51 protein-coding genes and 1 riboswitch (1 of these 52 running past the window's edge) are annotated in these 56,534 nt (G+C 72.7%); of the genes, 29 read left to right on the top strand and 22 right to left on the bottom strand.

Annotated features, from left to right (window positions below; all coding sequences use genetic code 11):
- Positions 1-141: the beginning of a pyridoxamine 5'-phosphate oxidase family protein gene (locus ABD323_RS10375; RefSeq protein ID WP_344441004.1), read on the bottom strand. The gene continues 315 nt to the left of window position 1, outside the view; the window shows 141 of its 456 coding nt (coding positions 1-141); the start codon lies at positions 139-141; its stop codon lies off the left edge, out of view.
- A 339-nt stretch (positions 142-480) separates the two neighbouring features.
- Here ABD323_RS10375 and ABD323_RS10370 point away from each other — a divergent pair, with 339 nt between their 5' ends.
- The 7 genes from ABD323_RS10370 (at position 481) to def (ending at position 7,568) form a co-directional block, all read left to right on the top strand.
- Positions 481-1,326, top strand: coding sequence for a hypothetical protein (locus tag ABD323_RS10370; protein ID WP_344441003.1), 846 nt, complete (start codon positions 481-483; stop codon positions 1,324-1,326).
- Between the two features lie 439 nt (positions 1,327-1,765).
- Positions 1,766-2,158, top strand: coding sequence for a hypothetical protein (locus tag ABD323_RS10365; protein WP_344441001.1), 393 nt, complete (start codon positions 1,766-1,768; stop codon positions 2,156-2,158).
- A gap of 5 nt (positions 2,159-2,163) precedes the next feature.
- Entirely contained in the window at positions 2,164-3,216 is a 1,053-nt protein-coding gene (locus ABD323_RS10360; RefSeq protein WP_344441000.1) for a hypothetical protein, read from the top strand.
- Between the two features lie 99 nt (positions 3,217-3,315).
- Positions 3,316-4,206 (top strand): SAF domain-containing protein, encoded by an 891-nt coding sequence (locus ABD323_RS10355; RefSeq protein ID WP_344440999.1) that lies wholly within the window; start codon positions 3,316-3,318, stop codon positions 4,204-4,206.
- Between the two features lie 477 nt (positions 4,207-4,683).
- Positions 4,684-5,580, top strand: coding sequence for an HD-GYP domain-containing protein (locus tag ABD323_RS10350; RefSeq protein WP_344440998.1), 897 nt, complete (start codon positions 4,684-4,686; stop codon positions 5,578-5,580).
- Positions 5,581-5,866: 286 nt separating this feature from the next.
- The gene (locus ABD323_RS10345) at positions 5,867-6,856 is read left to right on the top strand and encodes a hypothetical protein (RefSeq protein WP_344440996.1); all 990 of its coding nucleotides are present in this window, start codon (positions 5,867-5,869) and stop codon (positions 6,854-6,856) included.
- A gap of 55 nt (positions 6,857-6,911) precedes the next feature.
- Complete coding sequence (def, locus tag ABD323_RS10340; RefSeq protein WP_344440995.1) at positions 6,912-7,568, top strand: peptide deformylase; 657 nt, start codon at positions 6,912-6,914, stop codon at positions 7,566-7,568.
- A 131-nt stretch (positions 7,569-7,699) separates the two neighbouring features.
- On the opposite strand, the gene ABD323_RS10335 is transcribed toward def, so the two are convergent.
- Together ABD323_RS10335 and ABD323_RS10330 are read right to left on the bottom strand one after the other, a co-directional pair.
- Positions 7,700-8,695: a ribonucleotide-diphosphate reductase subunit beta gene (locus ABD323_RS10335; protein WP_344441012.1), complete on the bottom strand. Its 996-nt coding sequence runs from the start codon at positions 8,693-8,695 to the stop codon at positions 7,700-7,702.
- A 65-nt stretch (positions 8,696-8,760) separates the two neighbouring features.
- Entirely contained in the window at positions 8,761-11,154 is a 2,394-nt protein-coding gene (locus ABD323_RS10330; RefSeq protein WP_344441011.1) for a ribonucleoside-diphosphate reductase subunit alpha, read from the bottom strand.
- A 184-nt stretch (positions 11,155-11,338) separates the two neighbouring features.
- Positions 11,339-11,467: riboswitch (cobalamin riboswitch) on the bottom strand.
- Between the two features lie 149 nt (positions 11,468-11,616).
- Between ABD323_RS10330 and ABD323_RS10325 the strand changes: the two genes are divergently transcribed.
- The 5 genes from ABD323_RS10325 to ABD323_RS10305 all read left to right on the top strand — a co-directional run bounded on the left by ABD323_RS10325 (position 11,617) and on the right by ABD323_RS10305 (position 19,274).
- Entirely contained in the window at positions 11,617-12,609 is a 993-nt protein-coding gene (locus tag ABD323_RS10325) for a hypothetical protein (protein ID WP_344440994.1), read from the top strand.
- A 353-nt stretch (positions 12,610-12,962) separates the two neighbouring features.
- The gene (locus ABD323_RS10320) at positions 12,963-14,402 is read left to right on the top strand and encodes a glycosyltransferase family 2 protein (protein ID WP_344441009.1); all 1,440 of its coding nucleotides are present in this window, start codon (positions 12,963-12,965) and stop codon (positions 14,400-14,402) included.
- A complete protein-coding gene (locus ABD323_RS10315) occupies positions 14,399-15,520 on the top strand; it encodes a glycoside hydrolase family 26 protein (protein WP_344440991.1) in 1,122 nt (373 codons plus the stop codon). The genes ABD323_RS10320 and ABD323_RS10315 overlap by 4 nt, the downstream gene beginning before the upstream one ends.
- Positions 15,520-17,457, top strand: coding sequence for an ArnT family glycosyltransferase (locus ABD323_RS10310; protein WP_344440990.1), 1,938 nt, complete (start codon positions 15,520-15,522; stop codon positions 17,455-17,457). The genes ABD323_RS10315 and ABD323_RS10310 overlap by 1 nt, the downstream gene beginning before the upstream one ends.
- Before the next feature lie 83 nt (positions 17,458-17,540).
- Positions 17,541-19,274, top strand: a complete 1,734-nt coding sequence (locus tag ABD323_RS10305; RefSeq protein WP_344440989.1) for a glycosyltransferase family 39 protein — start codon at positions 17,541-17,543, stop codon at positions 19,272-19,274.
- A 51-nt stretch (positions 19,275-19,325) separates the two neighbouring features.
- Here ABD323_RS10305 and ABD323_RS10300 read toward each other — a convergent pair whose 3' ends face one another.
- Complete coding sequence (locus ABD323_RS10300; protein WP_344440988.1) at positions 19,326-19,838, bottom strand: GNAT family N-acetyltransferase; 513 nt, start codon at positions 19,836-19,838, stop codon at positions 19,326-19,328.
- The gene (locus ABD323_RS10295) at positions 19,763-20,203 is read right to left on the bottom strand and encodes a hypothetical protein (protein WP_344440987.1); all 441 of its coding nucleotides are present in this window, start codon (positions 20,201-20,203) and stop codon (positions 19,763-19,765) included. Before ABD323_RS10295 ends, ABD323_RS10300 begins: the two co-directional genes overlap by 76 nt.
- A 92-nt stretch (positions 20,204-20,295) precedes the next feature.
- Between ABD323_RS10295 and ABD323_RS10290 the strand changes: the two genes are divergently transcribed.
- Positions 20,296-21,243: a helix-turn-helix domain-containing protein gene (locus ABD323_RS10290; RefSeq protein WP_344440986.1), complete on the top strand. Its 948-nt coding sequence runs from the start codon at positions 20,296-20,298 to the stop codon at positions 21,241-21,243.
- Positions 21,244-21,351: 108 nt separating this feature from the next.
- Here ABD323_RS10290 and ABD323_RS10285 read toward each other — a convergent pair whose 3' ends face one another.
- Positions 21,352-23,019, bottom strand: a complete 1,668-nt coding sequence (locus ABD323_RS10285; RefSeq protein WP_344440984.1) for a carbohydrate binding domain-containing protein — start codon at positions 23,017-23,019, stop codon at positions 21,352-21,354.
- A 1,028-nt stretch (positions 23,020-24,047) separates the two neighbouring features.
- Complete coding sequence (locus ABD323_RS10280; protein ID WP_344440983.1) at positions 24,048-24,521, bottom strand: nitroreductase family deazaflavin-dependent oxidoreductase; 474 nt, start codon at positions 24,519-24,521, stop codon at positions 24,048-24,050.
- A gap of 233 nt (positions 24,522-24,754) precedes the next feature.
- On the opposite strand from ABD323_RS10280, the gene ABD323_RS10275 reads away from it, so the two are divergent.
- Entirely contained in the window at positions 24,755-25,492 is a 738-nt protein-coding gene (locus ABD323_RS10275; protein WP_344440981.1) for a TetR/AcrR family transcriptional regulator, read from the top strand.
- Between the two features lie 199 nt (positions 25,493-25,691).
- Here ABD323_RS10275 and ABD323_RS10270 read toward each other — a convergent pair whose 3' ends face one another.
- The 5 genes from ABD323_RS10270 to ABD323_RS10250 all read right to left on the bottom strand — a co-directional run bounded on the left by ABD323_RS10270 (position 25,692) and on the right by ABD323_RS10250 (position 33,169).
- Positions 25,692-28,232 (bottom strand): RICIN domain-containing protein, encoded by a 2,541-nt coding sequence (locus tag ABD323_RS10270; protein ID WP_344440980.1) that lies wholly within the window; start codon positions 28,230-28,232, stop codon positions 25,692-25,694.
- Positions 28,233-28,303: 71 nt separating this feature from the next.
- Entirely contained in the window at positions 28,304-29,851 is a 1,548-nt protein-coding gene (locus ABD323_RS10265) for a ricin-type beta-trefoil lectin domain protein (protein WP_344440979.1), read from the bottom strand.
- Between the two features lie 445 nt (positions 29,852-30,296).
- On the bottom strand, positions 30,297-31,061 hold the full coding sequence (locus ABD323_RS10260; RefSeq protein ID WP_344440978.1) for a histidine phosphatase family protein: 765 nt from the start codon (positions 31,059-31,061) through the stop codon (positions 30,297-30,299).
- Between the two features lie 189 nt (positions 31,062-31,250).
- Entirely contained in the window at positions 31,251-32,882 is a 1,632-nt protein-coding gene (mctP, locus tag ABD323_RS10255) for a monocarboxylate uptake permease MctP (protein ID WP_344440977.1), read from the bottom strand.
- Complete coding sequence (locus ABD323_RS10250) at positions 32,879-33,169, bottom strand: DUF3311 domain-containing protein (RefSeq protein WP_344440976.1); 291 nt, start codon at positions 33,167-33,169, stop codon at positions 32,879-32,881. Before ABD323_RS10250 ends, mctP begins: the two co-directional genes overlap by 4 nt.
- Before the next feature lie 325 nt (positions 33,170-33,494).
- On the opposite strand from ABD323_RS10250, the gene ABD323_RS10245 reads away from it, so the two are divergent.
- Together ABD323_RS10245 and ABD323_RS10240 are read left to right on the top strand one after the other, a co-directional pair.
- A complete protein-coding gene (locus ABD323_RS10245) occupies positions 33,495-34,010 on the top strand; it encodes an ArsR/SmtB family transcription factor (RefSeq protein WP_425555936.1) in 516 nt (171 codons plus the stop codon).
- On the top strand, positions 34,007-35,341 hold the full coding sequence (locus ABD323_RS10240; RefSeq protein WP_344440975.1) for an MFS transporter: 1,335 nt from the start codon (positions 34,007-34,009) through the stop codon (positions 35,339-35,341). Before ABD323_RS10245 ends, ABD323_RS10240 begins: the two co-directional genes overlap by 4 nt.
- A gap of 21 nt (positions 35,342-35,362) precedes the next feature.
- Here the strand turns inward: ABD323_RS10240 and ABD323_RS10235 are convergent, their stop codons facing one another.
- Together ABD323_RS10235 and ABD323_RS10230 are read right to left on the bottom strand one after the other, a co-directional pair.
- A complete protein-coding gene (locus ABD323_RS10235) occupies positions 35,363-37,030 on the bottom strand; it encodes an MFS transporter (protein WP_344440974.1) in 1,668 nt (555 codons plus the stop codon).
- Positions 37,031-37,138: 108 nt separating this feature from the next.
- The gene (locus ABD323_RS10230; RefSeq protein ID WP_344441007.1) at positions 37,139-38,545 is read right to left on the bottom strand and encodes an MFS transporter; all 1,407 of its coding nucleotides are present in this window, start codon (positions 38,543-38,545) and stop codon (positions 37,139-37,141) included.
- 232 nt (positions 38,546-38,777) lie between these two features.
- Between ABD323_RS10230 and ABD323_RS10225 the strand changes: the two genes are divergently transcribed.
- Positions 38,778-39,128, top strand: a complete 351-nt coding sequence (locus ABD323_RS10225) for a VOC family protein (RefSeq protein ID WP_344440973.1) — start codon at positions 38,778-38,780, stop codon at positions 39,126-39,128.
- A gap of 91 nt (positions 39,129-39,219) precedes the next feature.
- Here the strand turns inward: ABD323_RS10225 and ABD323_RS10220 are convergent, their stop codons facing one another.
- The gene (locus ABD323_RS10220; protein WP_344440972.1) at positions 39,220-40,506 is read right to left on the bottom strand and encodes an MFS transporter; all 1,287 of its coding nucleotides are present in this window, start codon (positions 40,504-40,506) and stop codon (positions 39,220-39,222) included.
- A gap of 26 nt (positions 40,507-40,532) precedes the next feature.
- Positions 40,533-41,117 carry an ArsR/SmtB family transcription factor gene (locus ABD323_RS10215; RefSeq protein WP_344440970.1) on the bottom strand — a complete coding sequence of 195 codons (585 nt, stop codon included), beginning with the start codon at positions 41,115-41,117 and terminating at the stop codon, positions 40,533-40,535.
- Positions 41,118-41,458: 341 nt separating this feature from the next.
- Here ABD323_RS10215 and ABD323_RS10210 point away from each other — a divergent pair, with 341 nt between their 5' ends.
- From ABD323_RS10210 to ABD323_RS10200, 3 genes are all read left to right on the top strand, one after another.
- Positions 41,459-42,217 carry an alpha/beta hydrolase gene (locus tag ABD323_RS10210; protein ID WP_344440969.1) on the top strand — a complete coding sequence of 253 codons (759 nt, stop codon included), beginning with the start codon at positions 41,459-41,461 and terminating at the stop codon, positions 42,215-42,217.
- 208 nt (positions 42,218-42,425) lie between these two features.
- Complete coding sequence (locus ABD323_RS10205; RefSeq protein ID WP_344440967.1) at positions 42,426-43,193, top strand: MerR family transcriptional regulator; 768 nt, start codon at positions 42,426-42,428, stop codon at positions 43,191-43,193.
- A 68-nt stretch (positions 43,194-43,261) separates the two neighbouring features.
- Entirely contained in the window at positions 43,262-43,477 is a 216-nt protein-coding gene (locus tag ABD323_RS10200; RefSeq protein ID WP_344440966.1) for a hypothetical protein, read from the top strand.
- Here the strand turns inward: ABD323_RS10200 and ABD323_RS10195 are convergent.
- The 3 genes from ABD323_RS10195 to ABD323_RS10185 form a co-directional block, all read right to left on the bottom strand.
- Positions 43,474-44,190: a rhomboid family intramembrane serine protease gene (locus ABD323_RS10195; RefSeq protein WP_344440965.1), complete on the bottom strand. Its 717-nt coding sequence runs from the start codon at positions 44,188-44,190 to the stop codon at positions 43,474-43,476. The genes ABD323_RS10200 and ABD323_RS10195 overlap by 4 nt on opposite strands.
- 130 nt (positions 44,191-44,320) lie before the next feature.
- A complete protein-coding gene (locus ABD323_RS10190; RefSeq protein ID WP_344440964.1) occupies positions 44,321-44,518 on the bottom strand; it encodes a DUF397 domain-containing protein in 198 nt (65 codons plus the stop codon).
- Positions 44,515-45,360 carry a helix-turn-helix domain-containing protein gene (locus ABD323_RS10185; protein ID WP_344440963.1) on the bottom strand — a complete coding sequence of 282 codons (846 nt, stop codon included), beginning with the start codon at positions 45,358-45,360 and terminating at the stop codon, positions 44,515-44,517. Before ABD323_RS10185 ends, ABD323_RS10190 begins: the two co-directional genes overlap by 4 nt.
- Before the next feature lie 158 nt (positions 45,361-45,518).
- Between ABD323_RS10185 and ABD323_RS10180 the strand changes: the two genes are divergently transcribed.
- The 4 genes from ABD323_RS10180 to ABD323_RS10165 are packed head-to-tail and all read left to right on the top strand — an operon-like array spanning position 45,519 to position 46,651.
- The gene (locus ABD323_RS10180) at positions 45,519-45,764 is read left to right on the top strand and encodes a hypothetical protein (RefSeq protein WP_344440962.1); all 246 of its coding nucleotides are present in this window, start codon (positions 45,519-45,521) and stop codon (positions 45,762-45,764) included.
- Positions 45,745-46,083: a hypothetical protein gene (locus tag ABD323_RS10175; RefSeq protein WP_344440960.1), complete on the top strand. Its 339-nt coding sequence runs from the start codon at positions 45,745-45,747 to the stop codon at positions 46,081-46,083. The genes ABD323_RS10180 and ABD323_RS10175 overlap by 20 nt, the downstream gene beginning before the upstream one ends.
- The gene (locus ABD323_RS10170; RefSeq protein WP_344440959.1) at positions 46,080-46,361 is read left to right on the top strand and encodes a hypothetical protein; all 282 of its coding nucleotides are present in this window, start codon (positions 46,080-46,082) and stop codon (positions 46,359-46,361) included. Before ABD323_RS10175 ends, ABD323_RS10170 begins: the two co-directional genes overlap by 4 nt.
- Entirely contained in the window at positions 46,358-46,651 is a 294-nt protein-coding gene (locus tag ABD323_RS10165) for a hypothetical protein (protein ID WP_344440958.1), read from the top strand. Before ABD323_RS10170 ends, ABD323_RS10165 begins: the two co-directional genes overlap by 4 nt.
- Before the next feature lie 47 nt (positions 46,652-46,698).
- Here ABD323_RS10165 and ABD323_RS10160 read toward each other — a convergent pair whose 3' ends face one another.
- The 3 genes from ABD323_RS10160 to ABD323_RS10150 all read right to left on the bottom strand — a co-directional run bounded on the left by ABD323_RS10160 (position 46,699) and on the right by ABD323_RS10150 (position 49,373).
- Positions 46,699-47,811, bottom strand: a complete 1,113-nt coding sequence (locus tag ABD323_RS10160; RefSeq protein WP_344440957.1) for an alpha/beta hydrolase — start codon at positions 47,809-47,811, stop codon at positions 46,699-46,701.
- Positions 47,808-48,356, bottom strand: a complete 549-nt coding sequence (locus ABD323_RS10155) for a SigE family RNA polymerase sigma factor (protein WP_344440956.1) — start codon at positions 48,354-48,356, stop codon at positions 47,808-47,810. Before ABD323_RS10155 ends, ABD323_RS10160 begins: the two co-directional genes overlap by 4 nt.
- A 183-nt stretch (positions 48,357-48,539) precedes the next feature.
- A complete protein-coding gene (locus tag ABD323_RS10150) occupies positions 48,540-49,373 on the bottom strand; it encodes a GntR family transcriptional regulator (RefSeq protein ID WP_344440955.1) in 834 nt (277 codons plus the stop codon).
- A gap of 332 nt (positions 49,374-49,705) precedes the next feature.
- On the opposite strand from ABD323_RS10150, the gene ABD323_RS10145 reads away from it, so the two are divergent.
- From ABD323_RS10145 to ABD323_RS10125, 5 genes are all read left to right on the top strand, one after another.
- Positions 49,706-50,992 carry an extracellular solute-binding protein gene (locus tag ABD323_RS10145; RefSeq protein ID WP_344440953.1) on the top strand — a complete coding sequence of 429 codons (1,287 nt, stop codon included), beginning with the start codon at positions 49,706-49,708 and terminating at the stop codon, positions 50,990-50,992.
- Positions 50,993-51,176: 184 nt separating this feature from the next.
- On the top strand, positions 51,177-52,187 hold the full coding sequence (locus ABD323_RS10140; RefSeq protein WP_344440952.1) for a carbohydrate ABC transporter permease: 1,011 nt from the start codon (positions 51,177-51,179) through the stop codon (positions 52,185-52,187).
- The gene (locus tag ABD323_RS10135) at positions 52,184-53,023 is read left to right on the top strand and encodes a carbohydrate ABC transporter permease (protein ID WP_344440951.1); all 840 of its coding nucleotides are present in this window, start codon (positions 52,184-52,186) and stop codon (positions 53,021-53,023) included. Before ABD323_RS10140 ends, ABD323_RS10135 begins: the two co-directional genes overlap by 4 nt.
- Positions 53,024-53,032: 9 nt before the next feature.
- A complete protein-coding gene (locus ABD323_RS10130; protein WP_344440950.1) occupies positions 53,033-54,586 on the top strand; it encodes a glycoside hydrolase family 3 protein in 1,554 nt (517 codons plus the stop codon).
- 347 nt (positions 54,587-54,933) lie between these two features.
- Positions 54,934-56,238 carry an extracellular solute-binding protein gene (locus ABD323_RS10125; protein WP_344440949.1) on the top strand — a complete coding sequence of 435 codons (1,305 nt, stop codon included), beginning with the start codon at positions 54,934-54,936 and terminating at the stop codon, positions 56,236-56,238.
- Positions 56,239-56,534 lie beyond the last annotated feature (296 nt).

Below are 56,534 nucleotides of genomic sequence, written 5' to 3'. Positions count from 1 at the left end.
GTCCGCGCCGACCTCGAAGGCCGCCGGCAGCACCCGCAGCAGGGCGTGCTCGGTGTACACCACGCGCCCGATGGGCACGGTGCTGAGCAGCCGCAGGGATTCGGCCTCGCCCAGATCCTCGATACGGTCGACACGGTCCATATCCCGATGGTGCGCGCGCCGGGGCGCGAGCAGTAGGGCCCATGGTCCCGGAGCGGGCGGGCCGATCGCTCCCGCGACGGCCGGATCGTCCCTGGTCGGTGCCGGGCCGGCCGGGCGACGGGTGACACCCGATCGGGGACGATCTGTCGCATTGGCCGTACTTGCCGCGCCCGGGTACGGCAGAGTGGCGCCGCGACGGGCGAGCGCCCGCAGTGGACGGCGAGCGGTCGGACGGGCGGTCGGGCCGTCGGTGGGGCGGGCGGCGAACGGCCGGCCGGCCGGGTACGGCGGGTGGGGCGGATGGGCACGGCAACGGGCACGGCGACGAGGGGTACGGCAATGACCGGTGGGGTCGAACTGGTGGTGATCGGTGCGGACGGCGGTCCGGACCGCAGCTATGGCGGCTCGGCGCAGGCCGCGCACGGCGCCGCCGTGCTCGCCGAGGCGCTGCCCGGCGTCTGTTTCGACACCGGCAACCGGGGCAGCCGGGTCACCGTGGTGCCCCCCGACGCGGACGCCAACACGATGCTCACCGCGCTGCGCGAGGCGGCCCGGCAGGAGGGCCGCTGGCTGGTGGTCTGCCTGCTGGGTCAACTGGTCTGCGACCCGCGCGCCCGGCGGCTGGCCCTGGTGACGGCCGGCAGCACCCCCGACAACGCCTACCGGCGCGGGCTGGCCTGGGACTGGGTGGTCAGCACCATGGTGCACGGTGCCCAGGAGGAGGGCCTGCTGCTGGTGGACGCCGTCGCCGCTCCGGACACCTGGGCGGCGATCGGCGGGCTGGACGGCGAGCAGGGCGTGGCCGAACTGCTGGCGCACTCCCGGGTGCCGCTCTGGGGCCGGGTCGGCCCCTACCCGGGCGGGCGGCGCGGGCGCACCGCCGTACTGCCGGGCGCGGAGGGGTCGTTCAGCTGGGCGCTGGACCGGGTGCTGCGGCGCGGGGTGCCCGGTGCGCCGGCCGCGGTCGCACCGGCCGAGCTGCAGCCGGCCGTCGCGGCCGAGCTCGCCTGGGGTGAACTCGCCTCGGGGATCGAGGCGCGACTGCTCGTCCCTCCTTCGGGTGGCCGGTTGTTGATGCGCAATCGGGCCGCCGTTCGTGGTGCGTTGGCCGGATTGTCGGTATCGGAGGAACTGTTGGCCGTTCTGTGGCGCGAAAACGCCCCAACGGATCCGCCTTCCGCGTAAGGTCAGGGGCCCAAGGTGTTGCCGTCCACGGGTGGGTTGGCGAAGAATCGGTGCCCACGCCACAGGACAGCACTGGCAGGTGTTTTCTGCCAACTTCGGCCAGTTGTCGGGCAGTCAGCGGCAAGGTGGGGCTATGCGCCGGAACAAGGCTTTGTTACGCCCAAGGGCGGTCGGGCTCGGTGCGGCGGTTCTGCTCACTCTTTTGTCGGCCGGTTGCGCGGACGGATCGGCCGGCGCCTCCGCCCGGCTCGCCACTTCCGCACCGGGCGCGGGTGACGCGGCGGGTGGGGGACCGCTTGCGTCACCCGGTTCGATCGGCGGGGGGGACGGCGGCTCGACCGGTCCGGGGACGGGCGGTTCGGGGGGCACGGGGGCTTCGGGGGCCGGCGGCGCCGGCAGCGCGCCGACCAGCGGACCTCAGCAGGCCGAGGGCCGGGTGGTGCTGCGGGCCTACCAGGACTGGTGGGCGGCCCAGGTGCGGGCCTACGACGGCAGCGACCCGAACGGCGCCCAGGTACGGCTCTACTCCAGCGGCACGGCACTGGGCCAGATCCTGGTGAGCCTGCACGCCCTGCACCAGGCGAAGTTGGTGATGACCGGACAGCCGGTCACCGCGCCGGTGCTGCAGCGGATCGACGTGAACGGAAGTCCGCAGAGCGCGGTGATCGCGGACTGCGTGGACGTCAGCGGCTGGCACCAGGCGGCCGCCGACGGATCGCTCAAGGATGCGCCGCAGCGCCTGACGCGCTATCCGGCGACGGTCGTGCTGCGGACCATCGGCAGCACCTGGATGGTGTTCGAGTTCAACCGTGAGACGGGTCGGACATGTTGAGGAAATTGCGGCGTCTCCCTGGTCAACTCCTGCTGTTACTGGCACTGCTGGCGGGCTCCGCGGTACCGCTGGCGGGCTCGGCGGCACCCGCCGAGGCGGCCGGACCCGGCGGGGGGGTGAATCCGTGCGTGGTGCTGGCGGTCTGCATCGTGGTCACCACGCCCGGATCGACCGGTTCGCCGGGCACCACCGGCGGTTCCGGCGGCTCGGGCGGCGGGGGGACCACGGTCTGCACCTGGCAGGGCGTCGACTACCCCTGCTACGACGGCGACCTTGGCTGGTTCAACACCGCCGACGGCTGCTACTACAACCAGCTCAACCCGCAGCCGAGCGCCGGCGATCCGTCCTGGCAGGGACACCAGTACGGGATCGGCGCGATCTACCTGCAGGTCTGCTACAACGCGGCGACCACCACGACCACGGACATCTGGCTGGCCAAGGACCCGAGCGTCGGCGCACCGCCGCCGACCCCCGCCGAGGTGGCGCAGATGGCCATCAGGAAGCTCCAGTTCGCCCGCCCGCTCCCGCACAGCGCGCCGGCCGACAAGGCCCTGGTCGGGGTGCCGGTCTGGTTCTGGTACGAGACCTCGGAGGCCACCAAGGCCCAGACGGTGGGTCCGCAGACCCAGCGGGTCGACCTCTTCCCCGTCTCGGTGAGTGCCACGGCCACCCTGCAGAGCGTCGTCTGGGACCTCGGGTACCAGGTGGACGGCAAGGAGGCCACCCTGACCTGCACCGGCAACGGGGGCGCCGGTCTGCCCTACGACCCCAAGCTGGGGACCACCGTGCCGCCCGGCGCGTGCACCGCGGTCTTCGGCAAGGCCTCGCCGCCGGTGAGTGGTTCGCCCGCGCCGTCCACGCCCACCCCGTCGGCCTCGGCCTCGGGGACCGCGGCGGCGACCGACGGCTACTTCCTGACCGTCACGCAGTACTGGAAGATCCACACGGTCGACCTGAACAACCCGACGGCCGCCACGCCGCCCTGGCCGGACCTCTCGCTGCAGGTCTCCAGCGCACCGCTGGGCCTCCAGGTGAGTGAGCTGCAAGTCCTCAACTGACCTGCCCGAGAAGCTGGCTGGGTACCTCCTCCAGCCACCGTGCACGCCCCGCTCCGGTAAACCGCAATCGCAGACGCACGACAGGAAGGCCGACGTCCGATGGAGAACCGCACCTTCCCGTCTCCCGCTCTCGGCTCGACCGCGCCCGCCACCGGGTACGGTCTGGACCAGTCGGCCACCGACACCGCCGGCGTGGCGGCCCGCGCGGGGGGCCGTCCGGTTCCGGTGGCACCCTCGCGCTCGCTGCGCGCCCGCCGGCGGCGGCCGGCCGTGATCGCCATGGCGGCCGCGCTGATCGCCGCCGGCGGGCTGGGCGGGGCGATCCTCTACAACAGCACCGGACAGCGGATCGAGGTGCTGGCGCTGGCCCGTGACGTTCCGTACGGGCAGACGCTGACCGCCCAGGACCTGGTGGTGGCGCGGATCGCCGGCGACCCGGCGCTCGCGCCGGTGAACGCCGCCGACCACGACCTGGCGGTCGGGCAGCGCGCCACCACGGACCTGCACCGCGGCGCGCTGCTGCTGGTCGCCGACCTGACCCGGGCCCTGGTGGTGCAGCCCGGGCAGCAGGAGGTCGGGCTGCCCGTGCGCCGCAACCAACTGCCCGCCGAAGGCGTTCAGGTGGGGCAGAAGATCGTCATCGTGCAGGTCGGCGGCGACCCGACGGCCGCCGGCGGACACGGGCCGGTGGTGATGAACGCGATCGTCTCCAGGCTCGGCCGGGCCGAGGGGGACGGCGGCCAGGTGATCAACGTGGCGGTGCCGCAGAGCGACGCGGCGGTGCTGGCCCTGTGGGCGGCGGACGGGAAGTACCAGGTGATCACGGCGCCGAAGGCCGGTGCGGCGGCGGACGGTTCGCCGGCCACGCCGTCGCCGGGGGCTTCGGGAGCAGCGGGGGCCTCGGGGGCGCCCTCGCCGGGGGCCGGTGCCGGGGCGTCCGGGGTACCCTCGTCGGCGGCGTCCGGCACGCACCCCTCCGGAGGTGCCTGATGGCCGTGATCGCGGTCACCGGTGGTCCCGGCGCCCCGGGAGCCACCACCTCGGCGCTGGCCCTGCTGCTCTCCTGGCCGCTCGCCCCGGGCCGCAAGGCGCTGCTGGTCGAGTGCGACCCCGACGGCGGCGCGGTGCTGGCCGGTGCGCTCGAAGGCCGGGTCGAGGCGGTCTACGGGCTGCGCAACCTGGCCGTCGCGGACCGGCGCGGCCTGCTCGCGCAGAGCCTGTGGGACCAGTTGGTCGACATCTCGCCCGAGGGCGAGGGCGAGCGACTGCTGCTGCCCGGACTCACCGACCCCGCCCAGGCGGTCGGCCTCGCCTACACCTGGGAGCCGTTGATCGAGACCCTGCACGCGCTCGAACCCCAGGGCTACGACGTCCTGCTCGACCTCGGGCGCTCCGGCGCGCTGGGCGCCGGGGCGCCTGCCCGCGCTGGAGCCGCACGGCGACGAGGCCGCGCGCCGGCTGCTCGCGGTGGGCTTCGCCGCCACGCTCTTCCAACCGCTCTACAACAGCGGCGTGCTGGACCGGCTGCCGCTGGCCGGGCCCGCCTACGGGGTCTTCCTGGTGGCGGTCGCCGCGCTGGCCGGGCTCTGCGACGCGGTGCTCGCCGCCTGCCAGCGCCACACCGGCCGCCGGTTCGGCTGCGCGCTGGAGGAGGAGCTGCGCGCGCTGCCGGGGATCGGCTCGGCGATCGCGGCCACCGGCATGCTGGTCAGCCTGGCGGCGGGCGAGGTGGGCCTGTGGGCGCTGCCGGTCTTCTGCCTGCCGCTGCTGCTCGCGCAGGCCTCCTTCGGCCGTGCGGCGGCCGTGCGGGCCACCTACGGGCAGACCATCGCCACGCTGGCCCGGGCCACCGAGGTGGCCGGCTACACCGCGCCGGGCCACGCGCGCAGGGTCGCGGACACGGCGTGCGCGCTGGGACGCGAGCTGGGGTTGGGCACCCGTGACCTCGCTCTGCTGGAGTACGCGGCGCTGATGCACGACATCGGCCAGCTCTCGCTGGTCGAACCCGTCCCGGCCGGCGCCACCGCGACCCTGCCCGACGGCGAGCAGCAGCGGATCGCCCGGCTGAGCAGCGAGGTGATCCGGCACACCGGGGTGCCGGAGCCGGTGGCCGAGCAGGTGGCCCGGCTGGCCGATCCGCTGCTGGGCCCGGACGGCCGCGCCGACCGCACGCTGCCGCTGGCCGCCCGGATCATCCGGGTGGCCAACGCGCACGACGACCTCGGCGGCCCGGCCGCACTGGCGCCGGACAGCCGGTGGACGCTCGGCGGTGGCGGCTACGACCCGCGGGTGCTGGCGGCGCTGGAGCGGGTGGTGGCGGCCGGCAAGGTGCCGTGCACGGTCGCGCGGGCCGAGACTGGATGAGAACGGTGAGGCGCCCGCCGGACCGTGCGGGGAGCGCACCCTGCCGCAGCCGTGGTTGGATGCGGTCGTAGCGTGGAACACCCGATCCGGGGCCGTTGGGCCCCCGGCCCCGGCGGCTTCGCCCGACCCGGCCGGCAGCAACGGCGTCGGGCGGCAGGAACCTCCCCCGGCCTCCGGTCGGGGGCGACCCCATGGGACGTGGGCCGAGCCGACTGGCGAGACGCCAGCGGCGGGCCGGCTCCCCACCAGGAGTTCAGCAGACCGAGCGGACAGGCGGCAGGGCAACGTGAAGATCTTCCACCGGGCACGGCACCGGCCGTCCGCCACCTGGCGGCAGACGACCGACCGGGCCTTCACGCTGATCGGCAACGGGCGGTACGAGGACGCCGGAGCGCTGCTGGTGATGGCCGCCGACCTGGAGCCGTGGCTCTCCGACTCCTGGTTCAACCTGGCCCTGCTGCACAAGTTCCGCCGCGACTGGGAGCAGGCCCGGGTGGCCGGGCTGCGCGCGGTCGCGCTGCTGGACCGCGACCACGGGGCGCCCGACTGGTGGAACCTGGGCATCACCGCCACCGCCCTGCAGGACTGGCCGCTGGCCCGCCGGTCCTGGCAGGCGTACGGGCTGCGGCTGCCCGGCGGCCCGGGCACCGCGCCGGACGCGCCGGTCCGCCTGGACCTGGGCACCACCCCGGTGCGGCTCTCCCCGGAGGGCGAGTCGGAGGTGGTCTGGGGCCGCCGGCTGGACCCGGCGCGGGTCGAGGTGCTCTCCATCCCGCTGCCCTCCTCGGGCCGGCGCTGGGGCGAGGTGGTGCTGCACGACGGCGCCCCGCACGGCGAGCGGGTGGCCGGCGGCGCCGCGTTCCCGGTCTTCGACGAGATCGAGCTCTGGGCACCCTCGCCGGTGCCGACCTACGTGGTCCTGCTGCAGGCCGCCACCGAGGCGGACCGTGACGCGCTGGAGCGGCTGGTCGCCGAGGCGGGCTACGCCGCCGAGGACTGGACCTCCTCGGTGCGACTGCTCTGCCGGGCCTGCTCGGAGAGCCGGATGGTCACCGACGACGGCCGCACCGCGCACCACGACCCGCACGACGACGGCGACGCCGCGCACCCCGGCCACCTGAGCCACCTGAGCCAGGGCAGCGGCGGCACGGCCTGGCTGACCGAGCGCGAGTGCGGCATCGCCGCCCCCGCCGGACTGGTCCGCCTGCTGCTCGACCGCTGGGTCGCGGCCTCGCCCACCACCCGGGCGTACCGGGATGTGGAAGAGGTCTGCTGAGCGGCGCACTAGGCTGGGGAGGATCCTCGGCAGGCCCACAGAAGCGGAAGCAGCGATGGCGGAGCAGCACGACCACACGCACGACCACGATCACGCGCACGACCACGACCACGATCACGAGGCCGCCGCGTCGGCGCCGGTGAAGGTGGTCGGGGAGGAGCCCGACCTCTCCAAGGGCACCGCGCGTCCCATCACGGTGGTCGGCAACCCGGTCCTGCACCGCGAGTGCCGGACCGTCACGGCCTTCGACGCCGACCTGTCCGCGCTGATCGACGACATGTTCGTCTCGATGTACGCGGCGGCCGGCGTGGGCCTGGCGGCCAACCAGATCGGCGTGGACGCCAAGGTGTTCGTCTACGACTGCCCGGACGACGACAACGTCCGGCACATCGGGCACATCGTCAACCCGGTGCTGGAGGACCTCCCGGTCGAGCGCCGCACGCTGGACGACGGCAACGAGGGCTGCCTCTCGGTGCCCACCGCCTACGCCGAGCTCGCCCGCCCCGACTTCGCGGCGGTGACCGGCCAGGACAAGGACGGCAACCCCGTCCGGGTCGAGGGCACCGGCTTCTTCGCCCGCTGCCTGCAGCACGAGACCGACCACCTGAACGGCTACCTCTACATCGACCGGCTCTCCAAGCGCGACCGCAAGGACGCGCTGCGGCAGATGGCCGAGGGCACCGCGAGCTACGCGACGGTCGCCAACGACTGACCGCCCGCCGGGCGGTGGCCCGGCGGCACGACGAAGGGCCCGTCCCGCCGATCAGCTCGGCGGGACGGGCCCTTCGTCGTGCGGGGTCCGGAAGCGCGCTGTCCGGAAGCGCGGCGTCCGGGGCGCGCCGGCTAGAAGTCGTCGTCGAAGGCGACCGAGCCCTCGACGGCGACCTGGTACGCGGAGACCCGGCGCTCGAAGAAGTTGGTCAGCTCCTGGACGTTCTGCAGCTCCATGAAGCCGAACGGGTTGGTCGAGCCGTAGCGGATCGGCATCCCCAGCCGGGCCAGGCGCTGGTCGGCGACGGCCTGGAGGTACTCGCGCATGGAGGCGGTGTTCATCCCGGGCAGGCCCTCACCGCAGAGGTCCTGGGCGAACTGGAGCTCGGCCTCGACGGCCTCCTCCAGCATCGCGGTGACCTGCTGGGCCATCGTCTCGTCGAAGAGGTCGGGCTCCTCCTCGCGGACGGTGTCCACCACCGAGAAGGCGAAGTCCATGTGCATCGACTCGTCGCGGAAGACCCAGTTGGTGCCGGTCGCCAGGCCGTGCAGCAGGCCGCGGCTGCGGAACCAGTAGACGTAGGCGAAGGCGCCGTAGAAGAACAGGCCCTCGACGCAGGCCGCGAAGCAGATCAGGTTCAGCAGGAACGCGCGCCGGTCGTCCTTGGACCGCAGCGAGTCCAGGTGGTCGACCGCGTTCATGTACGTGAAGCAGAACTGCGCCTTCTGGTGGATGGAGGGGATGTTCTCCACCGCGGCGAAGGCCGCGTTGCGGTCCTCGGGGTCGGGCAGGTAGGTGTCGAGCAGCGTCAGGTAGAACTGGACGTGCACGGCCTCCTCGAAGAGCTGGCGGGACAGGTAGAGCCGCGCCTCGGGGGAGTTGATGTGCTTGTAGAGGCTGAGCACCACGTTGTTGGAGACGATCGAGTCACCGGTGGCGAAGAAGGCGACCAGCCGGCCGATCATGTGCCGCTCGCCGTCGCTGAGCTTGGCGAGGTCGGCGACGTCGGAGTGCAGGTCCACCTCCTCGACGGTCCAGGTGTTCTTGATCGCGTCCCGGTAGCGGTCGTAGAACGAGGGGTAGCGCATCGGACGCAGCGTCAACTCGAAGCCCGGGTCCAGCAGCATCTTGTCGCTCTTGGCGTTCTGGTCGCTCGTGTCGTTCTGGTCGTTCACGGCGCTGGTGTCGGCGCTCACTGGCAGGCCTCGCAGGACTCGGGGTTCTCCAGGGAGCAGGCGAGGGCGGCGGCCTGCTCCTCGGGCGACAGGGTGGGGGAGGGCACGCTGACCGCCGGGCGGGCGGCGCCGGCGGCGGCCTGGGCGATCCGGGTGGCCGGGCGCGAGCGCAGGTAGTACGTGGTCTTCAGGCCGACCTTCCAGGCGTACGCGTACATCGAGCTGAGCTTGCCGATGGTGGGCGCGGCCATGAAGAGGTTCAGCGACTGGCTCTGGTCGATGTAGGGCTGACGGGCGGCGGCCAGGTCGATCAGCGCGCGCTGCGGCAGCTCCCAGGCCGTGCGGTAGAGCGAGCGGACCTCGGCGGGCAGCCAACCGAAGTCCTGCACCGAGCCGTTGGCGTCCCGCAGGGCGTCGCGGGTCTGCGCGTCCCAGACGCCCAGCTCCTTCAACTCCCGCACCAGGTAGGGGTTGACCTGGAGGAACTCGCCGGAGAGGGTCTCGCGCTTGAAGAGGTTGGAGACCTGCGGCTCGATGCACTCGTAGACGCCGCTGATCGAGGCGATGGTGGCGGTCGGGGCGATCGCCAGCAGCAGCGAGTTGCGCAGGCCGGTGGTGGCGATCCGCGCGCGCAGCGCCGTCCAGCGCTCGGCCCAGTGCGGGGCGGTGGCGAAGTGGTCGACGTGCAGCTGGCCCTGGGCCGCGCGGGTCTCGCCGTAGGCGGGGTGCCGGCCCAGCTGCTCGGCCAGCTCGCTGGAGCGCTCGTAGGCGGTGAGCATGATCCGCTCGGCGATCAGCGTGGAGAGCTGCTTGGCCGCGGCGGAGTCGAAGTCCAGCCGGAGCTGGAAGAAGACGTCCTGCAGGCCCATCACGCCCAGGCCCACCGGGCGCCAGCGGGAGTTGGAGGATCCGGCCTCGGGGGTCGGGTAGAAGTTGATGTCCACCACGCGGTCCAGGAACGTCACCGCGGTGCGCACGGTGCTGTCCAGGCGCGCCCAGTCCATCGCGTTCAGCAGGTCGGCGGCGGTGGCGCCGTCGGCCAGGTGGGCACCGAGGTTGATCGAGCCGAGGTTGCAGACCGCGGTCTCGGAGTCGTCGGTGACCTCCAGGATCTCGGTGCAGAGGTTCGAGGAGTGCACGGTGCGGCCGGGCAGCGCGGTCTGGTTGGCGGCCCGGTTGGAGGCGTCCTTGAAGGTCATCCAGCCGTTGCCGGTCTGCGCCAGGGTGCGCATCATCCGGGCGTACAGGGTCTGCGCGGGGATGGTGCGCACCGCCTTGCCGGCGGCCTCGGCCTTCAGGTACGCCTCGTCGAACTCCGCGCCCCACAGGTCCACCAGCTCGGGGACGTCGGCCGGGGAGAAGAGCGACCAGTCGGCGTTCGCGTTCACCCGGCGCATGAACTCGTCCGGGATCCAGTGCGCCAGGTTGAGGTTGTGGGTGCGCCGCGCCTCCTCGCCGGTGCTGTCGCGCAGCTCGAGGAACTCCTCGATGTCCGCGTGCCAGGTCTCCAGGTAGACGCAGGCCGCGCCCTTGCGCCGGCCGCCCTGGTTGACCGCGGCGACCGAGGCGTCCAGCGTGCGCAGGAACGGCACGATGCCGTTCGACTTGCCGTTGGTGCCGCGGATCAGGCTGCCGCGCGAGCGGATCCGGCTGTAGGACAGGCCGATGCCGCCGGCGTGCTTGGAGAGCCGGGCGATCTGCGCGTAGCGCGAGTAGATCGAGTCCAGGTTGTCCAGCGGCGAGTCCAGCAGGTAGCAGCTGGACATCTGCGGGTGGCGGGTGCCGGAGTTGAAGAGGGTCGGCGAGGACGGCAGGTAGGAGAGCGCGCTCATCAGCGCGTACAGCTCGGCCACCTCGCGCACCGACTGCTCGTCGTCGCCGACGGCCAGGCCGCTGGCGACCCGGAGCAGGAAGTGCTGCGGGGTCTCGATCACCTTGCGGGTGATCGGGTGGCGCAGCAGGTAGCGGGACTGCACGGTGCGCAGGCCGAAGTACTCGAAGCGGTCGTCGCCGCTCGGGTCGATCAGCGCGTCGAGCGCGTCCGCGTGCCGGGCGACGAAGTCGGCCGTGCCGTCGCCGATCAGGCCCTCGGCGTGGCCCACCGCGATCGAGGCGGAGAAGGAGAGCGCGCCCTGGCCGACCGCCTCGTCGGTGATCTCGCGGGCCAGCAGGCGGGCGGCGAGCTTCGAGTACTGCGGGTCCTCGGCGATCATCGAGGCGGACGCCTCGACGGCCAGTGCGCGCAGCTCGGCGAAGTCGGAGCCGGCGTTGCGGCCGCGCAGCGCGGCGGCGGCGACATGGCCGGGGTCCGCCTGGGGGAGGTCGCAGCTCAGGTCCGTCAACAGCCGCAGCAGGGCCGCTCCAGGGTCCGAGGGGACGGCGGAGGCGGTGCTGGAGCCCTGGGCGGGCAGGGTGGCTGAGGCAGCGGTGGTCAAGGCGCTCTCTCCTGGCTACGGCGACGGACTGGGGCATCCGGGAGCGGCGCGCGGCAGGGGAGAACGGCACGCCGCATCGAACCCGGCGCGCTTCGTCTCACCCTGGCCCACCCGCGAGGCCCGGACGGTGGTGCTGTGCTGCAAGGCGTCTGCGGGGAAGCCGTGTGGCACACCGTCAGCAGGTAGTCGGACTCGCGGGGCGCCCGTGGGGCAGGCCCGCTCACCGCTGCGGGGCAGTCCCGGACTCGCACCGGGTTCCCCTGCGTCGACAGCGAGAGTGAGCATACATCTAGTGGCGGCTCCCGCGTTTACCCCCACATGTAGTGTGGCGCGGCGTGTCGGAGAGGTGACGGACCTGGACGGGTCGGCTCCTTCCTTGGCCACGGATTGATTACCGAATGGCCTCCGGTTGCGGCCCATGGCCTACGATCTCGCCTCATGAGCGAGGGAACCGACATACCCGCCGAGTGGACGCCACAGCCCGCGCAGCCGGGGCCGGGGGAGCCGCCCGGGTCGCCCGTCACGCCGGGCCCGCCCGCGGGTGGGTTCGGGCCGCCGCCGGCCTCCTACGGACCGGCCGGCGCGGCCTATCCGCAGGCTCCTCAGCCGTACCCGATCCACCCGGGCCCGCCGGTGCCCCAGCCGTACCAGGCGCAGCCCACGCCGGGCCAGCAGTCGCCGGGCGGCGAGCACCTCGGCGGCGAGCAGCCCGACTGGTCGGCGCTGGCGGACCGGCACGCGGTCGAGTCCCGCCGGCGCCGGCGGATCTGGGCCGGCGCGGCCGTCGCCGCGGTCCTGGTGGTGGGTGGCGTGGTGACGACGGCCATGCTGATGAACGATCACCATGACAAGGGCGGCAAGGTCCTGCCCTCCACCTCCGCCAGTGCCCCGGCCCCGGCGGGCCCCGACGCGCTGGCGTTCATCTCGGACGCCACCACCGACAAGGCCCCGGTCGACCCGGCCCTGCTCTTCCCCGACGAGACGCGCTCGGTCGACGGCAAGACCTGGACCCGCAAGGCGAGCGGCACCACCAAGCCCTGCTCCAAGGCGACCACCGGCGGCCTGGGCCTGGCCCTGGGCGACGACGTCTGCCGCTCGGTGGTGCGCGCCACCTACGTCTCGGGCGACAGTGCGGTGACCGTGGGCGTGGCCGTCTTCGACACCAAGGCCGCGGCGGACGCCGCGCTGGCCAAGCGGACCGGCCAGATCCAGGGGCTCTCCGGCCCCGGCGTGGGGCTGTTCTGCATCGCCTCCGGCTGTGACGAGACGCACGCCTCGGTGGGCCGCTACGGCTACTTCACGGTCTCCGGCACCCTCAAGCAGGGCGGTGCGATGACCGATCCGGACGCGGCCGCCGCGGCCCCGAGCTTCGCCGACGCCGCACGTCAGCAGCTGCTCGCGCGGGCCAAGCAGCCCGCCGCCGGCAGCTGACCGCACGCACGACCTCCCCCCGGGCGGGTGGCGGGCCCCAGGGCCCCCACCCGCCCTCGTTCGGTTACGGCCTGTGCCGAGGCCCTTGTAATCGTCAGATAAGATGCGGCAGCTCCCGGGGGACAGTAGATCTACTGACGCGCCTCGGGCCACCGCGACAGGCAGTCAGGAGGAGCGCCGCCGTGAGTGTTGCCACCAACGCGACGGGCCGTCGGCGCAGGAACGCCGGCAGCCGGCGACGCGGCACCGAAGCGCTGGAACCGGCCCCCACGCACCTGTTGCCGGAACCGCCGACCGCGCGCGAGAAGTACAGCTACACGATCCGCCACCAGTGGATCCTGACGCTCTGCTCGATGATCAGCTTCGGCTGCCTGCTGGTCAGTCAGGTCGAACTCTTCCAGGCCTCGGTCTGGTTCTGGCTCTGCCTGCCGTTCCTGCTCTTCACCTGCGTCTACTACCTGGTCTCGCTGCGGGTCAACAGCTTCACCCCCAACTTCGACCTCAAGGAGCACCGCCGGCTGGTCCGCAAGTGGGCCCCCGAGCAGTACCCGGACGTCGACGTCTTCCTGCCGGTCTGCGGTGAGCCGCTCGAGACGCTGCACAACACCTGGACCTACGTCCGCAAGCTCGCCGAGCACTACCCGGGCCTGGTCATGCCGTTCGTCCTGGACGACGCGGCGAGCCCGGAGGTCGAGGCGATGGCGGCCGACTTCGGCTTCCGCTACGGCACCCGCCCGGACCGCGGCTGGTTCAAGAAGGCCGGCAACCTGCACTACGGCTTCGGCCTCTCGCACGGCCGGTACATCCTGATCCTGGACGCCGACTTCGCGCCCCGGCACGACCTGCTGGACGAGGTCCTGCCCTACCTGGAGCGCGACGCCAAGCTCGGCATCGTGCAGTCGCCGCAGTACTTCCGGGTGCTCGACTCGCAGAACTGGATCGAGCGCGGGGCCGGCGCGATCCAGGAGCTCTTCTACCGCTCGGTCCAGGTCGCCCGCCAGCGCAACGACGGCGCCATCTGCGTGGGCAGCTGCGCGGTCTACCGGCGGGCCGCGCTGGAGGAGAACGGCGGCACCACGCTGATCGCCCACTCGGAGGACGTGCACACCGGCTTCGACCTGCGCAACCTGGGCTGGGACCTGCGCTACGTGCCGATCGCGCTGTCCACCGGCGTCTGCCCCGACAGCACCGGGGCCTTCCAGAACCAGCAGTACCGCTGGTGCATGGGCTCGATGAGCCTGCTCACCAGCCGCAAGTTCTGGCAGGCGAAGCTCTCCTTCACCACCCGGCTCTGCTACGTCTCCGGCTTCCTCTACTACATCCACACCGCGCTGCTGACCTTCGCGATGCCGCTGCTGCCGATCGTGCTGCTGGTCTGGCGCCCGGACCTGCTGCAGATCCGGCACCTGGTCCTGGTGATCCCCAGCCTCGTCTACGCCACCGTCATCTTCCCGCTGTGGCACCGGGCGCCCTACCGCCTCGAGGCGTGGGCGGCGCGGATGATGTTCGGCTGGGCGCACTTCTTCGCCATCTGGGACCTGCTGCGCCGCCGGCCGCAGGGCTGGCGCCCCACCGGCTCCACCGGGGCACGGCGCAACCGGCAGCTGCGGTTCTGGATCGGCATGATCGGGTGGGGCGGCGGCTCCGCGCTGGTCTGGGTGGTCGCCGCGGTCTGGCGGATGTTCACCCTGCACCCGCCGGACTTCGCCCTGGTCCTCTCCTCCGGCCTGTTCTACGCGGTGACGGTCGGCCGGATCCTGATCCAGCCGCGCTCCCAGGAGGTGGCCGCATGAGCCGGCCGACGGCCGATCCGGTCCAGGGCGTCCGAGGGCGGGGTGCGCCGGCCCGTCGCGTGCTGCGGCCGGCGGGGCGTGCGCTGCGGCCGGCGGCCCGGGCGCTGGCCGCGCTGGGGCTGGCGCTCTCGCTGGCCGCCTGCTCGTCGTTGATCGGGGAGAAGGACATCGGCCCCGCCGCGGATCCGAGCAGCCCCGCCGCGGGCGCGGCCGCGGGCACCGCGCCGGGGGCGGCGCCTCAGGCGAGCGGCGCCGCCGTGCTGCCCTACGACGTGCGGCCCCTGCTGAAGCCCGCGCACAAGTTCCTCGGCGTCTCGGCCGACGCCGCACCGGCCTCCATGGACTCCATCAGGAACTTCACCGACCAGGCCGGCAAGGCGCCGAACCTGATCGAGTTCTACTCCGGCTGGGGCGACAACTTCGACGTCCAGGGCGCCCGCAACGCCTGGAACGCCGGCGCCGTCCCGTACGTGGCCTGGGAGCCCTTCACCGTCAGCCTCGCCGACATCGCCGCGGGCAAGTCCGACGACTACATCCGGGGCTACGCGGCGGCGATCCGCAACCTCAACGTCCCGGTGGCGCTGAGCTTCGCGCACGAGATGAACGGCGGCTGGTACGCCTGGGGCACCAAGCACGCCACCGCGCAGGACTTCGTGGCGGCCTACCGGCACGTCCACGACGTCTTCGCGCAGCTCGGCGCGGCGGACGTGATCTGGGCCTGGAGTCCCAACAGCATCAACCCGATGCCCGGCGTCCAGCTGCAGCCGTACTTCCCCGGCGACACCTACGTCGACTGGGTGGGGATCATCGGCTACTACACCCACCTCGAGGTCGGCACCTTCGAGAGCCTCTACGGGGCCACCCTGCGGGAGATCCGGCAGTTCACCGCGAAGCCGTTCCTGATCGCGGAGACCGCCTCCGAACCCGGCGCGCGCAAGCAGGCCGACATCGCCAACCTGGCCGCCGGGGTCATGCAGCACCCGGACTGCCTGGGCTTCATCTGGTTCGACTACAACAAGGAAGTGGACTGGCGGATCGACAGCGACCCGCAGTCCGCGGCCGCCTTCAAGCGGGCGGTGTCCGACGGCCGGTTCGGCTTCGACGTGAGAAATCCCTGATGACCTCCTCCCCTGCGGACAGTGACCTGCACCGGCGACCCGACCCCGGCGGGTCGTGGTTCGCCGCCAAGACGAGCGTGCCGGCGGCGCCGGAGGCCACGGCGGTGGCCGAGCCCGAGGCCGAGCTTGAGCTCGAGCCCGAGCCCGAGGCCGAGTCGGTGTACCAGGCCGGGTCGTTGGCCGGGCCGGTGGCGTCGAACGAGCCGGAGCCGTTGAACGAGTTCCGGGTGGTGAACGAGCCGGCGGACGACGACGTGGTGACGGGCGGTCTGCCGGGTGGGCCGGCCGAGGCCCGGGTGGAGGCCGCCGCGGGCGCTGCGGCGCGGGCTGCCGCCCGGCAGGCGCCCGTTCGGCCGGCTCCTCCCAGGCCGGCGGGCCCGGGCCTGCGCGGCGAGCAGCCCGGTTACACCCTGGCGCCGGTGCCCGAGGCGAGCTGGTCGATCGACCCCGGCCGCCGCCGGGCCTGGCTCAGCCGTGCGCTGCTGCTGTTGATCCTGGCGCTGCAGGCCGCGCTCTCGGTCCGGCTGTCGAACACGGCCTTCCAGGACGAAGCGCTCTACATGTACGCCGGGCACATGGAGTTGGCCCACCTGCTGCACGGTGCGGCGCTGCCGAAGGACTACAGCAGCTACTTCTCCGGCTCCCCGGTGCTCTACCCCATCGTCGCCGCGGTCGTGGAGAACCACTTCGGCATGCTCGGGGTGCGCCTGTTCAGCCTGCTCAGCATGCTCGGCGCCACCTCGGTGCTCTACGCCTTCTCCCGCCGGCTGTTCAACGAGCGGGTGGCGCTGGGTGCCGCCGCGATGTTCGCGGTCACCCAGTCGACCGTCGTCCTGGGCTTCTTCGCCACCTACGACGCGCCGGCCGTCCTGCTGCTCGCCGTCGCCACCTGGATCGTGATCCGCACCGACCGGGCGCCCGCGGCCGTCGTGCTCCTGGCGGCGCCGGTGGCGGTGCTGGCCGTCGGCGCGAAGTACGCCTCGGGGCTCTACCTGCCGGTGCTGGTGCTGCTGGCCTTCCTGACCGGCCGTCGCAACCGGCTGCGCCAACCCCTGCTGCGCGGTGTCCTGTTGGCGCTGGGCATGGGCGGGATGCTCTGGGCGGGGCTGCACTTCACCGACGTGCTCAAGGGCGTGCAGGCCACCACCACGGACCGCGCGCACGGCACCGAGACCGCGCTGAGCCTGATCCGCCAGTCCGCCCAGTGGGGTGGACTGATGTTCGCCACCGCCGTGGGCGGCCTGATCGCCTACACCGTGCGCGGCCGGATGAACGAGTCCCCGCTGGTGCGCACCGCGACCGGCCCCGGCCGCAAGCGGCGGTTGATGCTCGGGCTGCTGCTGGTCGGCACCGCGCTGCTGGCCCCGGCCTACCAGATCCACCTGCACACCTCGGTCGCGCTCTACAAGCACATCGGGTTCGGGCTGCTGTTCGCCGCGCCGATGGCCGGCATCGGGATGTCCCGCCTGGTCGGGTCGCACTTCCGCCACCCGCAACTGGGGATCCTGCTCTGGGTGGTGATGCTCTCGCTGGGACTGTCGCAGTCGGTCTGGCGGTTCGACACCTGGCCGAACTCGACGCAGATGGTCGCCGTGCTCAAGCAGCACGTCAACAGCCACGGCCGGTACCTGGCCTCGGCCGACAACGTCCCGGCCTACTACCTGCGGGCGCAGACCCGGCAGGACCAGTGGACCTCCACCTACGGTATCGGCTACCTCGACCAGGGCGGGAAGCTGCACTCCGGGGACGACGGCTACCGCACGGCCATCGCGGACGGGTGGTTCGACCTGATCGTCCTGGACGGGGTGGCCACGCCGGACACCGACCGGGTGGTCGTGGCGGCCATCGCACAGAGCCCGCACTACCGCCTCCTGGGCAGGCTGCCGTTCACCACCGTGGGCGGTACCGGCTATTACCGGATTTGGGTGAAGCAGTAGAGATGTCGACCCCCACGGACGCGTTCAACGCGTCGCCTCCGTGGCCGCCCCGGCCGTCGCAGGCTCCGGTGCCCCAGCCTCCCGTGCCCCAGGCTCCCGTGCAGCAGCTGCCGATGTTCCACCAGCCGCACCAGCAGCCGCAGCCGCAGCCGTCGCAGCCGCCCGGTGGGGCGGTCATCGAGCCCGCGGGGCGGGCGGCCTGGCGGGCCACGGCGGGGATCGCCGCCGGGCCGGCGCTGCTGGCTCTGCTGCTCTGCTGCTACGGCATCGGGCAGCGGCAGCTGTGGCGGGACGAGCACGCCACCTGGTGGGCCGCCAACCTGACCTGGGGTCAGCTCGGCGACCTCATCTCGCACATGGACCTGGTGCTGGCGCCCTACTACGTGCTGATGCACGGGTGGACGGCGGTCTTCGGCAACTCCGAGGCCGCCCTGCGGATGCCCTCGGCGCTGGCGACCACGGCCGCCGCCGCCGGCGTCGCGCTGCTCGGCCGCCGGCTGCTGTCGCCCCGGCTGGGCGTGCTCGCCGGCCTGCTGTTCGCGCTCTGCCCGGGCATCACCTGGTACGGCGAGGAAGCCCGTCCGTACGCCTTCGCGGTGCTCGCCGCCGTGATCAGCACGCTGGTGCTGACCCGGATCGTGCAGCGGCCCCTGCTCGCGGGTGCGGGTGCGGGTGCGGGTGGGGCTGCTGGTGTGGCTGGGGTTGCTGCCGCCGGTGGTGGGGCTGCGGCCGGTGCCGCGCGTCGTGGTGGCCTGCGGCTGCCCGGGTGGTCCGGCCCGACCGTGCTGACCTGGAGCGGTTACGCCCTGAGCGTCGTCGCGATGGGCCTGACCCACCTGGTGACGCTGACGATCCTGCCCGGGCACCTGCTGCTCGTCCTGTCGACCGCCCGCAAGGAGCGCTCCGGCTGGGCCTGGACGCTGCCCCGCCGCTGGGCGATCGCCACCGCGGGCGCGACCGTGCTGCTGAGCCCGGTCGTCGTCCTGGGGGCGCGGCAGAGCGGTCAGATCTCCTGGAACACCAAGAGCTGGCACGACCTGGGCGAACTCCCGCTGAAGCTGGCCGGATCCGAGCCACTCGGCTGGTCGATGCTGGTCCTGGGCCTGCTCGGTCTGCTCGGCCTGCTGGCCCTGCGGCAGCCGATCGGCCTGCTCGCCTGCTGGGTGGTCTTCCCGGTGGTCGTCACCGTGCTGACCGCCTCCTGGCTGCACCTCTTCCTGGACCGCTACCTGCTCTTCACCGTGCCGGGCTGGGCCCTGCTGGTGGCCGCGGCCGTGGGCCGGCTGCCCGGACTGGTCGCCCCCCTGACCGCCTCGCGCACCCCGCCGCGCTGGCTGGTCGGACCGCTGCCGCTGGCCGCCGCGTTCGTGGCGGCGGCGGTGGTCGCCTGGCCCGCCCAGGCGACCACGCGCGACGACCTCACCTGGGAGCAGGACACCCGGGGCGCGGCCAAGGTGATCAGCGCCGGGATGCACCCCGGCGACGGCATGATCTTCGAACCCGGGACCTCCACCCGCCGCGCCATCGCGTACGAGCTGCGCGGCAAGCCCGCCCCCGACGACACGCTGCTGGAGAGGACCCCGCAGCAGGCGCAGAGCTTCGGGGCCATCGAGTGCTACCAGCCGGCCACCTGCATGGCCGGGGTCCAGCGCATCTGGCTGCTGCTGGGCAGCAACGACGGACGGCCCTACGGCGGGGTGAACGACAAGGTCGCCAAGGAGCTCAAGCAGTTCCACACGGTGAGCACCACGCGGCTGCCCAACCTGCGGGTGATCCTGCTGGAGCGCACCCCGGCGAAGCCGAAGCCGAAGGGCTGAACCGCCGGGTCGAGCCGCCGGGTCGAGCCACCGGGGTCGAGCCGTCGGCGGCTAGAGGGTCATGCTGTAGACCCAGAGTTCGATCTCCGGGCGCGGGCGCCAGTCGCGTTCCGGGGCGCGGCTGAAGCCGACCCGCTCGTAGATCCGGTGGGCGGCCGCCATGCCGGGGCGGGTGGAGAAGGCCATGCCGGTCAGGCCCAGTTCGCGGCTGCGGGCCACGCAGGCGCGCACCAGGGCCTCGCCCACGCCCCGGCCACGGGCCTGGGCGGCGGCGGCCAGCATCCTGATCTCGCCCTCCTGGGGCGTGGCGATGTCGGCCCACTCGGTGCCGCCGACCGCGAAGGTCACACAGCCCAGCACCCGGCCCGACGGCCCCTGCGAGAGGTCGGCCGGGTCGACCGCGACCAGCAGTTCGGCCTCGGCCGCCCGGCGCCGGGCGTCGCGCAGCAGGTGGACGTACTCGGCGTCGGGCCTGGTGTGGCCGTCCCCTACGAAGGCTTCGACAGTGACCTCGCCCGCGGGACCGAGGTCGGGTTCGTCCGCGGGGCGGATGAGGATGTCCATCGGGCCAGTGTGCCAAAGCGCAGGTCGGACGCGGCGGGGAGGGTGCCGCGCAGGCGGTCGACGGGGGCGGTGCGGTCGGCGGGGTTGGTGCGGCCCGTGCGGTCCGTGCGGCCCGGGCGGTCCGCGCGAGGGGCGGGGACGGGGGCGGTGCGAGCGGCGGGGGCGGCGTGGCCGGTGACGGGGGTGGCCGCGTGCAGGCGGTCGGGACGGTCCGGGTCGTGCGGGTAGCCGCCGCCGCGGTGCCAGTTGTCGCGCCCGTGCCGGCCGGTGCGGTCCAGGTCCCGGCCGAGCAGCAGCCCGAGCAGGCCGAATCCGCCGACCGCGCCGAGGACGCCGATGGTGCTTGCCAGCAAGGAGGAGGTCATGCCTCCACTCTCGGCACCGGTCGGCAGACGCACGAGTGGCAGCAATGACTATCTCCGTCGAATTACTGCCACATCATCGGTAGGCTGGCGGCATGCTGAAGAACGTGGTCGCGGTGGTCCTGGAAGAGGTGCACCCGTTCGAACTGGGCGTGGCCTGCGAGATCTTCGGCCTGGACCGCAGCGCCGAGGGCCTGCCCGTCTACGACTTCGCGCTCGCCTCCGACCGGCCCGGTGAGCTGCGCACGCACGCCGGCTTCTCGGTGAACGTCCCGCACGGCGTGGAGCGGCTGGCCGAGGCCGACCTGATCATCGCCGCGGCCACCGGCCTGCGCGAGGAGCATCCGCCGGAGCTGCTCGACGCGCTGGTGGCTGCGGTGGCCGGCGGGGCGCGGGTGCTGTCGATCTGCAGCGGCAGCTTCCTGCTCGGCGCGGCCGGACTGCTGGACGGCCGCCGCAGCACCACGCACTGGCGCCACACGGCCGAGCTCGCCGCACGGTTCCCGCGGACCACGGTCGAGCCGGACGTGCTCTACGTGGACGACGATCCGGTCATCACCTCGGCCGGCACCGCCGCCGGGATCGACGCCTGCCTGCACCTGGTCCGCCGGCTGCAGGGCGTGGAGGTGGCCCGCGGCATCGCCCGCCGGATGGTGGTGGCGCCGCACCGTGAGGGCGGGCAGGCGCAGTACGTCAACCGGCCGCTACCCACCGAAGAGTGCGCCGCGTTCGGCACGATCCTCGACTGGATGCGCGCGGAGCTGGAACGGGACTGGACGGTCGAGCAGTTGGCCGCCCGGGCGCACATGGCGCCGCGTACCTTCGCCCGGCGGTTCCAACAGGAGACCGGCACCACGCCGTTGCGCTGGCTGATCGGCCAACGGGTGCTGTACGCGCAGCGGTTGCTGGAGGAGACCAGCGCGCCCGTGGAGGCGGTGGCGGAGCGGGTCGGCTTCGGTAGCGCGGCCACCCTGCGCCACCACTTCGGCCGCTGGCTGGGGACCACGCCGCTGGCCTACCGCCGGGCGTTCGGCGGGTCCTGACGTGGTGACGTCCTGACGTCCTGACGTGGCCGGGCCCCGGAGCGTGGAGGGTGCTCCGGGGCCCGGCCATGTTCGTGGTGGTTGGTTGCGGCGGGGGTCAGCTGGGCGTCAACGTCCCTGGAGGGACTTGACGTTGTCGCCGAAGGTCCAGCCCTTCGAGCCGTCCCAGTTGATCGACCAGGTCATGAGCCCCTTCAGTGAGCCCCCGAAGGCGTTCCACGACTGGCTGACCAGGCTCGGCGCCATGTAGCCACCGCCCGCGCCGGACTGGGCCGGCAGGCCGGGCACCTGCTTGTCGTACGGCACCTTGATCGTGGTGCCCTGGATGACCAGGCCGTTGTTCAGGCAGGTGGTCTGCGCGGTGAACCCCTGGACGGTACCGGCCTGGTAGGAGTCGCCGGAGCAGCCGTACATGCTGCCGTTGTAGTACTGCATGTTCAGCCACCAGAGGCTGCCGTTGTCGGCGTACTTCTTGATGATCGGCAGGTAGGCGCCCCAGATCGACCCGTAGGTGACGCTTCCACCGGTGACGTACGCGGTCTCGGGCGCCATCGTCAGGCCGAAGCCCGCGGGCATCTGGGCCAGCACGCCGTCGATGATGCGCTCCAGGTTGGCCTGCGAGGCGGACAGCGTGGTGATGCTGCCGCTGCCCGACAGGCCGGTCTCGATGTCGATGTCGATCCCGTCGAAGTTGTACCTCTTGAGGATCGGGACGACGGTCGCCACGAACTTGTCGGCGACGGTGCTGGAGCTCAGGTCGATGCCCGCGGCGGCACCACCGATCGACATCAGGATCGTCGCCCCGGCCGCCTTGGCCTGGCACATCTCAGCGGGGGTCGAGACCTTGACGTTGGTGTCCATGCCGTCCTGCCACAGGACGGTGCCGTCGGAGAGGATCACCGGGAAGGCGGCGTTGATGACGTTGTAGCCGTTCGCGGCGATCCGGCTGTCCGTGACGGGGACCCAGCCCATGCCGGGGTGGACGCCGTTGGAGGCGCCGTCCCAGTTCTCCCAGTACCCCTGCAGCACCTTGCCGGCCGGTCGGGGCTTCGTGGGGCAGGTGTCACCCGGCGGCGGGGTCGTGGGCGGGGCGGTGGTCGGCGGGGGAGTGGTGGGCGGCGGGGTGGTCGGCGGGGGCGGAGTGGTGGGCGGCGGAGTGGTCGGCGGTGCGGTGGTGGGCGGCGGGGTGGTCGGGGGCGGGGTGGTCGGCGTGGGGCTGCTGCCGCCGGGCCCGGTGAGCGACACGTCGTCCGCGTCGTACGCGGGCTGCCCGTACCAGCCGTGCAGGTAGACGGTCACCGAGGTGGTGTTCGCTCCGGTGGTGAAGCTGACGCTGAGCTGGCTGTACGACGAACTGCTCGGCGTCCAGGTGGACGGGTTCCCCGTGAGGCCGGTGCCGGTGGCGCCCAGGTAGACGTAGCTGCCCTGGACGTAGGCGCTCAGCGTGTACGGGGAGTTGGGCTGCACGCTGATGGTCTGGGTGCACTGGGCGTTGTCCGAGCCGACCGGCGTGGCCTGGAGCGCGGCGGCACCGGAGTGGACCGGGCTGCTGACGACCGTGCCGGATCCGCCGGAGCAGCTCCATCCTGAGAGCCCGCTCTCGAAACCGGGGTTGGCCACCAGGTTGGGGGTGGCGGCTCCGGCCGTGACCGAGCCGACCACGGCGATGCCGGTGCCGATGACGGCGGCGGCGCTCACCCCGGCGAGGGAGCGCACCAGGACGGTCGGTCCGTCCTTGGCGTGGCCGGCCCGGGTCGCCTGCGGTGCGCGCTCCACGGCCGCCCGATGCGGACGAGGTGCTCGGAGCGGTTCGCTCCCGGCCCGGCCGCCCTCGACGCGGCCGGGCTCCGGACGAGGGTGGACATCGCCCGACGGGCGTGACGTACGTGACCTCCGACGGAACATGTGGTGCTCCAATTCCCGCCGAGCGCCGTGGACGTGTCCGACGCGTGTGGGGGCGTGACGCCCGGCTCTGGGTGAGGTGGGGACATGTGGGGCTGTGCCGGACCGGATCGTAGGAGGGGTGGCGGGGCCCGTCAATAGGTCTGGACCACTTGGCGACTTGGTGCACCGTCAGGTCTGGACCACTGGCGAGCGGTGCGAGGGTCGCCCTCGATGCCTGACGAGCCGTTTTCCCGCTGGAGGCGCGTTTTCGGGCCTGTCCGGGCGGGTGGGCGCGACTTGAGCCGAGTGGCGGTGATCAGCAGTCGCCCCACGTACCGACGCCCCTGATCCTTGCTCAGGGCGGCCCGGCACTATATTGAACACGTTCAAATATGACGGCAGAGATCTCCTGCGCTGAGCCTTGGGGAGTTCCCACCGCCGTCGGGATGTGACGAGCTCGGACCGGGGGACGTATGGACGTTGCGGCGCGCGTGGTGATCACTTGGATCGCGACCTGGGTGGCACTGGTCGCTCTCCTCCTCTGCCCGTTGCTGTTGCCGGACCAGTGGCAGTACTACGTCTATTCGCCGGCCAGTGTGGGGCTGTGGATGCTGTCCATGCTCGGCGGCCCGGTCGTAGCCTGCGCCGTCAACTGGCGGTGGATCCGCCAGGGCGTGTGGAGGGCCGGGGCCGGCGGGAGCGGGTGGGCCTCGCGGAGGTGAGTGGGGTGGGGGCGGCCGAGCGGGGCCGGGCATGGTGACGGGCCCCGCCGAGGCGTGGCGGGGGCGGTCTCGCGGGTGGCGCCGGCGGCCAGGGGACGGCGGGCGCCGGCGGGACGGCGCGCCTGGCCGGGAGATCCCTCGGGGAGGGCTGTCGGGGAGGGCTGTCGCGGAGGGTCGCCGGCCAGGAGGTGGCGGAGGTCAGGAGGCGGCGGAGGTCAGGCGGAAGACCGGGTAGCCCGGGGCGACGCGGAGCAGGTCGGCCTCGGGGGCGTCGGCGTCGAGGCCGTCGAAGAAGATCCCGACCTCGAACTTCCAGCGCCGCAGGTAGGCGCGCAGCACGGCGGGCTTGGCGTCGTCGGTCAGTTCGGTGGCGTGGAAGGTCTCGGTGCGGCGGCCGACCCGCAGTTCGCCGGTGCCCGCCGCGCGCAGGTTGCGCGCCCACTGGGTGTGGCCGCGCGGTGCGACCAGGTAGCGCTCGCCCTCGTGGGTGAGGAGGTTGACCGGGGTGGTGCGCCACTCGCCGCTCTTGCGGCCGCGCACCGCGAGCACCCGGGAGCCCCAGAGGCTGAGGCCGGCCCGGGTGAGCGCCGCGACGATCCTGTTGCCGATGGTCACGGCGCGGCTGCCGGTCCAGACGTAGCGGGGAGTGTCGGCCGGAGATGCCTGTGTCATCGGAAGCTCCTCGAAGCGGCGGAGAACTGTGAGCGGCGATCATTGACGAGAGCGGCAATCGCATTCGAGAGCACTGCTCTCGTTTCTGCTTTCGACTCTGGCACCGGCGCACTGCCGAGTCAAGAGCAGTGCTCTCGTTTGCGACTATCGCTCTCACTTGCGATTGCCGCTCTCCTTGCGGTGCGCCGATCCGAATCCAGTGCGCTGCTCCCGATCTATGGCACGCTGAGGCCATGGCAGCGATTCGAACCGCCCGGGAGCGCGCCCGCGAGGAGCTCACCAGGGAGATCAAGCAGGAGGCGCGGCGCCAGGTCGCGGTCGACGGCGCCCAGCAGCTCTCGCTGCGGGCCGTCGCGCGGGCCCTCGGGATGGCGTCCTCCGCCCTCTACCGCTACTTCCCCAGTCGCGACGACCTGCTGACCGCCCTGATCATCGACGCCTACGACGACCTCGCCGAGCGGGTCGAGCAGGCGCTGGCGGCGACCGCCCCGCCCCGCGGGAGCACCCGCGCCGAGCAGGCCCTCGCCGCCCGGCCGCGCTGGCGCGCGCTCTGTGGGGCGGTCCGCAGCTGGGCTCGGGAGCACCCGCACGAGTACGCGCTGATCTACGGCACCCCCGTCCCCGGCTACCACGCTCCGCCGGAGACCATCGCCTCGGCGGCCCGCCTCCCGCTCGCGCTGCTCGGCGTGCTCCGCGGTGCGGTGGGCCGGCTGGACCCGATCCCCGGGCGCCAGTTGCCTCCCGAGCTGTCGTTGCAGCTGGCCAAGGTGTGCGCGCAGTACGCGCCCGAGCTGTCGCAGAGCGTGGTGGCGCGCGCGATGGTGGCCTGGACGCAGTTGTTCGGCATGGTGAGCTTCGAGCTCTTCGGGCACCTGGACGGTACCGCCGACCCGGCCGACGCCTTCTTCGTGCACGCCGTCGAGCAGATGGCCGACTTCCTCGGGTTCCCGGAACCGCCACCCGCGGGCTGAACCGGGCGAGCCGTACCGGCGAGCGGCGAGCGGCGAGCGGTGCACGGCGACGTGCGGCCCGCGCGGCAGCACGACGCGGGCGCGCGCCCGGGGCATCCGCCCCGACCACGCGCCCGCGTCGGCCGCGCTCGGCCGCTACACCGCTGCGCCGCTCGGCCCCTGCGCCGCTGCGCCGCTCGGCCCCTGCGCCGCCGCGCCGCTACACCGCCGTGAACGTCCAGCGCTGCCAGTCCGCGCCGGTGGCCGTGGACTGCACGATCGGCGTACCGTCCGCCGTCGACCCCGCCGCGCCCCCGGCGCTCGCCGAGCCGACGCTCAGCACCTTGCCGGAGTGCTGCGCCGTCACCGTGTAGCCGCCGCCCGGTGCCGCGCGCAGCGTCCAGTTCTGGTTGGCGTTGCCGGTGCAGGTCCACTGCAGCACCTGGGCGCCGTCGGCGACCGACGATCCGGAGACGTCCAGACAGAGCCCGCTGCCGACCGACACCAGGTGGAACACGCCGCCGCCGGCGTCCTGCAGGGTCCACTGCTGGTTGGCGCCGCCGGTCGGGTGGTACTCGATGACCGGGGCGCCCGGGCTGGTCGAGCCGCCGTTGACGTCCGCCGCACTGCCGCTGGAGGCGACCGTCAGCCGGTAGCTGTGGCCGGCGGCGGGCGGCTGCGGGCCGGCCGGGTCCTGGTACGCCTCGACCTCCCAGAGCGAGTAGCCGTAGCCGGTGCCCCGCTGGGTCAGCGAGATCCGCAGGTAGCGGCCGCTGCCGTTGAGCCCGGTGAGGTCCTGGACGCCGCCGGTCCCGCCGGTGGTGCCGTAGAGGGTGCTCCAGGTGGTGCCGTCGTCGGAGAGCTGCACCTGGTAGGCCTTGGCGTAGGCGGCCTCCCAGCTCAGCCTGACGTGGTTCACCAGGTGCGTGGTGCCGAGGTCGACCTGCAGCCACTGCGGGTCGGCGTAGGCGCTGGACCAGCGGGTGCCGTAACTTCCGTCCACCGCCGCCGATCCGGGGAAGGCCGCGGTCTCGGTGGAGGAGACGGTGACCGGACGGCCGAGGGCGAGGTCGCCGGCGGCGGTGTCGGCCGGCCAGCCGGGTGCGCGGCCGACGGCGGCGATCAGTGGCTGGAACCCCGCGTAGGTGGCGACCGGCTTGGGCGATCCCCAGGTCTGCTGGGCCAGGGCGCGGATCGGCGCCAGGATGCCGGAGGCGGTCTGCTGCTCGGTCTCCGCGCCCGGGTTGTCGCACCAGACGTGCAGCACCGAGCCCAGGTTGCGGCCGGGGTCGGTCAGCGTGGCGCCGCCCTGGAACACGCCGGGGTTCCAACTCTCGTACATGGACTGGGTGTCCGGCTTGGCGCCGCCGTAGACGTAGTAGGTCGGCGTCCAGCTGGAGTTCATCACGGTGTGGCCGGCCGCCACCAGCTGCTGCGGGGTCAGGCCGTAGGTGTACCAGTAGTCCACGGTGATGTCGGCGTTCGGAGTCACCGTGCCGTCACCGGACTTGATGCCGTCGTTCCACATCCGCATGGTGTGCCCGCCGGCCCGCACCAGCGCGTCGGCCCAGTTGACGAAGCCGTAGAAGACGTCCTTGGCGGTCGCGCCGGCGCCGTAGTGCGCGCGGGCGTAGCTCAGCAGCTGCGGGTAGGCGCTGTAGTCGGTGACGTACTCGTCGGCTCCCAGGTGCCAGTAGGCGGCCGGGAAGAGCGGCAGGTACTCGGTGATCAGGTCCTTGATCAGCGTGTAGGAGGCGGGGTTGGAGAGGTCGATGAAGGAGTTGTCGGGGGTGCCGGAGCTGTTGACCAGCCTCAGTTCGGGGTGCGCGGCCAGCACGGCGTCGAGGTGGCCGGGCATGTCGATCTCGGGGACGACCGTGACGTGGTAGCGGGCGCCGAGCGCGATCAGGTCGGTGATCTGCTGCTTGGTGTAGTGGTCGGGTGAGGTGATCTCCGGGTGGCTGCTGCTCTCCAGCCGGAAGCCGAAGGTGTCGGAGAGGTGCAGGTGGAGGTAGTCCATCTTGACGTAGGCGAGGTCCCTGATCTCCTGCTGGAGCCACGGGACGGTGAAGAACTTCCGGCCGGTGTCGACCATCAGCCCGCGCTCGGCGTACTGCGCCCAGTCGTGCGCGGTGCCGCCCGGCACGGTCCGGGACTGGTGCAGCAGTTGCAGGATGCTGCGGGTGCCGGCGAAGACCCCGTCGTCGTTCGCGCCCTGGACGGTCACCGCGGACCCGACGGTCAGGGTGTAGGCGCTGAGCCGGGTGTCGGTGCCGCCCAGGGTCAGGAAGAGGTCGCCGGCGCGGGCGGCGGTGTCGCTCACCTCGCTGACCGTGGAGCCGCCGAGGGTGCTCAGGTCGTCGGCCAGTACCTGTCCGGTGGTGGTCAGTTGGGCGGCGTAGGCGGAGTCGACGACCACCCGGCTGGTGGCGCCGAACGTGTAGGACCCGGCCTGGGCCGTCCACTGCTGGAGGGCCGGGATGGTGACCGGTGCGCCCGCGGCCGCGGCGCCCGCGGTGGCAGTGGCAGTGGCAGCGCCGGTTCCGGCACCGGTCGGGGCCTGCGCGGCGGCCGGGATCGAGCCCGCCGCGCAGAGCGTGAGCAGCAGCGCGACCGGCAGGCCGACCGAGCGGGCGAGCAGCCGGCCGGGTCGTCCCAGCCGCCCGGCAGGACGGCCACCGGTCGGTCGGCGCGGGTCGGTGGGTCGGTCCGGGCCCGTCGGTCGGTCCTGGCCCGTCGAGGTGGAGCGGTATCGCATCATGAGCGCGGCCTCCGGGAGTGGCACCGGCCGCCGGGCGATGGGGCCCCGGCGGCCGGTGAGCGAGGGGCGGGTCAGAGCGGGAGGGACCAGGCCTGGTTGGCCTGGCCCGCACCGCAGGTCCAGGCGTCCAGCCGCGTGCCGTCGGCGCTGCCGCCGCCGTAGACGTCCAGGCAGAGGCCGGAGGCGGTGTTCGCCACCGTGCCGTCGGCGCGCGCGGTCCACTGCTGTCCGGCGCCGCCGCAGCCGGCGAGCACCACCCAGGAGCCGGCCGAAGTCCCCGACTCGGTCAGGCACTTGCCCAGGGTGCGGATGGTGCCGTCGGAGTTGGTGGTCCACCGCTGGTTGGCGTTGCCGGTGCAGCCGTAGAGGATCACCGGGTTGCCGTCCGTCGTCGAACTGTTCGAGTCGTCGGCGCACTTGGCGCCGTTGCCGGTCAACTGTCCGGTGGGGACGGCGGCCGCGCAGCCCTGCGGGGTGAGCCGCCAGACGGCCGTGCCGTGCGCCGGGACGGTCGCGGTCAGAGCCGTCGAGGTGCTCGAACTCGCTCCGGTCCACAGGTCCTTGGCGTTCACCGTGCAGCCGGTCAGGCCGACGGCGGAGAGCGCGGTGCTGATCGAACGGGCGCCGGCGGTGCGGTTGAGGACGGCCACCGCGCGGTCGCCGTTGGCCAGCGGGCGGGTCAGCACGTCGGTGCTGCCGTTGCTGGAGACGACGGCGGCCTGCCGGCCGGCGCTGTCCTGGTCCAGGGCGACGAGGTCGGTGTCGCCCAGGGCCGAGAGAGCGGCGGAGGAGAGGTGGGCGACGTCCGAGGAGAGGATCAGCGGCGCCGCCATCATCGACCAGAGGGCGACCTGGCTGCGGGACTCGTCGTCGCTCAGGCCGCCGTCACCGGCGATCAGGAAGTCCGGGTCGTTCCAGTTGCCGGGCTTGGCGTAGCGGCCGATCCAGCGGTTGTAGCCGTAGTTGGAGAGCACCGAGCCCCACCGGGAGGCGTTCGGAGCGGAGGCGTTGTAGGTGGCGATGTCGTAGCCCTCGCGCCACAGTTGACCGTCCTGGCCGACCCAGCCGAGCACCGAGAACCAGCTCGGGTTGCCCCACTCGCCGCTCTGGAAGTACGCCGGGGCGGACTCCGAGAAGGTGATCGCCCGCCCGCTGGCGCGCAGGGCGGCGGCCTGGGCGTCGTAGGCCTGGCGGTAGGCCTGCTCCTGGCTCTGGCCGGCGGCGGTCCAGACGTTGCAGCCGTCCAGCTTCAGGTAGTCCACACCCCAGGCGGCGAACGAGGCGGCGTCCTTGGCGAAGTGGTCGCCGCCGCCGCCCTGCGGCTGCCCGCTGCCGGGGTAGCCGCCGCAGGTGCTCGACCCGGCGTCCTCGTAGATGCCGAACTTGAGGCCCTTGCCGTGCAGGTAGCTGCCCAGCCAGGCCATGCCGTGCGGGAACTTGACGGGGTCGGCGACCAGGTTGCCGGCGCTGTCGCGGCTGCCGGCCATCCAGCAGTCGTCCACGGTGACGGTGGTGTAGCCCTTGGCCGCCAGGCCGCTGGAGACCAGCGCGTCGGCGTTGCCGGTGACGGTCTGCTCGGTGATGTCGCACTGGTAGTGCGCCCAGTCGTTCCAGCCCATGGGCGGCGTGGCGGCGAGTACGGGCGCGGCGGCCGGTGTGGTGGCCGATGCGGGGGCTGGTGCTGGTGCTGATGCTGCGGCTGGTGCGGCAGCGGCGCCGGCCGGCGTACCGAGGCCGGCCAGTGGCAGGGCCAACAGCGTTGCACCGCTGAGGAGTCGACGGAGACTGCGGGGGACCGGGGGCACGGAGGCTCCTTCCGGGCGGCCGTGGGGGACGCCGGGGAAGTCGTGGCAGGGGGATGGTCCGAGCGAGGTCTGGTGCGCAACCAGTGCAGCCTCATTGCTTATTCATGTCAAGACAATCGCCAGAACGAGCAGAAACGAGCATCATGGCCCGCATGTGGGGATACGACGAAGCCCCCGCGTCACCAACCGCGGGGGCTTCGTCGTATCCCCGGACAGCTCCCGGCGTGGCCACCGGCCCGTCGACCCGCCAAGCCGTCCGTCAGTCCGCCACCGTCACCGCGCCCGCCAGGTGGTCGGTCTCGTTCCAGCACTCCGGCCGCAGCCGGTCGTGGGCCGAACGCCACACGCTGGCCGAGCAGTTGCGCACCGGCTCGAACGCCACCAGGCGCTCCTCGGTGAGCCGCTCCAGGACGTAGCGCAGCATCAGCACCACGGTGTCGTGCGCTACCAGCAGCACCGGTCTGCCGGCCTCCTCGGCGCACAGGTCCCGCAGGCAGTCGCGCACCCGCAGTGCCACGTCCGACCAGCTCTCGCCGCCCGGCGGCCGGTAGTAGAGCTCGCCCATCTTCCGCCGCCGGGCCGCCTCCTCGGGGTGCCGCTTCTCGATCGCGGCCGCCGTGAGCATCTCCAGGATGCCCAACTCCCGGTCGCGCAGCCGCTCGTCGTAGCGCACCGGCAGGCCCACCGGCACCGCGCCGAGCCCGGCCGCCTGCGCGATGGCGATCCGCGCGGTCTCCGCGGTGCGCACGTACGGCGAGCACCAGACCGCGCGCGGCCGGTCGGCGGGCGGCAGTTCGGCCCACCAGCGACCGAACGCCTGGGCCTGCGCCTGGCCCTGCATCGAGAGCGGGATGTCGGCGTCCCGGCAGGTGATCGGCACGCTCAGTGCCCCGGCGGCCTCGGCCAGTTGGAACTCCACGTTGGCGGTGCTCTGGCCGTGCCGGGTGGCGATCAGCACCGACGGCAGGGCGGCCCGGCCCTGCTGGGGCGGGTGTCCGTTGAGGATGGTGCTCAGCTCTGGCATGGCCGGTGCTCCCCGTCGGTCCGGTGGGTGTGGGGGTGGGTCGGGCATCAGGCCCACCCGGTGGGCGGGCGGGTCCACCAGGTGTCCCTACCCACCGGGCGCCCGTCCCGGTGATCGCGCCGCCACCTCCTCAGTGTTGAGGGAGGTGACGGCGCGATCACAGGGCGCGCACCGAGGCGCTGTGTGCGCCTACTGCGCCGCCACCGGCTGGGGCGCATCGGCGGGCTCGGGGTCGCCCGACTCCGCGCTGTAGTCCGCCGGGGCGGTCTCGTCCACGCCTTCGGGACTGCCGCCCGCCCGCAGGACCAGCGTGAGCGCCGCCGACACGGCCAGGTTGAGCAGGAACGCGGTGAGCCCGATGTAGCCGATCTCGCCGATCCCGGGGATCACCGCCGAGCTGCCGCCGAAGTGCCGGGTGGCGGGGGAGGCGATCCCGTACGCCTTCCAGGTCCCGTACACCATGCCGACCGCCCAGCCGGCGAGCAGCGCCCAGCGGTGGAACCAGCGGGTGAACAGGCCGGCCACGATCGACACGAAGGTCTGCAGGATCCAGATCCCGCCGAGCAGTTGCAGGTTGATCGCCAGCTGCTTGTCCATGCCCAGCACGAAGACCAGCGCACCCACCTTGACCAGCAGCGACACCAGCTTGGCCACCTTGGTCTCCTGCTCGGGGGTGGCGGCGGGGCGGATGAACTCCTTGTACACGTTGCGGGTGAAGAGGTTGGCCGCGGCGATCGACATGATCGCGGCCGGGACCAGCGCGCCGATCCCGATCGCGGCGAAGGCCACCCCGGTGAACCAGTCCGGGAACAGGCTCGCGAAGAGCTGCGGGACGGCCAGCTGCGGGTTGTAGCCCTTGACGCCCTTGCCCACCCCGGCCGCGATGGCCAGGAAGCCTAGCAGTGCCAGCAGCCCGAGCATCAGCGAGTAGGCGGGCAGGATGGCCATGTTGCGGCGCACGGTGGTGCGGGACTTGGCGGCCAGCACACCGGTCACCGTGTGCGGGTACATGAACAGCGCCATCGCCGAGCCCAGCGCCAGCGTGGCGTACGCCCACTGCGCCTTGGGGCCGCTGGTCAGCGCGCCCACCGGCTGGTGGGTGGTGGGGTTGACCGCGCTGAACTTCTTCGCCGCGGTGTCGAAGATGTGCCCGTAGCCGCCCAGCCGCATCGGCAGGTAGATCACCGCGACGATGATCACGATGTAGACCAGCGCGTCCTTGACGAAGGCGATCAGCGCCGGCGCCCGCAGGCCGGAGGAGTACGTGTAGGCGGCCAGCACGGCGAAGGCGATGAAGAGCGGCAGGTCCTTGACGAACCAGTTGGCGCCCGCCCCGCCGCCCACCCCCAGGGTGTCCAGCACCGCCTGGATGCCGACCAGTTGGAGCGCGATGTACGGCATGGTGGCCAGGATCCCGGTCAGCGCGACGGCCAGCGACAGCGCCCGCGAGCCGTAGCGGCCGCGCACGAAGTCGGCCGGCGTGACGTACCCGTGCACCCGGGCCACCGACCAGAGCCGGGGCAGGAAGAGGAAGACCAGCGGGTAGGCGATGATCGTGTACGGCACCGCGAAGAAGCCCGCCGCGCCCGCGCCGTAGACCGCCGCCGGCACCGCGATGAAGGTGTACGCGGTGTAGAGGTCGCCGCCGAGCAGGAACCAGGTCACCCAGGTGCCGAAGCTGCGGCCGCCCAGGCCCCACTCGTCCAGGTGCAGCCCGTTGTCGGCCCGGCGCCAGCGCGAGGCGACGAAGCCCAGCACGGTGACCAGCAGGAAGAAGAGCACGAACACCACCAGGGCGACCGTGTTCACGCCGTGCGTCATCGCGCCCCACCGCCCCGGGCGGCCCGGCGCCGGCGGGCGTCACGGTTCATCAGCAGGTAGGCGCTGGTGGTGAAGAGTGCCGACAGCGGGATCCAGAGGATCTGGTACCAGTAGAAGAACGGCAGCCCCAGCAGCCGCGGCGTCAGCCGGGAGTAGGACGAGACCCAGAGCAGGGCGACGATCGGCACCAGCAGGCTGACCGCGGTGAGCACCCGCTCCCAGGTGACCGGCGGCAGGGTGCCCGGTGGCGCCCCGGGCGCGTCGGGGACGAGCGAATCGATGGACATCAGGCGGCTCCGGCGGTGGCAGGGCGATCCCCGGCGGCGCCGCAACGCGCCGTCCCGCCAAGGGGTCGGCCCGCCCGCCGAGCAGCGCCCGTGGTGATCGGCTCGGACTGGCCCGCGGTGCGGCACGGGCGACGCGGAGACAGGCAACGCAGGGACAGGCAGCTCGGACACGCACCGCAGGACACGGAATGTAGGTCACTGGGCAGGTCCCTGTCATCAGGCTTTCCGTCATGTCTCGCTCAATGGACGGAAAATCACCCCCGATCGAAGGAGAGCTGACGGACCGTCGTTGACAAATGGTCAAGAGATGTTGACCATTGTGCCCATGGCCGACGAACAGCCCGAGGACCTCCTCCACCTGAACACCGACGAGCAGCTGCGCGCCGTCAGCAACCTGGTCCGCCACCGGATCCTGGGCATCCTGCGGGACGGCCCGGCCACCATCACCCAGCTGGCGCAGCGGCTGGACCTGGCCAAGGGCAGCTCCAGCTACCACGTGCGGCTGCTGGAGCGGGCCGGCCTGGTCGAGGTGGTCAGCACCCGCAAGGTGCGCGGCGTCACCGAGCGGTACTACGCCCGCACCTCGCGCGGCATCTCGCTGCCCGACCCCGCGCCCGGCGAGCCCGACATCCTGATGCGCCACGCGATCGCCGACCTGGAGGCCGCGCCGGCCGGACCGCGCACCGTCCGCCTCGCGCACACCCGGATCAGCGCGTCGGTGTACGAGGAGTTCACCGCGCGCCTGGAGGCGCTCTGCACCGAACTCTCCGCCGCCAGCGACCCGAACGAGCCCAGCGCGACGCTGGCCGTCGCCCTCTACCGCCCCGAGGACACCAAGTGACGACCACCGCGCCCGCCCCCACCCCCACCCCGGCGGCGACCCTGCCCGCCGCCTTCCACCGCCTCTGGGCCGCGAGCACCGTCTCCTCGCTCGGTGACGGCGTCTACTTCGCCGCCCTCCCGCTGCTCGCCGCGACCCTGACCCGCGACCCGCTGACCCTGGCCCTGGTGACCTCCGCCGCCCTGCTGCCCTGGCTGCTCTTCGGCCTGCACGGCGGCGCGCTGGTCGACCGCTGGAACCACCGCCGCACCATGTGGCTCACCGACCTGGCCCGCGCCGTGCTGCTCGCGATACCCGCGGTGGCCGCCGCCGTCGGCCTGCTGAGCATCCCGCTGCTGATCGCGGTGGCCTTCCTGCTCGGGATCGGCCAGATCCTCTTCGACACCGCCGGCTCGGCCTACCTGCCGCAGCTGCTGGACCGCGACCTGACCCTGCTCCAGCGCGCCAACGCCCGCACGATGGGAGCCCGTACGGTCGCCGCCGACTTCGCCGGACCGCCGCTGGGCAGCGCCCTGTTCGTGCTCGCCCGCGCCCTGCCGTTCGGCCTGGACGCGCTCTCCTTCCTGGCCAGCTCGCTGCTGGTGCGCACGCTGCCCGGCGAGCCGGGCGCCACCCGCGGGGCGGCTCGCCAAGAAGCCCGCGAGGAGCAGGGCGAGACGGTCGGCCCGGCGCCCGCGAAGCCCTCGCTCTGGGCCGAGGCCAAGGTCGGCGCCGGCTACCTGCTGCGTGACAAGGTGCTGCTGGGCCTGGCGCTGCGGCCCGCCATCGGCAACCTGGCCTTCGTGGGGGCCGACGCGGTGCTGGTCCTCTTCGCCCACCAGCTCCTGCACCTGGGCGACCTCGGCTACGGCGTGCTGCTCGCCTCCCAGGCCGCCGGCGGCCTGCTCGGCGCGGCGCTGGCCGGCCGGCTGGGCGGCCTGCTGGGGACGGGCGGCGCGCTGACCGCCACCGCGCTGCTGGAGGCGGCCGCGCTGGTCGGGCTCGGCTGCTCCGGCAACCCGATCACGGCCGGTCTCGCGCTGGCCCTGCTCGGCGCGGCGATGGCGGCCACCATGGTGCTGGCCCCCTCGGTCTCGCAGGCCCTGATCCCGGCCGAGCTGGCCGGCCGCATCGGGGCGACCCGGCGCCTGATGGCGGTGGGCGCGGCCCCGATCGGCGCCGTGCTCGGCGGCTGGCTGGCCACCGGCGCGGGCCTGCGCGCGCCCTTCCTGGCGGGTGCGGTGCTGCTGGCCTCCACGGCGGTGCTCTCGCTCACCCTGGCCAGCAACCGCCGGATCGCCGAGGCACTGGCGGCAGCGGCCGGGGCCGACTCCTCGTCAGCGGCCTCCTGAGCCCGGTCCTCACGCCGGTCCTCATGCCGGTGCGCCGCCGGCCCGCTCCGAGCCCGCCGGCCGCTGTGAGTCCGCAGCCCGTTCCGAGCCCGGCTGGACGGTGGGGATCCGCTGGGCCAGGAAGAGCGCGACGAGCGCCGCGAAGGCGAGCACGGCGAGCGCGGCCCGCAGCCCGTCGATCCGCGCGTCGGCGTTGGCGTCCACGGCGGCCTGCGCGGTCTGCGGGTCCACCCCGGCCTCGTCGAGCGCGGCCGTGAGCTGCGGGTCCGACAGGAAGGGCACGCCGCCCGCCAGCTGGACGCTCGCCTGGCTCTTCACCTCGGCCGGGACGGCCGGGTTCTGGTCGACGGCGGTCAGGAACGACGAGGACAGCGCCGCGATCATCACGGACCCGGCGAGCGCGGTGCCGATCGAGGCGCCCAGGTTGGTCATGGTGTTCTGCACGCCGCCGACCTCGGCGCTCTGCTCGTCCAGCACCGCGGAGACGGTGACCGCGCCGAGCTGCGAGGCGAGCATGCCGACCCCGAGCCCGATCAGCAGCAGCGGGACGGTGACCACGGCCGCGTCGGAACTCACGTCGAGGGCGGCCAGCAGGACCAGGGCGCCGGCGAGCATGGCGAGGATCCCCAGCCGCACCACGAGCCGCGGCGAGACCTTCGGGAACAGCCGCGGGATGCCGATCGCGGCGGCCAGCAGGGTGATGGAGAGCGGCAGGATGCGCAGGCCCGTCCCGAGCGCCGACAGGCCGAGCACGACGGACAGGTAGAGCGGGACGACGAAGAAGACGCCCATCTGGACCAGGTACTGGAAGAAGAACATCGTCAGTCCGCCGGTGAGTTGGCGGTTGCGCAGCAGGTCGGGGGCGACCAGCGGCTCGCTGCCCCGCCGCACCAGGTGGGCCTCCCAGCGGAAGAAGAGCCAGACCAGGAACAGGCCGGCCAGCATCAGCCACACGACCGGCGAGAGCCCGAACCAGGCGACGCCGCCGGGCTTGGCCCGGAACCAGCCCCACTCGTCCGAGCGCAGGACGCCGTAGACGAAGACCCCCAGGCCCAGCGCGCTGAGCACGACGCCGACGACGTCCAGGCGCGGCCGCCGGTCGGGCGGCGCGTCGGCGATCGTGCGCGCGAGGGCGAGGATGCCGAGCACGAGCACCACCTCGCCGGCGAAGACCCAGCGCCAGGAGAAGTACGTCGTCGCGACGCCGCCGATCAGCGGCCCGACCGCGATGGCCGCCGCGCCCGCGGCCGCCACCAGTCCGTAGGCGGCCGGGCGCCGCTCGACGACGAAGTTGCCGGCGACCAGGGCCACGATCGCGGGCAGGATCAGGGCCGCGCCGAGGCCTTCGAGGAACGCCCAGCCGAGCAGCAGGACGGGCAGGTTCGGGGCGAGCGCGGTGGTCAGCGAGCCGCAGCCGTAGATCGCGCAGCCGATCATGAAGGCCCGCCGGCGGCCGACGATCGCGCCGATCTTGCCGCCGGGGATCATGAACATCGCCATCACCAACGTGTAGGCGGTGATGGCGCCCTGGATGCCGGTCACCGTGGTGCCGACGTCCTCGGCCACCGTCGCGATCGACACGTTCATCACCGAACTGTCGAGCGTCATCAGGAACTGTCCGGTCGCCAACGTCAGCAGGACGGACCTGGCGGCCGTGGCCTGCTGGGAGCTCTTCGCGCCGCTCGTCATCCGGGCAGCGTTCCACGGGCCCGGCGGCCGGCCCCCCGACGCGCCAGGGAGCGGGCCGAACCCGACCCGCCGATCAACCGATCGGCGGCGGCCGCGGCCGACGGGCCCTCAGCGGCGCCCCGGGTCACCGGCGCCGGGCGGGTCGGCAGTGGGGCCGGGTGGACCGGCGGGGCCGGGCGGACCGGCGGCTGCGGCGCGGGGCAGGCGGGTGGCGGTGACCAGGCCGACCAGGGCGGCCAGCGCGAGGGTGGCCATGGCGGCGGCGTAGGCGTGCTGGGAGAGGTTGGCGACCAGGATGGTGCCGGCGATGGCGGTGCCGAAGGAGGAGCCCAGGTTGGAGACGCTCCGGGACAGGCCGGAGATCTCGCCCTGCCGGTCCTCGGGGAAGGCGGACTGGACCAGGTTCACGGACGGGGTGAGCATGACGCCCAGCCCCAGGCCGATCAGCAGCAGGCCGGGGGCGAACGCCCAGGGACCGGGCGTGCCCGCCACCAGCGCGAGCAGCACGGCGATGCCGGCGACGGCGAGCGCGAACCCGGCGATGATCAGGGTCCGCTGCGACAGGAGCTTGGCGAGCCGTTCGGCGGCGAGCGAGCTGACGAGCAGCCCGAGGGTGGCGGCGGTGAAGATGACGCCGGTCTGCACGGCGTCGTAGCCGCGCACCACCTGGAGGTAGGTGGCGACGGTGAACGAGGTGCCCATGAGCAGCAGCCACTGCGCGTTCTGGGTGACCAGGCCCAGGTTGGAGGTGCGGTTGCGGAAGAGGCTGGTGGACAGCAGCGGCTCCTTGCCGGCGCGTTCCTCGGCGCGGATCCAGTGCACGAACCAGGCCAGCACGAGGACGCCGGCGGCGATCAGGCCGGCCATCAGCCACAGGTCGTTGTCGGCGGCGAGGATGCCCATGACGATCAGGACCAGCCCGCCCGCGGACAGGACGGCGCCGCGCACGTCGAAGGGGCGGGTGGGATCCGGCGGCAGCGGGTCGTCGATCTTCCGGCTCAGCGCGATGATCAGCGCGATCACCAGGGCCTGGAAGACGAACGCGGCGCGCCAGCTGATCGCGGAGGTGATCAGCCCGCCGATCAGCGGCCCGGCGGCCGCGCCGACGCCGCCGGCGGCCATGATCACCCCGAACGCGCGGGCCCGGGAGGTCAGGTCGGTGAAGAGCAGCGTGGTGAGGATGTAGACCGGGGGGATGAGCAGGGCCGTGCCGACGCCTTCGAGGATGGAGTTGCCGAGGATCAGGACGCCCAGCCCGGGGGAGGCGGCGCTGAGGATCGCGCCGATGCCGTAGACGGTCAGGCCCGCGAGGAAGCAGCGCTTGCGGCCGAACCGGTCGGTGGCCTTGCCGCCGGGGATCATGAGCGCGGCCATGACCAGCAGGAAGAGGGTGATCGCGACCTGCACGCCCTGGACGGTGGTGTCCAGGTCCTGGCTGATGTCGTTGATCATCACGTTCATGTTCGAGCCGGCGAAGCTGCAGATGAACTGCGCCAGCGCGAGCGGTGCCAGCATCCGGGAGCCGGCACCCGACCGGGCGGGGCCGGCCGGTCCCCGGGCGGCGGCGTCCTGGGTCACGGGGTGTCCTCGTTCATGCCCGCTCCTGCCGGTGAGCCGTGATCAGCCGTTCCCCCAAGCTGACCGCCATCTCGGCCTCCCCGCATCCCGGGACCGCCGCCCGTCCGCACGTTCGCACGGGCCGGCGTCGCAGCACCGCGTCGCTCACGCCGGGGCCTACCCTGGCCGCATGATCAACGGCGGGCACGTCATCATCCACAGCCGCGATGCCGAGGCGGACCGGGCCTTCTTCCGGGATGTGCTGGAGTATCCGCACGTCGACGTGGGAGGCGGCTGGTTGATCTTCAAGCTGCCGCCGACCGAGCTCGCCGTGCATCCCACGCAAGGACCGGAGTCGCAGGAGCTCTACCTGATGTGCGACGACGTCGACGCCACCGTGCGGACGCTGACCGCGAAGGGGGTGGAGTTCACCCGGCCGGTCACCGACGCGCGCTGGGGGCGGCTGACCGGGTTCCGGCTGCCGGGCGGCGGCGAGGTGGGCCTGTACGAGCCCCGCCACGAGCGGGCCACCGATCTGTGAGGCGCCCGGCCGGCGGCCCGCTGTTGCTGCCGCTCCTGCTCCCGTGGCCGCTCCCGCTCCTGCTCCCGCTCCTGCCGCCGCGGCGCGGTGGTCACCCGCGGGCCCCGGGACCGCCCGGTCCGTCCAGCCGCCGCCAGGCCGGGAAGATCAGCGGGCAGAGCGTGATCAGGAGGTAGGCCCCACCGAGCAGGACGAGGGCCGTGGTCAGCCCGGCGCGGTCCACCAGGTAGCCGCAGGCGATGCCGCCGAGCGGCGTGGCCATCAGGACGCCCGCGGCCAGGACGCCGGTCACCCGGCTGCGCAGGGCGTCGGGCACGAGCTCGTACAGGACGGTCGAGACGATCGGGTTGCAGATCCCGGCGGCGAGGCCGGCCACCGCCAGGGCGGCGCCCAGGGGCAGCAGGCCGGGCGCGAACGCCGCGACGAGCAGGCGCGGGCAGCCGCTGACGATCAGGCAGCAGGTGTAGAGCGGCCGCCGGGGGAGCCGGTCGGCCAGCGTGGCGTGCAGCAGCGCGCCGGTGAGCGCGCCGGCGGCGAACAGGCCCGCCAGCAGACCCAGGTCGACCGATCCGCCGAGGTCGCGCTGGGCGTGCACGGGCAGCAGGACGGCGCTCCAGGCCTGGTCCAGGCCGTTGGTGACCATCAGCACCAACGTGACGGCGAGCAGCAGCCGTTGACGGAGCAGGAAGAGCAGGCCCTCGCGCAGTTCGTCGCGGTAGGTCGCCAGGCCGCCGGGGCGCGCCTCCCGGCGGCGGACGGCGGCGGGCACGCGCCGCACGCCGAAGGCGATCAGCAGCGCGGAGACCCCGAAGGTCGCGGCGTCCAGCAGCAGGACGGACCCCGCCCCGAAGAGCGCGATCAGCACGCCGGCGCCCGACGCGCCGAGCAGCCGGGCCCCCCGGGAGGCGCCGGTGTACAGGCTCATGGCTCGGGCCAGCGGAACGCCCGCGTGGGCGGCGAGATCGGGGGCGAGCACCTGACGGGCGGTCTCCCCGGGTGCCTGGCACAGCCCGTTGACCGCCATGACCAGGCACAGCTGCCAGAACCGCAGGACGCCCGCCCGGTGCAGGAGCGGGATCAGCCCGATCGCCGTCCCGCAGGCCAGGTCCGAGAGCACCGAGGCGCGCAGGCGGCCGATCCGGTCGATCACCGGGCCGCCGCCGAGTGCCGACAGGGCCAGCGGCAGCATGCCGCAGAAGGCCACCAGCCCGGCCCTGGAGGCGCTGCCGGTGGTCTGCAGGACGAACCACGGCACACCGATGCCGGCGAAGGCGTTGCCGGTGATCGAGATCAGGTTCGCGGCCAGCAGGGCGCCCAGCGGCCGGCGGTCCGGGGCGTCCTGGGCCTCGGCGGCCCGGCCGGGGGCGGCGACGGTCATGGGCGTGCCTCCGGGGGTGTCGGGCCTCAGCTCGTCGGCCGCGGGAAGGCGTGCAGGTGGATGCGGACCGGGACGGCCTGCGCCTCGTCGTCGGCGGCCCGGTCGCGGTAGCTCTGCACGAGCTCGTGCGCCCGTCCGACCAGCTCCCGCGCGAGCTCGGGGGTCAGTCGGAGGGTGAAGTCGCTCAGGTCCCAGCTGCGACGCCACTCCTGGGACCACTCGCTGCTGTCGGCGAGCCAGCCGTCCAGCTCCCGCGCGTGGACGGCGGCCACCTCGTTCAGGAACACCCCCATGGCGCCGCGCACTTCGGGGTCCGGGCTCTCCAGGAAGTCCTCGAGCCGGTCGAACCGGTGGCCGCGGTGCTCGGCCCGCCACCACCGTTCACGGGTGGTGCCGCGCTCGGGAACCTCCGCGATGAAGCCGTGCGCGCCGAGTTGCCGCAGGTGGTAGCTGACCGACGCGGACGACTCGCCGAGCCGGGCCGCCAGCTTCGTCGCCGTGGCCGGGCCGTGCTCCCGCAGTGCGGCGAGCAGGCGCATCCGCAGCGGGTGCGCGAGGCCGCGCAGGGAGCGCGCGTCGAGGCTGTGCACGGCGGGTTGAGGTTCCGTCATGCCCGGCAGCGTAGCGAGTGCCACCATTTCTTTGCAAAGGAGTCTTTGCATGGCGACGAGGTCGCCTCGCCTCCCGCCACCGCGACGGTGCGTGCGGTCATCGCGCGCCGGATCCCGGTTACTGTGGTGCCCACGTCCTCGGCCGCCGTCGCGATCGACACGTTCACCACCGAACGGGTCGACGCCGTCTCTTCGCGGCGCTCATCATCCGGGCGGCGTTCCACAGGTCCGGCGGACGGTCCGTCGACGTGTCGGCAGGCCTGCCGAACCCGGCTTGTCGATCGGCTGATCAGCGGCGGCCCACGGCCGGCCCCACCTTCCCCGACACGCAGAGGAACTGCATGACGATCACCGGAATACGCGTGTCCGACCAGCGGACCGAGCTGCTGGCGGTGGACGGGGAGAAGATCGCCTGCACCGTCCTGGAGCGGCCCGACCTGCGCGACCGGCCCACCGCTACGACCGCCGTGGTGCTGCACGGCGCGGGCACCGCGGACCAGTCGGTGCACCGGCAACTGGCCGAGCTGCTGGCCGAACTGGGCTGCCGGGCGGTCACCCTGGACTTCTCCGGCCACGGCGCCAGCAGCGGCCGGGTCCCGGAGCTGAGCCTGGAACGCCGCTTCGAGCAGGCCCGGGCGGTGATCGAGGAAGTCGGGTCGGCCGACGGTGAACTCCTGCTGGTCGGCGCCAGTATGAGCGGCCAGACCGTCGCCGACCTGGCCCGCCACTACGGCGCGCGGGTGGCGGGCCTGGGGCTGCTCGCGCCGGCCGTCTACCCGCGCAACGCCTGGACGCTGCCGTTCGGTGCCGGATCCGGCTTCACCGAGGCGATCCGCGTCCCGCAGGCCTGGCAGGACTCGGCGGCCCTGGACGCCTACGCCGCCTTCGCCGGCCGCGCGGTGCTCGTGGTCCCGGGCGAGGACCACGTCATCCCGCCGGCCGTGACCAGCGCGATCGCCGCGGCCCTCGCCACCCGGGCCACCTTCACCCGACTGCTGTACCCGGACGCCACCCACCACCTCGGCCGCTACTTCCGCGCCGACCCGGACGCCTGCGCCCGCTTCGCGTACGCCCTGACGGGAGCGGCGACGCCGGCCTGAGTGGGCGGGCGGTCTCCCCAGGGGGGTGCCCCCCGCGACTCGAGACAGCCCGCCTTCTCGCAGATGCCCTGAACGCCCGCGTCTTCGGCGACGACGAGTGACGGCGAACCGACGCTGCCGGGGTCGGTGCCGACCCGGGTTCGGCACCGTCGGGCGCCCGCAGCCGAGGGCTTGCACCTCACGCGGCGTCAGGTTGCACAGTGGTGGCATGACCTCCTCCACCAGTTGGAAGGTGGGCCCGCTCGCGGAGGCGAGTGGGCTGACCGTCCGTACGCTGCACCACTGGGACACCATCGGCCTGCTCACGCCCTCGGGGCGGACCGCCGGCGGGCACCGCTCCTACAGCGAGCAGGACGTCGCCCGGCTCTACCAGATCCTCGCCCTGCGCAACCTGGGCCTGGGGCTGGAGACGATCGCGACCTGCCTGGACAGCGGGGTCGACCCGGCACGGCTGGTCCAGGACCAGCTGGCCGGTGTGGAGGCCGCCATCGCCGGGCTCGACCGGCTGCGCGAGCGGCTGCACCGGCTCAACGCGGAGCTGAGCTGCGGTCGGGTGCCGTCCACCGGTGACCTGTTCGCCGCGCTCGCGGCCCTGGGCGCCGTCGATCCGCAGCGCGAGACCGTGCTGAGCCGGCACCTGGACGGCGACCAGCTGCAGGTTCTGCAGCAGCGCGCGGCCGCACTGGGCCCGGCCGTGCACTACCTGCTCGAAGTCGAGTGGCCGGAGCTCTACCGCCGGGCCGAGCGCCTGCGGGTGGCCGGCACGCCGCCCACCGATCCGCAGGTGCGCAAGCTGGTGGCCCGGATGGACGAACTGGGCGTCCTCTTCAGCGGTGGCGACAGCGGCATCTCGGCAGGCGTGCGGGCCGCCTGGCACGAGGACCCCGCCGCCCTGGCGGGCGACCCCGAGGTGCCGGCCGACGCCTGGCGCGACCTCGGCACCTACCTGGACCACGCGCGCGGCCACACCGCCTGATGGCCGGTCCGTTCCGCCACCCGCACCTCACTGCACCTCACCTCACCTGCGACCTCGGGAGCAGCACCATGAGTACCGCCGCCCACCTGGGCACCACCCTCTTCGCCGCGCTCCCGCTCCTGCTGGCGGTCGGCCTGTACGCGCTGTTGGCCGCCGCTGGAGCCGCGCCCTGGGAGGCCGTCCCCGGGATGCTGGTCGCCATCCTCGTTCTGGGGGTGATCACCGCCACCAGCCTGGCCGGCGCCGGCCGATCGGTTCGCCGGGTGCGCCGGGCTGGGCGTTAGCCCAGGCCCAGGCGCAGCGAGCCGGGCCGGGCGGACAGCACCAGCGGGACGGCCAGCACGGCCCCGGCGACCAGGCCCATCCCGTGGTTGTTGTGGATCACGCAGAGGAAGACCCCGGCCGCCGGGACCAGCGCGGCGAGCACCATCGAACGCCGCCGGGCCGCCGCCGGGAGAGCGGGCGAGCCGCCGCGCAGCAGGACGGTGACGGCGACCGCGGCGACCAGTCCGCAGATGGCGACGGAGCAGCCGCCGCCGTGCCGGCTCCACGACTCGACGCTGACCACGTTCGCCGCCACACCGGAGCCCAGGAACACCAGGAGCCAGCGCGCCGGACCGAGCGCCCACTCCGCGACCGCCCCGGCGCCCAGCAGCGCGGCGAGGTTCACCGTGATCTGCATCGCCCCCGAGCTCTGGTCGAAGAGCGCGGTGATCAGTCGCCACCACTGGCCGTCGGACAGCGTCCCGGGGGTGCGCTGGATGGCGTCCGCGTAGCCGGGGACGGCGTACTGGAGGAGCGCCGACAGGGCGACGGCGACGAGCAGCACGGGGGTCACCCGGGGGCGACGGGCCCAGGCGGCAGCGGTGACCCGCAGCAGGTTCCGGTCCCGGGCGCCCCCGCCGTCCGGCAGCGGGGCCACGGCGGACAGGACCGACAGGCCCGCGCCGATGACGATGGCCGCACTGGCGTAGAGCTCGGTCAGATGGGTGTTCATGGTGCTGCTGTCCCCCGGTGCACGGTCTGGTCCCTCTGTCGGGTACCAATCTGGCGCATCAGGGGTGGCATGCCCCAGGGGCGGGGGTCATGGGCTGCTGCTGACAGTTGTCACAGTGACACCGGCGGAGTCAGGCGGTCCTGAGGGAGCTGGACTTGATGCCGGTGACGAAGGCGGCGAAGGAGGTGGTGGGGAAGGTGAGGGTGGGGCCGGCGGGGTCCTTGGAGTCACGGACGGGGACGAGGCCGGGGAACTGACCGTCGGCGATCTCGATGCAGGCACCCGAATTGTCGCTGTAACTCGACTTGCGCCAGGTCGCTTTGGTCATGAGTACAAGTCCTGTCTGGCTTTGCGGATCAGGTCCATGGAGGCGGCCTGCGGGAGGGCTGCGATCTGGAGCAGAGCATACCGACGCCCCCAGCGACCCGACTTCGTCTGGTCACGTACCAGCGTTCCCTGATGCACCGACTCGGAGTAGCCGATCAGTGAGTGGTCAGGAAGAACCAGCAGGTGGAGCGACTGCCACAGCTGCAGGTTCTCTCCCATCGACATGGGTGCCACCTGCAGTGCCACGTTGGGAAGTTCTGCGACCGCCAACAAGTGATCCAGTTGCCCGCGCATCACCTCCCGACCGCCCACCGGCCGCAGCAGCGAACTCTCGTCCAGTACGAAGAACGCGAAGGTCGGGGTCTCGGAGGTGAGGATCTGTTGACGCTCAAGTCGGACGGCGATCGCCTCTTCGGTGGTGTCCGGGGCGTCGTCCAGCTTGTTGGCGCCGCTGCCGAGCAGAGCGCGGACGTATGCGGGGGTCTGCAGAAGCCCCGGGAGACACATCGCCTCGAAGTTCCTCAACTCGATCGCCTTGGCCTCCTCCTCCACGTACTCCAGGAAGCCCTCGCGAAAAGCCTGCGCCAGCCGCTTCTTCACGAACGGCATCAGGTACGCCAATGCCCCGTCCGTCCGCAGGATCTCGTCGCACCGTTGCGCGAAGTCGTCCTTGGGCGCCCGCGTCCCGCTCTCGACGCGGCTGATCAGGCTGTCGTCGCACGGGATCTGGGCCGCCAGCTGGGGCTGCGACAGGCCCCTCAACTCCCGGTACATCCGCAGCATTCCGCCGAACAGGCTGCCGGGGGAGTCGCTCGGGTCCAACTCGTTCTTCCGTCCGGCCACCGTGGCTCCCGATCCTGCGAAGTGGTCCAGCGGATCCGTCAACGGTTCGCCGGATCCGTCAGGATCTCGACCCTGGTGCGTCGGTGCCCAGCTGCCGATCCTGGAATCACAAGGTAACCGCCCGGTTGCTCTGTGTACTCCAGAACGGGAAATCCGCCATGCCCTCTCCGCTCGCCCACCACCTTGACCAGGCGCGTCGGGAGGCCGCCGACGCGCTGGACGACCTCACCGCCGTGCTCGCCCTCGCCGGTGTCCCGCTGCCCAGCGTCGGGGTCGACTGGACCCACGGGCGGGCGACCGGGCGGTTCCTGATCGACCTCGGCGCGGCCGGACCCGACGTCGTCGTCAAGCTCACCGGCGTGCTCCGCAAGGGGGTTGGCTGCGATGACCAGCACCAGCGTTGACCTCGCCCGCGAGCGCGACGGCCGCGACGACCGGGCCCAGCGCGACGCCGCCGAGCGGGTGGTCGACGAGCTGGTGGCCGCCCTCGAACTGGCCGGCCTTCCGCCGCTGCCCGCCCTGGCGGCGGCCCGGCTCACCAACACCCCACTCGGCGTCCACGTCGAGCTGGGCGGCTGCGGCGTCCGGGTGGTCCAAGCGCTGGCCGGCCACCTCACCGCCCATGCGCGCTGCACCGGCCGGATCATCACGGGCACGGTCCTGCCCCCTGGGCTGGCCGAGTTGTCCCCTGTGCGCCCGGCCCGGCCGGAGGTGACCCGGTGAGCGCCGGTGCTGCGAACAGCGGCGGCAGCCGGATGACCCTGCGCGTCTACCGCGTCACCGCCACCGGCCGCCGGGTCACCCTCTCCCGCCGGCGGACGGTGCGCGGCGAGCCGGGCTTCTTCCGCTCACTCCTCACCGACCAGTGGCCGGACTGCGCCTGCCCCCGCCATGCCCCGCCCGCGCTCGCCCGTCTCGCCGGGGGCGAGCGGGCGCTCGCCTACCGCTTGCCGTTGCGCAACGGATACCGTGGTCGACAGGAGCAGGAGGAGTCCTCATGAGCATCCCCGCATTCCAGCACCAGCGGTCGCGGGTCCCACGGACCGCCGACGGCATCGCCGCCGCTCTGAGCGGGGCTCGCCGGATGGCGTTCTATCGCGAGCTCGGGCAGGCTCCGATCGGTCAGGCGGAGCAGGTTCTGACCCGCTGGTGGTGCGAGGCCGAGCTGGACGCCGACCCGGAGCAGGACCGCATCATCGCGGCCGCTCGCGCCGGCACCCTGCCCACGGTCTCCATGGCCGACGTGCTCCGGCTGCGCCGCGAGCGCGGCGGCGCGATGCCCGGTGAGTGAGGACGAAGCCGAGCTGCGGCCCGTGGAACCGTCTTCTCCTTCTGCGTTCACCTCAGCCGCCCGGTGAGCCAGCGGAAGACGTTCGGCAGGGCGTCGCGCCACAGCGGGGTGAGGCGCGGGCCGGTGAGTTCGGAGACGGTGACGCTGGTCGGGGCCTTCGCCGCCTGGGCCAGGGCCTGGGCGTCGGCGAGCGTGTCGTTCTTGGCGCTGGCCGCGTAGATGTCGACGCGCGGGGGCTGGGCGGCCGCGCGCAGCATGGTCAGCGGGTTGTCCTTCACCCGCAGCGCCGGGTCCTGGGCTTCGGGTGAACTCGGCTCGGCGGCCGGGTCGTTGAAGCCGCTGAGGCTCACCGCCGCGCCGTAGCGGTCGGGGTGGGCGATGGCCAGCCGGGTCGCGCAGTGGCCGCCGGCCGAGTAGCCCGCCAGCGCCCACTGCCGGGGGTCGCGTTCGGCGCGGAAGGTGTCGAGGACGAGCTGCGGGACGTCGCCCGTGAGCCAGCTCTCGGCCTTCGGGTGGCCGGGCAGGTCCGCGCAGCCGCTGCTCGGAGTGCCGCCGTCCGCGGCGCCGCCGAGGCCGAAGGTGCGCGGTGCGACCAGGATGAACGGCAGCGCCGAGCCGTTCGCGATCATCGGCTTGAGCTGCTCCGAGGCGTTCAGGAGGCTGAACCAGGCGCTGCTGGAACCGGGGTAGCCGGAGAGCACCTCCAGCACCGGGAAGGCGCGGCCCTGATACGCCGGGTCGTCGTACTGCGGTGGCAGCCAGACCAGCACCTCGCCGTCGACCCCCGAGAGCCGTCCCTTGAGCTGCGTCTGCTTGACGTCCCGGGGAACGGCGGCGTCGGCGGCGGCGCTGAACACGGCGGGCGCGGCGGCCGGGCTCGGGGCCGCGCTCACCACCGCAGCGGTGGCCGGGGCGGCCGGGCCGGGCAGGGGAGTCGTCTGGCGGCCCGGGAGCAGCGCGACGGTGAGCGCGGGGACGACGGCCGCCGTCACGACGATCGCGGTGCGGATCGTGGTGCGGCGCCGCCGCAGTCCGCGGCCGTCGCGGACGATCGCCGCGTACGGGGCGGGGGAGACGGCGAGGTCGGTCGTGCTGTGCGCGAGGGCGTGGCGTAGCCCTGGTTCGTCGGCGAGGCCGTGGTTGTCGTCAGGCCGGGTCATGTGAGCACCTCCGAGCGGTAGTCGGTCGTGGCTGGCGTGCTGAGATCGGTGAGGCCGGGGTGCGTGCGCAGCTTGGCCAGTCCCCTGGCGCCCTGGCTCTTGACGGTGCCGACGGAGCAGCCGAGCGCGGCCGCGACCTGCGCCTCGGAGAGGTCCTCCCAGTAGCGCAGCACCACCACGGCCCGCTGCCGCGCGGGCAGCGTGGCGAGCGCGGCGAAGAGCACGTGGCGCTGCTCGGCCTGCGCGCCGGCGTCCGCGGGGTGCGGTCCGCTCGGCTCCGGCAGCTCGTCGGTCGGGTACTCGGTCGGACGCCGCTTGCGGAAGCGGTCGATGTTGGTGTTCACCAGGATCCGGCGCACGTACGCGTCCGGGTTGCCGGTGGCGCGCACGCGTCGCCAGGACGCGTACACCTTGGTCAGCGCGCTCTGCGCGAGATCCTCCGCGTCGTGCTGGTTCCCGGTCAGCAGGTACGCCGTCCGGACCAGCCCGCTCCACCTGCCCTGTACGAAGCCGTTGAACTCCGCCTCGTCGTCGTAGCTGCCCATCAGCATCACCCCCTCGCCTGTCCAGACCACGAACCCCGTCGATCAGGTTGCCTGGGGGAGCACGATTGCTCCTCCGCCGGCCGGCTGACGGCACGCCGGGCGGGGGAGCATGCGAAAGCGCGCGCCCGGGCCCCGTGAAACGGGTGCCCGGGCGCGCGCCTTTCCCCTACTACGGGGTCTGGCTCACTTCGGCGTCTCGCTCGGCCGCTGCAGGCGGGTGATGAACTTGTAGCGGTCGCCGCGGTAGATCGAGCGGACCCACTCCACCGGTGCGCCCTCGGCGTCGAAGGAGTGCCGGGCGAGCTGGAGCATCGGCAGGCCGAGGTCGGAGCCGAGCAGGCCGGCCTCGCGCGGGTTGGCGAGGGTGGTCTCGATGGTCTCCTCGGCCTCGGCGACGACCACGCCGTAGACCTCGCGCAGCGCGGTGTAGAGCGAGTTGTGCTTGACCAGGTTGCGCCGCAGGGCCGGGAAGCGCTTGGCGGACAGGTGCGCCACCTCGATGGCCATCGGGTCCCCGTTGGCCAGCCGCAGCCGCTCGATGCGCAGCACCCGGCCGCCGGGCTTGATGTCCAGCAGCGGGGCGAGCCGGTCGTCGGCGGTGATGTAGCCGACCTCGATCAGCCGCGAGGTGGGCTCCAGGCCCTGGGCGCGCATGTCCTCGGTGTAGGAGGTGAGCTGCAGCGCCTGGGCGACCTTCGGCTTGGCGACGAAGGTGCCCTTGCCCTGGATCCGCTCCAGGCGTCCCTCGACCACCAGCTCCTGCAGGGCCTGGCGGACGGTGGTGCGCGAGGTGTCGAACTGGGCGGCCAGCGCGCGCTCGGGCGGCACCGGGGTGCCGGCCGGCTGGGTCTCGGTGAGCTGGAGCAGGTGCCGCTTCAGTCCGTAGTACTTGGGGACGCGCGCGGTCGCGGGGTCGGTCCCGGCGCCGGCCGGGGCCGGCTGGTCGCCCGCCTGCTCCTGCCCCGCCTGGGGGGTGTTCGCCCGAAGCTGGGCCGTGGTGCCCCCGTTGCTGCTCATGGGCCGATTCTCCGCTCCTCGCGAGGCCCCAGGGGCCCCGCTACCTCGTTAACGGCACACATCGTTGCACGTATGCCAGGGCGACGGGGAGCTCATCACACGATGAACAGTGAGCGGTGTCGGCTTGATAACGGCTCGTCCGGATTGGTCTTCGGCCCGTTGACACGTCCATTGGTCTAGGCCAAGCTCCTCGCATCTGGTCTACACCACTGCAGACCAACTCTGAATCCCCAGCCCATCTCACGGGTTCGCGGCACCGCTTCCTTCCGGTTTGCGGGGGTATGTCGCAGGCCACCGATGGGGGGCACCCGGGCATCCCTCAGGAGGATGGCGTGAAGCGTCAGCTCATCGCGGCGGTCGGCGTCGCGGCTATGGTCGTCGGCGTCGCGGCGTGTGGTTCGTCCGCCAAGAAGGACGACACCGCGAGCAGCGGCAGCAGCAGCCCCAGCACGGCGGCCAACTACAACGGCAAGACCCTGACCGCCTGGTTCATGGACGGCTCGGCGCCGCAGGCCTGGCAGGACGGCGTGAAGGCCGACTTCGAGGCCAAGTACCCGGGCGCCAAGCTCAACATCCAGGTCCAGAAGTGGGACGGGATCGGCCAGAAGATCACCACCGCCCTCTCCGAGGGTTCGGTCGACATCCTCGAGGTCGGCAACACCCAGACCGCGGGTTACGCGGCCACCGGCGGCCTCGCCGACCTGACCGCGGCCAAGGCCGACCTCGGCGGCGCCGACTGGGCCGCGAACCTGAACGCCTCCTCGGTGCTGGACGGCAAGCAGTACGCCGCCCCGTGGTACTTCGCCAACCGCGTCGTCATCTACAACAAGGGCCTGTGGACGAAGGCGGGCATCACCGCCACGCCGAAGACCCTGGACGAGTACTACGGCGACCTGGACAAGCTCAAGGCCGCCGGCGTCCCGAACCCGATCTACCTGCCCGGCCAGGAGTGGTACACCTACTTCGGCCTGATCGCCGGCAGTGGCGGCCAGCTCGCCAAGCAGAGCGGCACCACCTGGAGCGGCAACCTGGAGTCCCCGGAGGCCAAGGACGCCTTCGCGACCTTCCAGAAGCTGCAGAGCTACTCGACCGCGCCCAAGGACAAGGACGAGGCCACCCCGCAGCAGTCCACCCTGTTCCCCAAGGGTGACGTCGGCTCCATGATCGGCCTCGGCTGGGAGGCCCCGGCCCCCAAGGACATGCCGGCCGACCAGGTGGGCTTCTTCCCGCTGCCCGGCAAGACCGCGGACAAGCCCTCGGGCGTCTTCCTCGGTGGCTCGAACCTCGCCGTCGCCCAGGCGAGCAAGAACCAGGACCTGGCCAAGGGCTTCCTGAAGATCGCGCTCTCGGACAAGTACGAGGGCATGATGGCCGCCGCCGGCCTGGTTCCCAACCGCACCTCGCTGAACTCGCTGGCCACCACCGACTACGCGAAGGCGGCCATCCCGGCCTCCGCCAACGGTGCCACCACGCCGAACATCCCGTCCTGGTCGAACGTCGAGAACACCCCGAACCCGATCAAGGACTTCCTGGCCGCGGTCCTTCAGGGCGCGGACTACGACGCCACCGCCAAGAAGTACGACGCCGAGATCACCAAGCGCCTCGGTCAGAACCAGTAGTTCCCAGCGGCGCCGCCCGACCGCCTTCCCCACGGAGGCGGCGGGCGGCGCCGCCACCCTGTTTGGTGGCCTGGCGCCGCCGCTGCGGCGGCCCGCCCGGCGGTCCCGCGGCCGCGCTTTTTGGTAGCCGCGGGCGCGGCGCCCAGTTGGCCCCATTCCGGCCAGGTGTGAGGAAGAGAGAACGATGGCTGTGCATTCGGAGCGGGTGCAGACACGGTCCCCCGAAGCGGGGACGACCACGGTGGACGGCATCACGGATTCCAGTCGCAGCGGCGGGCCGGCGATCAGACCGTCCGCCGGCCCCAGCCTGCTGAGCCGCAGCACCCCCTACCTGCTGCTGCTGCCGGCCATCGTCGCCACCGTGGCGCTGCTCTGCTGGCCGCTGGTCGAGACGGTCCTGCTGTCCTTCCAGAACCTCAACAAGCGGCAGCTGATCCAGCACCTGACCGTCTGGAACGGGTTCGACAACTACCGCGACCAGCTGACCAGCTCGGAGTTCTGGCACACCGCCGGCCGCTCGGTGGCCTTCACCCTGGTCAACGTCGTCCTGATCATGGTCGGCGGCACCCTGGTGGGCCTGCTGCTCAACCGCCTCGGCAAGAAGATGCGGCTCTTCCTGTCCATCGGCCTGATCCTGGCCTGGGCGATGCCGATCGTGGCCAGCACCACCGTCTTCACCTGGCTCTTCGACTCGCGCTACGGCGTCGTCAACTGGTTCCTGGACCAGGCGGGCTGGCACAGCATGGCCACCTACAACTGGTACGGCACCCAGCTCAGCACGTTCTTCGTGATCGTCCTGCTGATCGTCTGGGGCTCGATCCCGTTCGTGGCGTTCAACATGTACGCGGGCCTGACCACCATCCCCACCGAGCTCTACGAGGCGGCCCGGATGGACGGCGCCGGCGCGTACAAGATCTTCAGCTCGGTGATCTTCCCCAGCCTGAAGCCGTTCTTCCTGAGCACGACCTTCCTCGAGGTCATCTGGGTGTTCAAGTGCTTCACCCAGGTCTTCGTCATCAACGGCGGCGGTCCCGAGCGGCTCAGCGAGACGCTCCCGGTCTACGCCTTCGTCGAGGGCATGGGCAACCAGCACTTCGGCGTCGGCTCCTCGATCGCGGTGCTGACCATCCTGATGCTCGCGGTGCTGATGGCGTACTACTTCCGGATCATTCTGAAGCAGGAGGACGAGCTGTGAGGCGCTCAATCCTTGGACGCAGCTGGCCGAACGCCGTCGCCGTCGTCCTGTTCGTGCTGTTCGCCTTCCCGGTCTACTGGATGGCCGTCACGGCCTTCAAGCGGACCCCGGACATCATCAGCAGGACGCCGGTCTTCCTGCCGCTCAACGGCACGCTGGAGCACTTCGGCACCGCGACCGGGGCCGCCCAGTTCTGGGACATGGTGGGCAACAGCTTCACCGTGACCGTGCTCGCGGTGCTGGCCTCGCTGGCGATCGCCACGCTGGCCTCCTTCGCCATCGCCCGGATGCGCTTCCGCGGCCGCAAGGCGTTCATCCTGGTGATCATGCTGGCCCAGATGGCGCCCTGGGAGGTCATGTCGATCTCGGTCTACCTGATCGTGCGCGACAACGAGATGCTCAACAGCCTCGTGCCGCTGACCCTCTTCTACATGATGATGGTGCTGCCCTTCACGATCTGGACGCTGCGCGGCTTCATCGCCGCGGTGCCCAAGGAGCTGGAGGAGTCGGCGATGGTGGACGGCTGCACCCGGGTGCAGGCCTTCGTCAAGGTGGTCTTCCCGCTGCTGGCCCCCGGCCTGATGTCCACCTCGCTCTTCGGCTTCATCACCGCCTGGAACGAGCTGCCGCTGGCCCTGGTGCTCAACAAGGCCACCGGCCCGGGCACCGCGCAGACCCTGCCGCTGTGGCTCACCTCGTTCCAGAGCACCTTCGGCGACGACTGGGGGGCCACCATGGCCGCCTCCACCCTCTTCGCCGTCCCGGTGCTGATCATCTTCCTGTTCCTCCAGCGCAAGGCTGTCGGCGGGATGACCGCCGGCGCAGTGAAGGGCTGATCGGTCATCGTGAGCATCCTCATCCCGAGCATCCCCGACAGCGACCAGCTGCACCGCGACGCGCTGACGGTCCTGCAGCCCGGCTTCGAGGGCACCGAGGTGCCCGACTGGGTCCGCCGCCACCTGGGCGCCGGCCTGGGGTCGGTGGCGCTCTTCGGACGCAACGTCACCAGCCCGGCCCAGCTGGCCGCGCTGACCGCCGACCTGCGCCGGCAGAACCCCGACGTGCTGATCGCGATCGACGAGGAGGGCGGCGACGTCACCCGCCTGGAGGCCGGCTCCGGCTCCTCCTGGCCGGGCAACCTCGCGCTCGGCGCGATCGACGACCCGGCGCTGACCCGCGACGTGGCCCGCGAACTGGGCCGCGCGCTGGCCGCCTGCGGCATCAACTACAACTGGGCGCCCTCCGCGGACGTCAACTCCAACCCCGGCAACCCGGTGATCGGGGTGCGCTCCTTCGGCGCCGACCCCGAGCTGTGCGCCCGGCACACCGCGGCCTGGGTGGAGGGCCTGCAGTCGGTGGGCGTGGCCGCCTGCGCCAAGCACTTCCCCGGCCACGGCGACACGGTGGTCGACTCGCACCACGGCCTGCCGGTGGTGGACGTGGACGTGGACCTGCTGCGCGAGCGCGACCTGGTGCCCTTCCGGGCCGCCTTCACGGCCGGTGCCAAGGCCGTGATGAGCGCGCACATCATGATCCCCGCGCTGGACCCGGTCTACCCGGCCACCCTCAGCAAGGCCGTGCTGACCGGCCTGCTGCGGGCCCGGACGGCGGACGGGGGCCTGGGCTACGACGGGCTGATCGTCACCGACGCGGTCGAGATGGGCGCCATCGCGGACACCTTCGGCATCGCCGAGGGCACCGTGCTGGCGCTGGCCGCCGGCGCCGACGCGATCTGCGTGGGCGGCGGCCTGGCCGACGAGGAGACCGTGCTGCGGCTGCGCGACGCCATCGTGGAGGCGGTGCGGTCCGGCCGGATCCCCGCCGAGCGGCTGGCCGAGGCCGCCGCCCGGGTGCGCGCGCTGGGCAGTTGGGCCCGCATCTCCGCGCAGGGCCCGCTCACCGAGCCGGACCTCTCGATCGGCCTGCGCGCCGCCCGCCGGGCGCTGCGCGTCACCGCCGACCCCGGGCAGTCCTTCACCCCGGTCACCGACCGCCCCTACGTCGCCTCGTTCTCCCCGGAGGCGAACATCGCCGTCGGCGACGAGACGCCCTGGGGCGTGGCCGGGATGCTGGCCGAGCGGCTCCCGGGCACCCGCACGCTGAGCGTGGGCCCCGCCGAGGCCGCCGCGGGCGAGCCGGCCGCGCTGGTGCGGCGGGTACTGGAGGAGTCGGCCGACCGCCGGCTGGTGCTGGTGGTGCGCGACGTCCACCGGCACGCCTGGATGTCGGCGCTGCTGGGTCCGCTGCTGGCGGCCCGCCCGGACGCCCTGGTGGTCGAGATGGGGGTGCCGCAGGCGACGCCGGCCGGCGCCCTGCACATCGCCACCCACGGCGCCGCCCGAGTCTGCGGCCTGGCCGCAGTGGAGGTGCTCACCGGGCAGCCGTCCGCCCGGTCCTGACCGCCGCTCAACACCGCTGGCCCCGTGGGGGGGTGTTTCTCCCCCGGGGCCGCGGTGTCTGTGCTTCGATAGCGGCCCGGGGCGCGCTGCCCGGGGGAGTCGCGGGGCTGCTTGTCATGCCTTAAGCAAGCCTTAAGACAACCTCAAGTGACGGATCGGCGACGCACTGCTGACCACGCACAACAGGTCTGCAACGGCGGGCACTTAGATGCCCCCGGCGCGTTGACAGCCCGTTTGGTCTAGGCCAGGCTCCAGACACCTGGTCTGGACCAAATCCGGCCAATCGCCCTACCGCCCTGGCGCGTCCTGCCGTGGGGAACCCATCGTCACCCTTCCGGGAGGACCGCGTGAAGCGTCAGCTCAAGGCCGCGTTCGTCGTCACCGCGCTCACGGCGTCGCTCGCCGCCTGCGGGGGGTCGGGACCGGCCAAGTCGGCGAAGCCGAGCACCGATCCCAAGGCGGTCACCGGCACCCTCACCGTCTGGCTGATGAACGACGCGCAGACCAGCTGGCCGGAGCTGGTCCAGCAGGTCAACGACGAGTTCGCCGCGCAGTACCCGAACGTGACGCTCAAGCTGAGCTACCAGACCTGGGCCGACAAGGTGAACAACCTCGACACCGCGCTCGCCAAGGGCAGTGCCCCGGACGTGGTCGAGCTGGGCAACACCGAGACCCAGAAGTACATCCTCAACGGCTCGCTGGCCCCGCTGGACCGCGGCGGGTTCGAGAACTCCGGCAGCTGGATCCGCGGCCTGGAGGACACCTGCACCTTCAACGGCAAGCTGCTCTGCGTGCCGTACTACGCGGGCGCCCGGGTCGGCATCTACAACAGCACGCTGCTCCAGCAGGCCACCGGCAGCGCCGACTTCCCCAAGACCGAGGACGACCTGAAGGCCGCGCTGGACAAGGTGGCCGCCGCGCACAAGGGCGACAAGTCGTTCTCGCCGCTCTACCTGCCCGGCCCGTACTGGTACGCCGCGATGAGCTACGTGGCGGCCTACGGCGGCACCATCGCCCGCTTCGACACCTCCGGCAACTGGCACGGCACGCTGGAGGACCCGCGCTCCCAGCAGGGCATCAGCCACTTCGTCGAGCTGGTGAAGGCCTACAACCACGGCGACCTGACGGTCAACGAGCTGCACCAGTCCGACGTGCTCGGCAAGCAGAAGGCCGCGGTGATCTACGGCAACGGCTGGGAGTCCGCGAGCGCCTCCACCGCCCCCGGCGGCGACCCGGCGCTCAAGGACGTGCTCAAGGTGGCCGGCATGCCGGGGCCGGGCGGCAAGCCGCTGCCCAGCTTCATCGGCGGCTCCGACCTCGGGATCACCGCGAAGTCGCCCAACGCCGAGCTGGCCAAGTACTGGATCAAGCTCTTCACCAGCAACAAGTCCGAGCAGCTGCTGGCGGACAAGGACATCCTGCCGAACAACCTCGTCCAGCTCGACCCGCTGAAGTACAAGCCGCAGACCGCCGCGGCGGCCAACGCCGTGGTCGACTCCTGGTTCACCCCGCTGGCCCCGGGCTGGGGCGCGGTGGAGAAGCAGAACGTGCTGGTGAACATGTTGAACGCGGTCCTGGCCGGCAAGTCGGTGGACGAGGCGACCAAGGCCGCCGACGCGCAGATCGACCAACTGATCAACAACCCGTCCTGAAGGCGTCCTGAACCCGTCTGGGACCGGTCCCCGGCCGGTCCCGGACCCCTCCGCTCCCGCGGGGGCCCCTGCGATGTGCCCGGCGCGCGCGGCCCCCGTAGGATCGGCCCTGTACCACCGCGGAACGAGTGTGCGGACTCGCCGCCGTAAGAGGTCCCCGGCAGGCAGCCGCCCGCCGGGGTAGCACCATCTCAATCGGAGGCTCATCAGATGTCCGACCAGCAGGCCCACGTCCCCGGCAGGATCATGGCGGCGGAGATGGCCGAGCAGCCGGCCGTCCTGCAGCGCATCCTCGA

This window comes from Kitasatospora nipponensis (assembly GCF_039528135.1).
GTDB lineage: Bacteria > Actinomycetota > Actinomycetes > Streptomycetales > Streptomycetaceae > Kitasatospora > Kitasatospora nipponensis.
The sequence above is the reverse complement of the archived record's forward strand: the minus strand, read 5'-3'. Positions and strand labels throughout refer to the sequence as shown.

Coding starts and splice junctions, on each gene's coding strand:
- ABD323_RS10370 (WP_344441003.1), top strand. CDS start 481: ATGACCGGTGGGGTCGAACTGGTGGTGATCGGTGCGGACGGCGGTCCG.
- ABD323_RS10355 (WP_344440999.1), top strand. CDS start 3,316: ATGGAGAACCGCACCTTCCCGTCTCCCGCTCTCGGCTCGACCGCGCCC.
- def (WP_344440995.1), top strand. CDS start 6,912: ATGGCGGAGCAGCACGACCACACGCACGACCACGATCACGCGCACGAC.
- ABD323_RS10335 (WP_344441012.1), bottom strand. CDS start 8,695: ATGCTGCTGGACCCGGGCTTCGAGTTGACGCTGCGTCCGATGCGCTAC.
- ABD323_RS10325 (WP_344440994.1), top strand. CDS start 11,617: ATGAGCGAGGGAACCGACATACCCGCCGAGTGGACGCCACAGCCCGCG.
- ABD323_RS10320 (WP_344441009.1), top strand. CDS start 12,963: ATGATCAGCTTCGGCTGCCTGCTGGTCAGTCAGGTCGAACTCTTCCAG.
- ABD323_RS10315 (WP_344440991.1), top strand. CDS start 14,399: ATGAGCCGGCCGACGGCCGATCCGGTCCAGGGCGTCCGAGGGCGGGGT.
- ABD323_RS10310 (WP_344440990.1), top strand. CDS start 15,520: ATGACCTCCTCCCCTGCGGACAGTGACCTGCACCGGCGACCCGACCCC.
- ABD323_RS10300 (WP_344440988.1), bottom strand. CDS start 19,838: ATGGACATCCTCATCCGCCCCGCGGACGAACCCGACCTCGGTCCCGCG.
- ABD323_RS10295 (WP_344440987.1), bottom strand. CDS start 20,203: ATGACCTCCTCCTTGCTGGCAAGCACCATCGGCGTCCTCGGCGCGGTC.
- ABD323_RS10290 (WP_344440986.1), top strand. CDS start 20,296: ATGCTGAAGAACGTGGTCGCGGTGGTCCTGGAAGAGGTGCACCCGTTC.
- ABD323_RS10280 (WP_344440983.1), bottom strand. CDS start 24,521: ATGACACAGGCATCTCCGGCCGACACTCCCCGCTACGTCTGGACCGGC.
- ABD323_RS10275 (WP_344440981.1), top strand. CDS start 24,755: ATGGCAGCGATTCGAACCGCCCGGGAGCGCGCCCGCGAGGAGCTCACC.
- ABD323_RS10270 (WP_344440980.1), bottom strand. CDS start 28,232: ATGATGCGATACCGCTCCACCTCGACGGGCCAGGACCGACCGACGGGC.
- ABD323_RS10265 (WP_344440979.1), bottom strand. CDS start 29,851: ATGGGCTGGAACGACTGGGCGCACTACCAGTGCGACATCACCGAGCAG.
- ABD323_RS10260 (WP_344440978.1), bottom strand. CDS start 31,061: ATGCCAGAGCTGAGCACCATCCTCAACGGACACCCGCCCCAGCAGGGC.
- mctP (WP_344440977.1), bottom strand. CDS start 32,882: ATGACGCACGGCGTGAACACGGTCGCCCTGGTGGTGTTCGTGCTCTTC.
- ABD323_RS10250 (WP_344440976.1), bottom strand. CDS start 33,169: ATGTCCATCGATTCGCTCGTCCCCGACGCGCCCGGGGCGCCACCGGGC.
- ABD323_RS10245 (WP_425555936.1), top strand. CDS start 33,495: ATGGCCGACGAACAGCCCGAGGACCTCCTCCACCTGAACACCGACGAG.
- ABD323_RS10235 (WP_344440974.1), bottom strand. CDS start 37,030: ATGACGAGCGGCGCGAAGAGCTCCCAGCAGGCCACGGCCGCCAGGTCC.
- ABD323_RS10230 (WP_344441007.1), bottom strand. CDS start 38,545: ATGCTGGCACCGCTCGCGCTGGCGCAGTTCATCTGCAGCTTCGCCGGC.
- ABD323_RS10225 (WP_344440973.1), top strand. CDS start 38,778: ATGATCAACGGCGGGCACGTCATCATCCACAGCCGCGATGCCGAGGCG.
- ABD323_RS10220 (WP_344440972.1), bottom strand. CDS start 40,506: ATGACCGTCGCCGCCCCCGGCCGGGCCGCCGAGGCCCAGGACGCCCCG.
- ABD323_RS10215 (WP_344440970.1), bottom strand. CDS start 41,117: ATGACGGAACCTCAACCCGCCGTGCACAGCCTCGACGCGCGCTCCCTG.
- ABD323_RS10210 (WP_344440969.1), top strand. CDS start 41,459: ATGACGATCACCGGAATACGCGTGTCCGACCAGCGGACCGAGCTGCTG.
- ABD323_RS10205 (WP_344440967.1), top strand. CDS start 42,426: ATGACCTCCTCCACCAGTTGGAAGGTGGGCCCGCTCGCGGAGGCGAGT.
- ABD323_RS10200 (WP_344440966.1), top strand. CDS start 43,262: ATGAGTACCGCCGCCCACCTGGGCACCACCCTCTTCGCCGCGCTCCCG.
- ABD323_RS10195 (WP_344440965.1), bottom strand. CDS start 44,190: ATGAACACCCATCTGACCGAGCTCTACGCCAGTGCGGCCATCGTCATC.
- ABD323_RS10190 (WP_344440964.1), bottom strand. CDS start 44,518: ATGACCAAAGCGACCTGGCGCAAGTCGAGTTACAGCGACAATTCGGGT.
- ABD323_RS10180 (WP_344440962.1), top strand. CDS start 45,519: ATGCCCTCTCCGCTCGCCCACCACCTTGACCAGGCGCGTCGGGAGGCC.
- ABD323_RS10175 (WP_344440960.1), top strand. CDS start 45,745: ATGACCAGCACCAGCGTTGACCTCGCCCGCGAGCGCGACGGCCGCGAC.
- ABD323_RS10165 (WP_344440958.1), top strand. CDS start 46,358: ATGAGCATCCCCGCATTCCAGCACCAGCGGTCGCGGGTCCCACGGACC.
- ABD323_RS10160 (WP_344440957.1), bottom strand. CDS start 47,811: ATGACCCGGCCTGACGACAACCACGGCCTCGCCGACGAACCAGGGCTA.
- ABD323_RS10155 (WP_344440956.1), bottom strand. CDS start 48,356: ATGGGCAGCTACGACGACGAGGCGGAGTTCAACGGCTTCGTACAGGGC.
- ABD323_RS10150 (WP_344440955.1), bottom strand. CDS start 49,373: ATGAGCAGCAACGGGGGCACCACGGCCCAGCTTCGGGCGAACACCCCC.
- ABD323_RS10140 (WP_344440952.1), top strand. CDS start 51,177: ATGGCTGTGCATTCGGAGCGGGTGCAGACACGGTCCCCCGAAGCGGGG.